43 protein-coding genes and 1 pseudogene (2 of these 44 cut by a window edge) are annotated in these 57,671 nt (G+C 38.3%); 35 read left to right on the top strand and 9 right to left on the bottom strand.

Annotated elements, in window-relative coordinates:
• From ABC255_RS20360 to ABC255_RS20345, 4 genes are all read left to right on the top strand, one after another.
• Positions 1-599 carry the 3' portion of a carbohydrate ABC transporter permease gene (locus ABC255_RS20360; protein WP_412996389.1) on the top strand. Its footprint begins 361 nt before the window's first position, so 599 of the gene's 960 nt are visible here — the last part of the coding sequence; the start codon falls outside the window, past its left edge; its stop codon occupies positions 597-599.
• 45 nt (positions 600-644) lie between these two features.
• On the top strand, positions 645-1,463 hold the full coding sequence (locus ABC255_RS20355; RefSeq protein ID WP_412996387.1) for a carbohydrate ABC transporter permease: 819 nt from the start codon (positions 645-647) through the stop codon (positions 1,461-1,463).
• A gap of 199 nt (positions 1,464-1,662) precedes the next feature.
• Positions 1,663-6,294: an Ig-like domain-containing protein gene (locus ABC255_RS20350; protein WP_412996385.1), complete on the top strand. Its 4,632-nt coding sequence runs from the start codon at positions 1,663-1,665 to the stop codon at positions 6,292-6,294.
• Between the two features lie 93 nt (positions 6,295-6,387).
• Positions 6,388-7,686 carry an ABC transporter substrate-binding protein gene (locus tag ABC255_RS20345; protein WP_412996384.1) on the top strand — a complete coding sequence of 433 codons (1,299 nt, stop codon included), beginning with the start codon at positions 6,388-6,390 and terminating at the stop codon, positions 7,684-7,686.
• A 140-nt stretch (positions 7,687-7,826) separates the two neighbouring features.
• Here ABC255_RS20345 and ABC255_RS20340 read toward each other — a convergent pair whose 3' ends face one another.
• Positions 7,827-9,719 carry a glycoside hydrolase family 127 protein gene (locus ABC255_RS20340; protein WP_412996382.1) on the bottom strand — a complete coding sequence of 631 codons (1,893 nt, stop codon included), beginning with the start codon at positions 9,717-9,719 and terminating at the stop codon, positions 7,827-7,829.
• 492 nt (positions 9,720-10,211) lie between these two features.
• On the opposite strand from ABC255_RS20340, the gene ABC255_RS20335 reads away from it, so the two are divergent.
• From ABC255_RS20335 to ABC255_RS20305, 7 genes are all read left to right on the top strand, one after another.
• Positions 10,212-11,285 (top strand): Wadjet anti-phage system protein JetD domain-containing protein, encoded by a 1,074-nt coding sequence (locus tag ABC255_RS20335; RefSeq protein WP_412996380.1) that lies wholly within the window; start codon positions 10,212-10,214, stop codon positions 11,283-11,285.
• A complete protein-coding gene (locus tag ABC255_RS20330; RefSeq protein ID WP_412996378.1) occupies positions 11,276-12,787 on the top strand; it encodes a hypothetical protein in 1,512 nt (503 codons plus the stop codon). The genes ABC255_RS20335 and ABC255_RS20330 overlap by 10 nt, the downstream gene beginning before the upstream one ends.
• The gene (locus ABC255_RS20325) at positions 12,787-13,533 is read left to right on the top strand and encodes a DUF6063 family protein (RefSeq protein WP_412996376.1); all 747 of its coding nucleotides are present in this window, start codon (positions 12,787-12,789) and stop codon (positions 13,531-13,533) included. Before ABC255_RS20330 ends, ABC255_RS20325 begins: the two co-directional genes overlap by 1 nt.
• On the top strand, positions 13,511-17,980 hold the full coding sequence (locus ABC255_RS20320; RefSeq protein ID WP_412996374.1) for a hypothetical protein: 4,470 nt from the start codon (positions 13,511-13,513) through the stop codon (positions 17,978-17,980). Before ABC255_RS20325 ends, ABC255_RS20320 begins: the two co-directional genes overlap by 23 nt.
• Positions 17,981-18,154: 174 nt before the next feature.
• Positions 18,155-18,646, top strand: coding sequence for a DUF6803 family protein (locus ABC255_RS20315; RefSeq protein WP_412996372.1), 492 nt, complete (start codon positions 18,155-18,157; stop codon positions 18,644-18,646).
• A 127-nt stretch (positions 18,647-18,773) separates the two neighbouring features.
• Positions 18,774-20,135: a cytochrome ubiquinol oxidase subunit I gene (locus ABC255_RS20310; RefSeq protein WP_412996370.1), complete on the top strand. Its 1,362-nt coding sequence runs from the start codon at positions 18,774-18,776 to the stop codon at positions 20,133-20,135.
• A gap of 12 nt (positions 20,136-20,147) precedes the next feature.
• Positions 20,148-21,188: a cytochrome d ubiquinol oxidase subunit II gene (locus ABC255_RS20305; RefSeq protein ID WP_412996369.1), complete on the top strand. Its 1,041-nt coding sequence runs from the start codon at positions 20,148-20,150 to the stop codon at positions 21,186-21,188.
• Between the two features lie 112 nt (positions 21,189-21,300).
• Here ABC255_RS20305 and ABC255_RS20300 read toward each other — a convergent pair whose 3' ends face one another.
• Complete coding sequence (locus ABC255_RS20300; RefSeq protein ID WP_412996367.1) at positions 21,301-21,498, bottom strand: H-type small acid-soluble spore protein; 198 nt, start codon at positions 21,496-21,498, stop codon at positions 21,301-21,303.
• Positions 21,499-21,730: 232 nt separating this feature from the next.
• On the opposite strand from ABC255_RS20300, the gene ABC255_RS20295 reads away from it, so the two are divergent.
• Positions 21,731-23,485, top strand: coding sequence for a sigma-54 interaction domain-containing protein (locus ABC255_RS20295; RefSeq protein WP_412996365.1), 1,755 nt, complete (start codon positions 21,731-21,733; stop codon positions 23,483-23,485).
• A 17-nt stretch (positions 23,486-23,502) separates the two neighbouring features.
• Entirely contained in the window at positions 23,503-25,254 is a 1,752-nt protein-coding gene (locus ABC255_RS20290; RefSeq protein WP_412996363.1) for a sigma-54 interaction domain-containing protein, read from the top strand.
• Between the two features lie 471 nt (positions 25,255-25,725).
• Here ABC255_RS20290 and ABC255_RS20285 read toward each other — a convergent pair.
• Positions 25,726-26,040: pseudogene (locus ABC255_RS20285) on the bottom strand (isochorismatase family protein); the annotation flags it as partial.
• A gap of 150 nt (positions 26,041-26,190) precedes the next feature.
• On the opposite strand from ABC255_RS20285, the gene ABC255_RS20280 reads away from it, so the two are divergent.
• Positions 26,191-27,354, top strand: coding sequence for a low temperature requirement protein A (locus ABC255_RS20280; protein ID WP_412996362.1), 1,164 nt, complete (start codon positions 26,191-26,193; stop codon positions 27,352-27,354).
• 394 nt (positions 27,355-27,748) lie between these two features.
• Here ABC255_RS20280 and ABC255_RS20275 read toward each other — a convergent pair whose 3' ends face one another.
• Positions 27,749-29,098 carry an MFS transporter gene (locus ABC255_RS20275; RefSeq protein WP_412996360.1) on the bottom strand — a complete coding sequence of 450 codons (1,350 nt, stop codon included), beginning with the start codon at positions 29,096-29,098 and terminating at the stop codon, positions 27,749-27,751.
• A gap of 545 nt (positions 29,099-29,643) precedes the next feature.
• On the opposite strand from ABC255_RS20275, the gene ABC255_RS20270 reads away from it, so the two are divergent.
• From ABC255_RS20270 to ABC255_RS20240, 7 genes are all read left to right on the top strand, one after another.
• Positions 29,644-30,774, top strand: a complete 1,131-nt coding sequence (locus ABC255_RS20270) for an FAD-dependent monooxygenase (RefSeq protein ID WP_412996359.1) — start codon at positions 29,644-29,646, stop codon at positions 30,772-30,774.
• Positions 30,775-30,833: 59 nt separating this feature from the next.
• Positions 30,834-31,940 carry an alpha/beta hydrolase family protein gene (locus ABC255_RS20265; RefSeq protein WP_412996357.1) on the top strand — a complete coding sequence of 369 codons (1,107 nt, stop codon included), beginning with the start codon at positions 30,834-30,836 and terminating at the stop codon, positions 31,938-31,940.
• A 34-nt stretch (positions 31,941-31,974) separates the two neighbouring features.
• Complete coding sequence (locus ABC255_RS20260; protein WP_412996355.1) at positions 31,975-32,919, top strand: VOC family protein; 945 nt, start codon at positions 31,975-31,977, stop codon at positions 32,917-32,919.
• A 90-nt stretch (positions 32,920-33,009) separates the two neighbouring features.
• Positions 33,010-33,915, top strand: coding sequence for a fumarylacetoacetate hydrolase family protein (locus ABC255_RS20255; protein ID WP_412996353.1), 906 nt, complete (start codon positions 33,010-33,012; stop codon positions 33,913-33,915).
• Between the two features lie 12 nt (positions 33,916-33,927).
• Complete coding sequence (locus ABC255_RS20250; protein ID WP_412996351.1) at positions 33,928-34,728, top strand: SDR family NAD(P)-dependent oxidoreductase; 801 nt, start codon at positions 33,928-33,930, stop codon at positions 34,726-34,728.
• A 49-nt stretch (positions 34,729-34,777) separates the two neighbouring features.
• Complete coding sequence (locus ABC255_RS20245) at positions 34,778-35,533, top strand: cyclase family protein (RefSeq protein WP_412996349.1); 756 nt, start codon at positions 34,778-34,780, stop codon at positions 35,531-35,533.
• Between the two features lie 206 nt (positions 35,534-35,739).
• Positions 35,740-37,002 carry an MFS transporter gene (locus tag ABC255_RS20240; protein WP_412996347.1) on the top strand — a complete coding sequence of 421 codons (1,263 nt, stop codon included), beginning with the start codon at positions 35,740-35,742 and terminating at the stop codon, positions 37,000-37,002.
• Between the two features lie 85 nt (positions 37,003-37,087).
• Here ABC255_RS20240 and ABC255_RS20235 read toward each other — a convergent pair whose 3' ends face one another.
• Both ABC255_RS20235 and ABC255_RS20230 read right to left on the bottom strand, forming a co-directional pair.
• Positions 37,088-38,023, bottom strand: a complete 936-nt coding sequence (locus tag ABC255_RS20235; protein ID WP_412996345.1) for an amidohydrolase family protein — start codon at positions 38,021-38,023, stop codon at positions 37,088-37,090.
• A 23-nt stretch (positions 38,024-38,046) separates the two neighbouring features.
• The gene (locus tag ABC255_RS20230; RefSeq protein WP_412996343.1) at positions 38,047-38,823 is read right to left on the bottom strand and encodes an IclR family transcriptional regulator; all 777 of its coding nucleotides are present in this window, start codon (positions 38,821-38,823) and stop codon (positions 38,047-38,049) included.
• A 237-nt stretch (positions 38,824-39,060) separates the two neighbouring features.
• On the opposite strand from ABC255_RS20230, the gene ABC255_RS20225 reads away from it, so the two are divergent.
• From ABC255_RS20225 to pobA, 6 genes are all read left to right on the top strand, one after another.
• Positions 39,061-40,524, top strand: coding sequence for an aldehyde dehydrogenase (locus ABC255_RS20225; RefSeq protein ID WP_412996341.1), 1,464 nt, complete (start codon positions 39,061-39,063; stop codon positions 40,522-40,524).
• Between the two features lie 13 nt (positions 40,525-40,537).
• A complete protein-coding gene (locus ABC255_RS20220) occupies positions 40,538-41,317 on the top strand; it encodes a 2-keto-4-pentenoate hydratase (RefSeq protein ID WP_412996339.1) in 780 nt (259 codons plus the stop codon).
• Between the two features lie 18 nt (positions 41,318-41,335).
• The gene (locus ABC255_RS20215; protein WP_412996337.1) at positions 41,336-42,118 is read left to right on the top strand and encodes a 2-keto-4-pentenoate hydratase; all 783 of its coding nucleotides are present in this window, start codon (positions 41,336-41,338) and stop codon (positions 42,116-42,118) included.
• Between the two features lie 25 nt (positions 42,119-42,143).
• A complete protein-coding gene (locus tag ABC255_RS20210) occupies positions 42,144-42,326 on the top strand; it encodes a 4-oxalocrotonate tautomerase (protein ID WP_179599365.1) in 183 nt (60 codons plus the stop codon).
• Positions 42,327-42,781: 455 nt separating this feature from the next.
• Positions 42,782-43,630 (top strand): DODA-type extradiol aromatic ring-opening family dioxygenase, encoded by an 849-nt coding sequence (locus ABC255_RS20205; protein WP_412996335.1) that lies wholly within the window; start codon positions 42,782-42,784, stop codon positions 43,628-43,630.
• Between the two features lie 20 nt (positions 43,631-43,650).
• Positions 43,651-44,856 carry a 4-hydroxybenzoate 3-monooxygenase gene (gene pobA / locus ABC255_RS20200; RefSeq protein WP_412996333.1) on the top strand — a complete coding sequence of 402 codons (1,206 nt, stop codon included), beginning with the start codon at positions 43,651-43,653 and terminating at the stop codon, positions 44,854-44,856.
• Positions 44,857-45,056: 200 nt separating this feature from the next.
• On the opposite strand, the gene ABC255_RS20195 is transcribed toward pobA, so the two are convergent.
• Positions 45,057-45,818 carry an IclR family transcriptional regulator gene (locus tag ABC255_RS20195; RefSeq protein ID WP_412996332.1) on the bottom strand — a complete coding sequence of 254 codons (762 nt, stop codon included), beginning with the start codon at positions 45,816-45,818 and terminating at the stop codon, positions 45,057-45,059.
• Between the two features lie 145 nt (positions 45,819-45,963).
• Here ABC255_RS20195 and ABC255_RS20190 point away from each other — a divergent pair, with 145 nt between their 5' ends.
• The 8 genes from ABC255_RS20190 to ABC255_RS20155 all read left to right on the top strand — a co-directional run bounded on the left by ABC255_RS20190 (position 45,964) and on the right by ABC255_RS20155 (position 56,312).
• Positions 45,964-46,854 carry a dimethylarginine dimethylaminohydrolase family protein gene (locus tag ABC255_RS20190; RefSeq protein WP_412996331.1) on the top strand — a complete coding sequence of 297 codons (891 nt, stop codon included), beginning with the start codon at positions 45,964-45,966 and terminating at the stop codon, positions 46,852-46,854.
• 17 nt (positions 46,855-46,871) lie between these two features.
• Positions 46,872-47,633 (top strand): dimethylarginine dimethylaminohydrolase family protein, encoded by a 762-nt coding sequence (locus ABC255_RS20185; RefSeq protein ID WP_412996329.1) that lies wholly within the window; start codon positions 46,872-46,874, stop codon positions 47,631-47,633.
• A gap of 44 nt (positions 47,634-47,677) precedes the next feature.
• Positions 47,678-49,087, top strand: coding sequence for an amino acid permease (locus ABC255_RS20180; RefSeq protein WP_412996327.1), 1,410 nt, complete (start codon positions 47,678-47,680; stop codon positions 49,085-49,087).
• A 118-nt stretch (positions 49,088-49,205) separates the two neighbouring features.
• On the top strand, positions 49,206-50,831 hold the full coding sequence (locus ABC255_RS20175; protein WP_412996325.1) for a M20/M25/M40 family metallo-hydrolase: 1,626 nt from the start codon (positions 49,206-49,208) through the stop codon (positions 50,829-50,831).
• A 147-nt stretch (positions 50,832-50,978) separates the two neighbouring features.
• Complete coding sequence (locus ABC255_RS20170) at positions 50,979-51,614, top strand: DNA-3-methyladenine glycosylase (protein ID WP_412996323.1); 636 nt, start codon at positions 50,979-50,981, stop codon at positions 51,612-51,614.
• A gap of 135 nt (positions 51,615-51,749) precedes the next feature.
• On the top strand, positions 51,750-53,153 hold the full coding sequence (gene thrC / locus ABC255_RS20165; protein ID WP_412996322.1) for a threonine synthase: 1,404 nt from the start codon (positions 51,750-51,752) through the stop codon (positions 53,151-53,153).
• A gap of 121 nt (positions 53,154-53,274) precedes the next feature.
• Positions 53,275-53,625, top strand: coding sequence for a hypothetical protein (locus ABC255_RS20160; RefSeq protein ID WP_412996320.1), 351 nt, complete (start codon positions 53,275-53,277; stop codon positions 53,623-53,625).
• A gap of 164 nt (positions 53,626-53,789) precedes the next feature.
• Entirely contained in the window at positions 53,790-56,312 is a 2,523-nt protein-coding gene (locus tag ABC255_RS20155) for a GH39 family glycosyl hydrolase (protein WP_412996319.1), read from the top strand.
• Between the two features lie 46 nt (positions 56,313-56,358).
• Here the strand turns inward: ABC255_RS20155 and ABC255_RS20150 are convergent, their stop codons facing one another.
• Both ABC255_RS20150 and ABC255_RS20145 read right to left on the bottom strand, forming a co-directional pair.
• The gene (locus ABC255_RS20150; RefSeq protein WP_412996317.1) at positions 56,359-56,751 is read right to left on the bottom strand and encodes a C-glycoside deglycosidase beta subunit domain-containing protein; all 393 of its coding nucleotides are present in this window, start codon (positions 56,749-56,751) and stop codon (positions 56,359-56,361) included.
• 1 nt (position 56,752) lies between these two features.
• Positions 56,753-57,671, bottom strand: the 3' portion of a protein-coding gene (locus tag ABC255_RS20145; protein WP_412996315.1) for a sugar phosphate isomerase/epimerase family protein. 101 nt of this gene lie beyond the right edge of the window; 919 of the gene's 1,020 nt are visible here — the last part of the coding sequence; the start codon falls outside the window, past its right edge; the stop codon is at positions 56,753-56,755.

Raw genomic sequence — 57,671 nt, 5'->3', positions numbered from 1 at the left:
ACCATGCCTTTAAAGGCAGATCCATTTTCCGTTCCACTATTCTCTTGCCTTGGGCGGTTGCGCCAGTAGTTGCTGCACAAGCATGGAAATTCATGTTTGAAACAGACTATGGAATTATTAATCACATATTGACCTCATTAGGTGTAATTGAACGTAATATTCCTTGGCTAGTGTCATCGGAGTATGCAATGGGCAGTGTTATTTTAACAAATGTTTGGAAAACAACACCATTACTAACTTTAATTATCGTGTCAGGGCTACAGACTATTTCCAAAGATTTATATGAAAGTGCAGATATGGATGGTGCAAGTCCATTTAAAAAATACTTTTATATAACCCTTCCATTAATAAAACCATTTATTCTCATGGGACTAATCTTTACAACCTTGCAGACTATAAATGTAATCGATATTATCTATGTCATGACAGGCGGCGGGCCGGGTGAAGCGACTGAAATCTTCACACTTTACAATTATAAGGTATTCTTCCAATATCTTGACTTTGGTTTAGGCGGAGCAATGGCTGTAATTGGTGTAACGGTAATTGGGATATTAATTTTCATTTATGGCCGGAACATGAATAAACAAATGAACAACTAATTAAATGATAACTTAATCTAGAAGAGAGTGTTGGGAGGAATTTTTATGAAGAAAAGGATGGGATTGCTGTTCTGGGCTGCATTAACCATCATTGTCATAATAAATGTTTTACCATACTTATGGACCATATTAACATCCCTAAAGAAACAGAATGAAATCTATACTGTAAAAATATTACCTGAAGAATTTTATTTGGATAATTACATTCAGGTTATTCTAGAAAGCGGTTTTTTTACCAATATATTAAATAGCTTAATAGTGTCGGGATCAACGGCTTTGATTTGCATTATTATTGGTGTCCCAGCCGCTTACGCATTTGCACGTTTAAAGTTTAAATTTCAAAATTTATTGTTTATGTTAGTTCTTTTTATTACGATTTTTCCGGGAATCTTTATTATCAGTCCTTTATTCAGCTTTTTAAAAGAAATAGGTGCGATTGATACCTATTTTGCTCTGATTTTACCTTATGTAGCTTATTTCACGCCATTAGTTGTTTGGATACTAACTGGATTTTTCAGAACCATCCCACAAGCTATTGAGGAAGTAGCCATAATGGATGGATGTGGGCTTTTTAAACTGATTACTCGTATTATTTTGCCGTTGTCCTTACCAGGTATTTTAACAGTAGGGATTATAGCCTTCACGTTATCGTGGAATGAATTCTTATTTGCCTTGATTTTCACTTCTTCAGATGCTGCTAGAACTGTTCCTGTAGCGATATCACAATTTCAAGGTGTTCACTCTTTAAATTGGGGACAAATGACAGCAGCGGCCATAACAGCAACGATACCAATTGTTTTAATTTCTATTGCCTTACAAAAGTATATCATTAGTGGTTTAACGGCTGGTGCCATCAAAGAATAATGTCATCTTATAAATTACTCCTGAGACCTTCATGAAAATACTTCAATACTTTACGTTATTCCTATCATAGTTCTTAACATAAAAAGTAGTTCCATATTTCTTGCAAAAAATGCACTTTTTAAGGAGGTGGATCAACAAGTTAGAGCACATCTCATATATAAAAGGGGAAATAGGGAGGGTAATGAGTTTGTTCAAATCTATGAAGAAGAAAAATAGGAAGAAAGCTCTATCCATAACAGCCAGTATTTTAGTGTTACTTGGAAGTTCTATTCCTACCACTTTTGCGGCATATGATGCAGTAATACCGGCAGCAGTTGACCCAGGAACTCCAGAATATAGCGGATCGGCAAATCCAGTTCCGACAGAGCCAGTTGCATATGACCCATCTAAAAACATGTTAGCGGAAATTTACAAAGCGGATAAAGCTGCTGGAGGAGATTCGTACTGGATGGATCGGATTCTTGAAAGACCCGGCTCAGAGGGAGGAGTTGATTTATTTACGCGAGGCAGGGCATTGTATATGTTTACCCACCAGCCAAGGGATCTTGGGTTCGGAGGCGGTTATGCCTACAGAGAAATGCCGACAGGAAGTGCTCAAAACCTGTATACCATCACATTATCGGACACCTCTTTATCTGAAGTTGCTGCTGAAAGAAAGCAATATCCAAGTCATTGGTCAAGTGTTCATCAAGCTGCAGGATTAAGCGTCCAACAGAAAAAATTCATTACTTATAATAATGTCGCAGTAACAATCCTGGAAATTAAAAATACGAGTGAAGCGAGTATTACAAAAACTCTTAATGTATCATCTCCGATTGTAAACAAGGCTTCTGAAAATGGGACGGAGTTAACAGGAATTCAAAAAGCCAGATATGATTTAACGACCATGTATCCAAGATTAAGTGGAGAAGGTATGACAGTTGATGGTACAAAACTGACTAAATCCATTACGCTAAGAGCAGGGGAATCAACTACAGTAAAAGTACAAATGGGAGTTACAACAAAAGAAATATCAGAGTCCACCACCGATTATGAGAGATTTGTAGATTATGACGCAGAAACAGCTTACCAAACTCAACTTGATGAGTACAATAAATGGTGGTCAGAGAATGTACCATATATTGATATTCCTGATCAAAATATAAAAAAGATGTCTTATTATCGAACATTCTTAAACAGATTTAACTATATTGACGCCAATATACCAGGAAATGATTTTCAATTCCCGGTTTCCATTGAAGGCGTACTAGGATACAACAATGCGATTCAATTAACTCAGCCAATGCATATGCAGGATTTAAAATATTTCAGAAATCCTATATATTCATACGGCAACTGGGTATCATCTGGTGAAAGTTCGAAATATTCAGCATTTCAAGATAACCCAGGAGATCCAGCTCATTGGAACAATACATATGAGCAATGGATAGCGGATGAAGCGTGGGAGACTTATAAAGTACACGGCGGGGATACAAAGATTCTTAACAATTTGGCACGTTATGCAGAAGGTGATGTTAAGGGTCAATTAGACAAATATGACACAAATAAAAATTATCTTGTTCAATATGACTGGGGTTCTTTAACAGGGAATGATGCAGATGCTGTTGCACTTAACTGGAAAGACCGCGATCAGGACCGGACAGACCAGAGTGCATTTAACTATTCAGGAGCACAAGCTGCAGCTGAGATTTATGCTGCTTTAGGAAATGATGCGAAAGCTCAAGAAATGAAACAGCTTGCTGAAAATATTAAAGAATCAATCTTAACCGTCTTATGGGATGGTTCCGAAGGTGATAATGGCAAGGTATTCAAACAGAAGGACATTGCGTCTGGTGAATTAGTACCTTGGAAAGACCAGCAAAACTTTTCACCATTCACTCATGAAGTTGCACCAAACACCGATGATTATAAACAAGCATTACGATTCTATGCGGATAAGGGACAGTTTCCAATCATGCCGTTCTTTACAGCTAACCAATTTGATAAGAAGTTAGCGATAGAAGCTGGAACTGGCGGAAGTAATAACTTTTCAAACATTAACTCCACACTTCAAGCAAGACTATATGCAACAGCGATTAGGAAGTATCCATCCGAGTATATTACGCCGGAAATGTATAAAAAGCTGATTGAATGGCTTACTTGGACTCAATATGTTGATGGTGACAACAGATTCCCGGATAACAATGAATTCTGGAATAGCTTTGATGATCAAACGAAAAAGCTTAATTATCGATCTTGGATTCATCATAATATCCTTGGTGCTTATAATTTCTCACTGATTGAGGATATCGCTGGAATGCAGCCGCGGGCTGATGAAACATTAGAATTATGGCCGATTGATATGGGGTATGAGTATTTTACGGTTAATAACTTAAGGTACCATGACAGCGATTTAACTATCGTTTGGGATAAGCCGGATGGAACCAAGCATTATGGGGAAACACCTGAAGGATATTCCGTGTACATGGACGGACAACGAGTTCTTACGGTAGATGAACTCGTTCATTTAACATATGACTCTAGAACGGGCACAGTAACAATAGAAGACAAAAATAGTGACGCAGATGTAACGTTTAATCAGGCAAATGGTATCAAGAAAGCTACTGAAGTCACACTCTCAGAGAATGCTAGAGCAGTCGATATGTTCCAAAAATCGGGTGTAGACCTGACAGTTGAAACCGGAGCTGCAGCAAATTTAGCAAAGGGTAAGAAGGTTTCTGCTTCCTATACATCTGTCGGTTCTAGACCTGAAGAGCTTACGAAAGTGGAAAATGCAGTTGATGGATTTACTGTAAGCGGACTTCCTACAACTAGAGGTAACCATTATGCAGCACCAAATCCGATTTGGGGTACAAAAGACTCTCCAAATAAGCAAGATTGGTATGAGGTTGATTTTGGTAAACCAACAGCCTTTGATAATGTAAAGTTATACTTCTACAGCGATAAATCTAGAAATAATTACCGAGAACCACTTCATTTTACGATTCAGTATCAAGATGGTACAGAATGGAAGAGTGTACCTCTTCAGAAGAAGAGCCCGATTCAAGCAAACTTTAATGAAGTAAAGTTTAACACGATTACAGCACAAAAAATGAGAGTCCTAATGACACCTTACCCTGGATTTGATATGGGTCTTAAGGAGGTTCAGGTATTTGAAACGGGAATTAAAGTTCCAGCAGAGCCTAATAAAGCTCCAAAAGTAGAGATTCTTCTAGATGAAACGTTTAACAAACCAATGAAGGAGCAATTGGTAGCATCCGTATCGGATGATAGTCAACCTCTTGATTTCCCTGAATTAACTTGGAGTCAAAAATCTGGCCCTGGAGCGGTTGTTTTCTCAGAACCTGAGTCTGTAAGTACAGTTGCTAGTTTTACAGAAGAAGGGAAGTATGTTTTAACATTAACTGCTAATGATGGTGAACTTTCCACATCTTCTGACATTGAAATAAATATTGAGAAACAGGATGTAAATTTAGCATTGAGTGCAACACCATCGACATCTTATGTATCTTCATGGGAAGATCTTAATGCCATAAAAAATGGTATTGACCCTAGAAATTCACGAGATAAAACAGGCGGCGCATATGGAAACTGGAATAGTCCTTCCAAAACTCAATGGGTTCAGTACACATGGGACGATCCGGTAGTCATCAATCAGTCAGATGTTTATTGGTGGACTGATAATGGTGGTATTCGTATGCCTGAAGCCTATACACTACAGTATTTAGATGCTGATGGTACGACCTGGAAGGATGTAGAGAAAATCTCAGGGCTAGTAGTAGAGCCGGATAAGTATAACACGACTACTTTCAAACCTATTGAAACGACTGCTTTACGTATGACTATTACGAGAGGAACGCAATGGACCGGTATCTTAGAGTGGAAAGTCCTAGAACCGCCAGTTCTAGAAATTAATCCAAGCGATGTGAAGGTACGTGTACTTAAGGGAGAGCGTCCAGAGCTACCGGCAACCGTTCAGAAAGTATTGGATGGCTATACCCAAGAAGTAAATGTTACATGGGATGAAATTACCGATGAACAATTACAACAAAGCGACACAGCCATTACGGTCTGGGGAGCATTAGATTCATCCTATCACATGATTCCGGCAACCGTTTATGTGAGAAGTGAAGCAAATGTAACGATCAATACCATTACCGAGGAAAACGTAACAACGGAGATTGGAAAAGTGCCAGTGCTGCCTTCTGTTGTTGAAGTACAGTACAATGATGGTTCTTGGGATAATATGAACGTTGGGGTAACCTGGGAGACAATAGACGCCAAGCAGTATTCAAAGGCAGGAGAATTTACGGTCTTTGGAACAGTTGAAGGAACAGATAAAAAGGCAGCAGCTATTGTGACGGTTGAGCCGACAATCGAATATCTTGCTAGTTTGAAAGAAAAAGCGAGTGCCATTTCAAATGAGTATCGTATTTACACAGAAGATTCCTTCCGAGCGTTACAAAATGCCCTAAAGGTTGTAGAAGATTTTGGCACCATTGATAATGATGCAGAACTAAATACTGCGGTTGAGGCGCTGCAATCAGCAATTGATGACTTAGTCAGTATCCCTATTTCTCATGACAATCTCGCCTTATTAACGAAAGATTTTATTTCGGAATATGGGGCACCAGGGTCAGATGGTATTACAAATGCTCTCGTGAAAAAGCTAGAAAATAGTAAGAAGGCGAGTGAAGCAGGCAATAATGAGGAAGCGAATGAATTGCTAGATTCATACGTCGATGAAGTTTCCTCACATAGTGGTAAAAAGGTTACAAATGAGCATGCGAAAATTTTAATCTGGTGGGCTAAAAAATTGCTTGCTGAATAATGAAGGAACAACTTCTGAGCGGAGGAAACTCTGCTCGGAAGCCCTTTTAAGTTTTAGGTAACTAGTATAAAAATTAAAGGAGGCTAGTTTAAATTGAACAATACACTAAGGAAACTGTTGGTATTTATCTTGATTTTTGGTGTCATATTTGTAAGTGCATGTAGTGGTGGAGAAAAAACAAGCAGTGATAATGGCAAAGATGATGCCGGAAAATCAGATGCAATCACCATTCGCATGGCTGTTTTTGAAAACGATCCAAATGGGATGATGGAAAAAGCGAGACAGAAGTTTAATGAAGAACATGAAAATATTAATCTTGAATTTACTCAATTGTCCAATGATGCCTCACAAATGCATGACCAGACTGTAACACAGCTTTCTGCAGGGTCAGAAAATTTAGATATTGTAAACATGGACGTTGTATGGACAGCAGAATTTGCTGAATCAGGCTGGTTACTCCCTCTTGATGATAAATTCACTGAAGAACTTCAAGCCAATTATATTGGCCGTCAGGTTGACTCTGTAAAATACAATGAAAAAACTTGGGCAGTTCCTTGGTTTAATGATTTACATCCATTGTGGTATCGTACTGATTTATTAGAAAAATATAATCTGGAAGTGCCAGAAACATATGAAGAAGCAGTAGAAGTAGCTCAAAAGATAACAAAAGAAGAAGGAATCCAAGGGTTTACGATGCACTGGGGACGTTCAGAGCAGTTAATTGTAAGTTTTACAGAGTTCCTTCATGCTAAAGGCGGAGACTTCTTTGATGAAAATGGCAAGGTAATTATCAATAGTCCTGAGGCGGTAGAAGCACTTCAATTTATGGTGGATATGATAGAAAAGTATGAGGTTGTATCACCTTCTGCAATTGGTCATTCAACTCCGGAAGACTCAAGAATTCCATTTACACAAGGCCAGTCACTATTTAACCCTAACTGGGGCTATGTATATTCTATTAACCAAGCAGATGACTCAGCAGTTAAGGATAAGACATGGGTAGCAAGTAACTTCAAGTTCGAAGGCGGGAAGAAAGCGAACTCAGTAGGCGGATGGAACTTTGCGATTTCAAGCAGCTCAAAAAATCCGGATGAAGCATGGGAAGTCATTAAGTGGTTTACTTCAGCTGAAAATCAAAAAGAAATGCTGGTTGGCGGAGGATATGCAGGGACTCAATTATCGCTATATGAGGATGAAGAGGTTATTAAAGCAAATCCATATTTAGAAGAATACACAAAAGCATTTGAAGATGCATCTGTGCGTCCAAGTCATCCACAATACTCCAAAATGTCTGATATTGCTCAATCCTACATTCACCAAGCATTATCTGGAGATTTAAGACCGAAGGAAGCTTTAGATCAACTGGCAAAAGAACTTGAAGACATCGAATAGTTGAAAAGGCGGTTGGGAACTCGGATCCCAACCGTTTCTGTTTGATAATTATTCTATTTTGATTGAAAAATTGAAAAGGGATTCCAACTTAGTAAAAAATGTGGAATCCCTTTTTTATTTTGTTTACATTTAGGTGCTGCTTATCTTTCAGGAATCCATACTTTCATTGGACCCTGTTCACGGTTATCCCAAGCATAATACGGAACAGCAACTAACTCTATAGTTTCATCATCCGGGGGAGACGATCTATATAACGTATCATTCCAGGAGTCGGTGTTTAATAGCTTAGCTTTTCCAGAAATTTTAACAATACCACCTAATAAATATTCATCATATTCAGCACGAAGCTCAGTATTTAAGGGCAAGATAATATCATGGAGATTACGTACATTATCAGTACCTTCAATACAATAAACAATAGGGCCCCGTTGAATGGAAACATGGTTGACATTCTGTCTTACATCAGGATGTGAATACATTCTTTCTATAGGCATTGGTAAAATTAGCGATATCTTGTCATGATTGCTCCATTTACGATCAATCACTACATAGCCTTTTTCGAAATGATTTAGGATATCAAACGAGTCACCATTAACGGTTAATTTTGCGTCTTTACACCAACCAGGAATACGAAGTTTTAACTTGAAGTCTGTTTGCTGATTCAGTTCTACTGTCAGATCAATATTTTCATCCCAAGGATAATTAGATTTCTGATGTAAAATTACTTGTTGATTATGAAGATTGAAAGTTCCACTACCTTCGATATAGAGGTGTACATTAATTGTATTTTGATTTTGTGAGTAGAGGTATTCGCCAAGGGACGAAAGTAATCTTGAAATATTGGGCGGACAACATGACACCCCAAACCACTCTTTACGATGAACATTCCCTAAACTAGCTAAAGGGTTATGATAAAAATACTTTTTACCATCTAAGGATATTCCGCTTAGTACACCATTATAAAGAGCACGTTCCAATAAATCCGCATATCTGCCATTACAATCTAATTGCAGCATTCGGTGATTCCAAAATACTAATCCTATGGCTGCGCACGTTTCAGCGTATGAGGTTTCATTCGGCAGGTCAAAATCAAATGTAAATCCTTCATATTTTTCTTCTGAGCCAATTCCGCCAGTAATATACATATTTCTTCCATTTAAGTTCTGCCATAACTTTTCACAGGCTGTTTTTAATTGAAGATCGTCTAATTCTAAAGCCAAATCTGCCATTGCACAATATAAATACATGGCTCTTACGGAATGGCCAACAACTTTATCTTGTTCTCTAACAGGTCTATGTGATTGGTTATATTCTTTCAAGTTAGGAAATGTTTTAAAAAGATCATCAAAATACCCTTTGATGTGTTTTTGTTCCTCGTCAAAGTAGTGAGGTTCTTTTCCTCTTTCATCAATAAAAAAATGGCTAAGCTTTAAATATTTATCATTGTCAGTAACACGATAAAGCTTGATTAATGCTAATTCAATTTCTTCATGCCCACAATATCCTTTTAATTTACCAGGTTCCGGTCCAAAGACAGTATCAATATAATCGGCGTATTTACAAACGATATCAAGGAGAGATTTTTTCTTAGTTGCGTTGAAGTGTGCGACGCCTGCTTCAATTAAATGGCCAGCACAGTATAATTCGTGGGAATCACGAAGATCCTTCCACCGTCTTTCAGGACATACGAGTGTAATATATGAGTTTAAATAGCCATCTGGCTGCTGGGCATAATCAAGTAACTCAATGACACCATCAATTAATTGATCAAGTGCAGGATCATAGTGTTTAGTCAGACTATAACTTCCGGCTTCAATCCATTTTGCAATGTCTGAGTCCCAAAATGGATGGGGAACAGGTCCGTCTTTTTTCAATTTCAAAGCATTTACTCTTCCTGTATCGAGGCACTGCTTATACTGAAAGGGGATAGTATGTTCACGATTGATGTCGATTTTAGGTTTCCAAAACCGATCGCGAATATCAACATTCTGAAGAGGTAAAGGTCTATATTTTTCTATTCCTTTTACGTGCATATCTTTTTCATCTCCTTTTTTCGGAATCAGGTACAAGATTAATAGATTTTTAAATTTTTAGTGAAAATTAGGAAAGCAGTAATATGGATAAAAGTAGAGAACAAAGAAAATTAAAATTCTATGAGGATGGATGACTTGTGTGTTAAGATTAATCGTTTAATCAAATGATATCATAAATAAATTTGACGGTCAATTCCGAATTATCGAACAAATTGATTCGCTTCCGTATTTTAAGGGGTTTATAGCGGAAAAGAGATTGTTTTCTAGGAAAAATTACTTGATTAAATCCAGTTAATCTTACTAAAGTCACTCTTCTGGTTTTACTGTCCTTAGCGATGCTGATTAAATAGTTTCTAATTTGTTCTATTGCACACAGCAATTGTTTTTAGAAAAAATTCATTTACCCAGACTAACCTAACTAGTTTATAATATATGGATGGCCAAATTGGGTATTTGGAGTCTGTTCCAATGGCTATATGAAGATTTAAGCAGGTGATTACAATCGACATCATTGAAACACGGGTGAGAGGATTTATAGCTGATATTCAACACCCAAAGCAGAAAAAGAAGATTAATATAAACGATTTAGAACTTCAGTTGCGCAAGCTTTTGAATGATTATTTCGAAATGGACGGGTACACATTGTTTTACCATGCCATTGAAACCTTGCAAGCTGAGGGAATACTTATTCCTATACAAAATAATCAATATAATGGCAGAACACCGGCGCTGCTCTTATATTTCTGGGTTAATATAAAAGTTCAAAGTGAAAAATGGGATCGTCTGGCGATGATGAAATTAAGTGATCAGTTTGATTTTTCCTTTTATGAACGCCATCCCGAATGGCAAACAAGAGAGGAATGGGAGCGAATCCACAATTTATATTCTTTTCTCCAATCCAGTCAGGGACGGGAAATAGTGTCAGTTGAAGAAAGAAGTTTGGAGCTCTTTGGTCATGAAAAATTTCTACTCGACGGTGATAGCTTTCCTGAGGGGAAAGGATTTTTAGCTAGAATAGGAGTATCAGAAGAACAGCTCAAAATGGTGCACTATGCGGAACCGTTTGTTTTTTGGATGAAACAAGGGAAAGAAATTAAAGATATTCACAGGGTACTCATTGTTGAGAATTTATCATTCTTTCATACATCCATTACGTTACTAGAAGCCAATAAACTTGATTATGAACCTGAACTGATTATTTATGGCGAAGGTGCAAAGATAGAACGGAGCTTTTCCTTTTTCTTCAGAATGTTTCCAGCCAAAAACTATCTTTTCTATTACGCTGGTGATTTGGATGCCGTGGGATACGGAATCCTCAATCGGCTTATTGAAAAATATTCAGATTGCTGTATTCAGCCGGCCTTAAAAATTTATCGGAAAATGCTTGAATGTATGGAACAAAGAAATAATCAAAAGCAAGGTCAAACACAAAATATCAAATACCGTGACGCCTTTTTTCAATGGTTTACCGAAGAGGAGCAAAATCTACTCATGCAATTATGGCAGGAAAATAAACGAATAGCTCAAGAAGTCTTAACAATTGAAACATGGAGGAGATGGATGTGAACGAATCATGGGAAGGGTTCGGCAAGCGTTTGCAGCGATTAAATCCACTGTTTGAGCTTGGTAGGGGAATGGAAGTAGGAGAACTGAAACCTCATATCCAAAGTATTCTCATGCATGTGCTTCTCACCATCTTTTATCGAGAATTAAATGATGATGATCTCAGACGCAAGTCAGATATCAAGTATATGGTGGAAGATTCTATTAAACAAATGAAGCTTTTAGCAGACGATAAACAAATAGAACGAATTACAAGCGGTCTGTTATATCAGGGAAAAGAAGAGTATAGTAAACCCTTTGAAGCTTTATATTACGATGAAATCAGACAATCCTGGGAGACACAAACATTCCGATATGTGACCATGGATGAATTATATACGAATTTAGAGATGGGCGGATCGATTGTTTATAAACTTACGGATGTAGCTCAGGAAATGATTTTTATGAGCAGGGAAATGGCTGAGGAATTTTCCATCACGATCGAACAACTCTATAGTATGCAGTTGATTAAGAATGGTAATTTTAGAAAAGCTACACGAAACCTCGATCACCTCATTTCACGTGTAAACCGCTTAATGGCAAATGAATTCTCTTTCCAAAAGGAAATGATCAACAATCCCAAAATCTTATTGATCGAAGAAGAATGGCAAAGAGCTGACAATCGAGTTGAAATTGAAAAGCAATTTGAAGAAGAGAAAAATCACTTCCGTACGATTACTAGTATGATAGAAAAGACAAAACGAAGAAATGAAGAAGATGATTATATTCAAAAAGAATTGGTTCTACTTCAAGAAAAAATTGGTCATACAAGGCAATTGCATGATCGGTTTGCTAAGTTAGTCATTCAAAATATTTCCTATGAGATGAAATTAAAAGCGGAAAACCCATCCTTGTTCTGGGAAAACAGCTTGGTTTCATTTCGAGACCATTTTTATGAGAATTGGTTAATAAAGGAAGGGTTTCATAATTTCTCCGTTATAGAAAAAGTGCTTTCTCCTTTATTCTCACCGAAAAATGAATTTATCTTGCCGCTTGATTGGATTTGGGGTGAGCAAGAACTCAATGAAAAACAATTAACCGATACGATCATTGAAGAGGAGTCAGAAGAAGGAATCACTAGACTACGAGTGACCAACTGGGATTCTGTTATCAAGGCATGGAGTTATGTATTTCAGTTTTTACAAACAAACGGTGAATTTTCATTAACGGATTTAAAAGAGCTGCCATTAGAAGTTCAGGATTTATGGTTTGAAGAATCTGAAACGATAGATTTGTGGATGATGTTCGATAAAAAGCCGCTGAAGGTCCAAGTGCTTCACCGGAAGGAAGAAACCCTAAGCGATGAAAGGGAAATTCTTCTTTATAAACTAATGAAGGAATATCCACAATTTGAAATGTTTGAAGGCTTAAAAATCTTTACCATGTTCGATCATCAGGCGGAGCCTTTCCTATGGTATCAAACGAAAATGACCCCTTTTAAAATTTGTGTAGAGGAGAATAAGTGATGAGTGCGGAAACAATCAAAAAAGCATCAGCTGTGTATTTTACTCTATTAAAAGAAAAAGTAATCGACGAAAATAGTGAACACTTCCAAACCTATTTTGATCCGGAAGTAAGACAGACAGTACTTTTATTAGCAGACGAATCCGGTACGTATATCATTGAAGCACCAAAACGTATTCATTTAGTGGTTCAGCCAACTGGTTCGGTATTTGCAACGAATTTTACCCATTTGAAAGATAAGCATAAGCAAGTTGAAACGAAAAAACATTTTCATCTTATTAGCATTGTCATAATGGCTTTTTTGGCAGCCATCGATCGCAACCAGGCTGCTAAAATCCGCACGAAGCGGGAAGGAATTAGCTTCTATGCCCTAGAACGTCAAGTGAATGATCTCATTATGAAATGGGAGAGCATTCTTAAAAATCAGCCGACCTTCGGGGAAGAAGAACGAATTGATATGAAGGAAGTTGTGACCACGTGGAAATACATGGAGGTCGATAGTGACGATTTTGGGCTAAAAAAGGGCAATAGACGAACCAGAATCGGTACAATTGCCAGCGCTATGCGCCTATTAGAAACTGAGGGGCTTATCGTCGTTTTGGATCGGGATGATATTGCGAAGGTTATTCCTAAGAATGAACTTTTTGAGCGGATTGAATACTTGTATCACGATTACGACCGTTATGAACTTTTTAAAAAGTTAATGACAGCTGAGGAGGATGAGCATGCCGAAAATCCATCGAATTAGAATTGTCGGCCTGAAGTATGATGGCATGCAAAAGCAATATAAAGATACCACGTTTAATTTTCATAATGATGAGACATCAACAAATGGCTTGATTGCCATGATGAATGGCGGCGGAAAAGGTGTGTTCCTTCAAACTATTTTTCAGATACTTAAACCGGGAACTTCGTGGGGAAAACAGAACAATCGATTTTATCAGCAGTTCTTTTTTAACAATAAAGAGCAGTTTATCCCTTATACCTTTCATGTTCTCATTCAGTGGGAATTGGACGGTGCTGACCATCGTCATTTGGTAACTGGAGGAATGTTTTCAGCTGAACAGCGGATTTCAATGAGTGAAGAAAGTGGAAATGAAAGCAAAACATTGGAACAGGAAGCTAAGATCCTTCCGAATATTACATTTTATACTAGAGAATTTGAACGGAAGGAAGAAGCCGCGCTTGAGCATATTCCGCTTTATGAAAATGGTGAGGTTGCTGAAACTGAAAGCTTAAAAGACTATTTAAAATGGAATGGATATGACGTTTACCGAGATACGAAGAAGCACTACCGCATCCTTGATACATACGGCATTAACCGTAAAGACTGGGATATTATGAAGGATATTAACAAAGATGAAGGCGGCGTTGGAAAATACTTCGAGGGCGCTGAGGATGACCATTCCCTGTTCCAAAAACGAATCATTCCTACTGTAAGTCAGGTCTTACATCGAACTGAACATCAAAAGAACGATCTGGTGGAAATTTTCAAGAGTCAGGCAAGTATCGCGAAGGACCTGCCTGTTCTTTTAAAAAGAGAGCAAGCTCATAAAGAGTTTTTAGAAGATATTGTTCCATTCGAAGAGCACTTAGCTAAAGGAGTAGAACATAAAGAAATAGTTCATGCAAGTACACAGACAGGAAGACAACTCCTTGGTGCGTTGCAGCATTTAAAGCAATCGGAAGAGGAAAGTTTGCTTAATTTAGCAAAAAATATGGAGAAATTACTCCTAAGACAAGCCGATTTACGATACCAAAAGGATAATTTAGAGTTTGCAAAAGCTCACAGAGAGGTCATGGATTGGGAAAAGAAATTAGTACAAGAAAGGGAAAAACATACTACCTTACAAGGTGTTGTCAAAGAGAAACAAGAACGAAAAGAACAACTTGCCTTTCAAGCCTTATTAAAAGAATGGAATGAAAATGAACAGAGTATTGTTGCGCTTACTCAACAGATTGTGACTTTAGAGCAAAATAGCGGTTTAGAGCAAGTGAATCAAAGAATGAATGAAATTAAACAAGCAGCGAGATCTCAATGGGAGGAATCCTATTTATCCTTACAAGAAGGCATAAAACAGTATCTAGGATATCAAAAGTTCTTAACTAAAAAAGCTAAAGAACTGTCTCAGCAAGATAAACAGAAGACAAAAGACATTGCACAGCTTAGTACTGAAATTGACTTTCTATATACACAGATGCACAACTTTGATTCTAAGGAAGCAGTACTCATTAAAGAATTTGGCGACCGCCTAACTTATGACTTAAAGGGCTTGACACAGAGTTACTTGAAACAGATTGACGAGAAAAACGCAAGATTAGTAGATTTGCAAACAAAAGATAAAGAATCGAGTGAGAAGCAAAATAAGTTAGCCACTTCACACGGTACGCTCCTTCAGTCGATTCAGTTCTCAGAAAAAAAACTTGAGGAATTAAACCTAGCTAATGAAAAGCAAAAAGAGAAAGAAGCAAAGCTATTAGACAAGCTCCTTGGTTTATTAGATGATGTCACAGCACCATTTACTCACTCTCTCTTATCGAAGTATGCAATAAAAATAGAAGAAATACTGAGCAATAACCGTCAACAAGCAGAACAAATGAAAAAAGAACTTTGGGAAACACAACTCGACCATTCCTTAAACGATGAACCCTTCTGGATTGCCAATAAAGATGTGAAGGAATTGAAGGAATGGATTGATGAAAAGACTGGAATTGATGTCTTTTATGGAACGCAATTTCTCCAATCCTTAAGTCCTGAAGAATTAGCGAATACCCTTATTACCTATCCACTCCTTCCATACGGTTTGGTCGTAAGCGGGCCGCAATGGCAAAAAATTAACCAGCAGGTTCTGTCAGGAAGAATGTTTAAAAGTCCTGTTCCGATTTTCTTGCGTGAAGAAATGAACAAGGAACAGCACCAGCCATCCTTTGTGATCATTAACGGAAAAGAGAAAGAGCTTTTAACTGATAAAAATCAGTTTACAAGCTGGAAAATAAAGATTGCGAAACAAATAGATGACAAGAAAGATACACTATCAGAAATTGAAAAAACAGAAACTACCCTGCGTCGTATTTTAAAGGAAATCGATCGTTTTTCATCAAGTGAACTTTCAAGTGATATCGTAAAAGCTATTACGCAAGAACAAAACACGCTTCTTTCTTTGAAAACGAAACTGCAGGAAATCAAGACACAAGAAGAAAAAGAAAAAGAAATACAGCTTGCGTTAAAAGAACAGTTAGAAAAGACAAAAGGCAAGATCGAAAAACTTACGAAAAATGTAAAGACATTAGAGGTTTTTGAACAAGAAAAAACTCTTCATCAAGAAAATAAAAGAGTAAAACTAGAAAAAGAGAAACAGAAGGAAGCCTTAGATTCTCAGCAGCAAGAAATAGGCAAAGAGCACCAGCATACCGTTGACCTGCAAAACCAGTGGAATCAAACATATGTAGAATGGAAACTTACTATAGAACAAAATATTAAGGAGATTGCTTTCTTTATTGAAGAAGCCGTTTTTCCTGCTGAACAAAAAGGTGACCCAAGCGAAGAAGTACCTAAGCTTTCACCACATTTATTACAAGGGATAAATGGAAGTATCACAGAGCTAAAACAGCTGCAAAAATCAAAGGAAGAACAAGCTAGAGAATTGCTGGTTCTTCAAGCAAGGAAAGAAACGGAACAAAAGCAACAGAAGAAATTAGAGAAAAAACTACAAGCGCATGATGAGGATTGGAAAAATGCAGTTGAGCCAGAGGAACCAATCAGTATCTTAGAAAACATGCTGCAAAATGCTCAGAAAGAAGCGAAGGCAGCAGAAAAAGAAGAACGGGAACAAGGAACGGCGGTAACAGTTGCGGAAACATCCTTAAAGCATGCAACCGAACAACGTGACAAACTAGGAAAAAAGATAGAAAAGCATGAAAAACAGCCAGAAGCCTGGGAAGATCTTGACTTAGAAGTAAAAGAGGTAGAAATAAAAGACCAAACGAAAGTAACAAAAGAGGAAGTAAAGAAGGCTGAGAAAATTCAGAAAGCAACAGAAACGAATATTGCGGGTTATGAAGGTGATTTGTTAACACTTTCTGTTATTCTTAAAGAGGAAGCAGCCGTATTTACAAATGATGATGTAGAAAAAATTAAGAGTCAAGGTAAAGCATGTATCTTATCCTGGTGTGAGGAATATCAAGCCATTCAGGAGGAAGGTAAGGAAAAGCATGCGAAAATTGACCAATCATTGCGTAATTTAAAGCTTTCGATTGAAGGAAAAGATTGGGAGATCCGTTTTAAAAATGAAGTATTAACCACACTAGACCATTTGGACACAAGGCATTATACGCATATCCAAAGCATTGTTAAAAATATGAAGCGTTTTTCACAAAGTGGATTGGAGCAATTGGAACGCGATAAGGAAAGAGCCGAAAAGGCGCAAAACTTCTGGGCCAGCCGTGCCAGTATGAAAGTAATGAGCATTTCAGAGGCGATTCGTTCGATGGTTGCAAAAATGAAACTTAAAAATGAACGAGGCTCTTTCCCACTTGTCCAGCTTAAAGAAGACATTTTACCTAAAAAGCCTGAAGATATTGAACCGCTGCTAAAACAGCATTTTGTTTCCGCGATTAACAAAATTACCAAACAATTTGATATGATTGATGATCATAACCGTGCCTTAGACGAAGAAATTAAACAACTAATAAGTGATGAGCAAATATTATTTGTGTCTCTTCGAAATCGATATCCTGAACTGTTCGTCTATAACATGCGAACGGATAATGCCTTTATGTACGGGAAACCGCAAAGAGAGCATTATTCCACCTGGCAGACGATCAATCAAGGTTCGAAGACGAAATCGGATGGCAGTGGCGGACAAAAGTTATCTGCCCGAATGGTGATGATGATGATGTTATTATCCGTTAAAAGTGAAACCGATCAAAGCTGGGTTCCGTTAGTCTGTGATAATCCGTTCGGACAAGCTGCATCTGCACACGTTCTTGACCCAATCTTCGCCGTTGCCGAAAAACTGAAGTTCCAATTCATTGTCGTCACGCCGCCTGAACTGGTGAAAACAGAAATCAGCCAACGATTCGACGCCTATTATAAATTGGACTTCATTCGTGAAAAAGGAAAAGAAATTGTTTCCGACACGATTGTTCCGGCATTTCGGATATACCAGGGAGAGGAAGTTGCACAGGTAAAGTAACATAATGGTAAAACGAAAGAACTACACGAAAAAATCTCACTTTCTGTATGGATGGTGAGATTTTTATATTTGCAGAGTATATGTCATGTTTTTGTCACAGTTTCTTCATCGTATCTTTATATCCTAAACCTACAATCTATCTGTAATTAAACGATTTTAGGAGGATATAACCACATGAACATGACACATTATATGGGTTTACTAGCAGACAATCAACCATGGAATCTGATTATTTTTATGGCAATTCCGGTTATCTGTGCTGAAACCATTGCTGTAACAGAATTAGCCATTTTGTTTACTAGAAATCTAACAGGTAAATTAAGATTGGTTAACAAAATTACATCTATATTTGTTGGTATTTATTTTACTGGTATATTCATTTACTTATTTTTTAATGCAGTTATACCGATCACATCAAAAGGAGAATGGCATGGATGGATTGATGTAGTTGCAGTAGGGTTCTACTTACTTGGAATCATCCCATTACTAGGCATGGCACTTTTGGATTTAAATTTAATTTATAGAAATAAAACACAAGAAGAAAAATTAAAAGTCCACGCGATTTTTGTTGGTATGTTTCTAATCTTTGCACACATAGCAATGATCGCTGGAATGGTTGATCCAACAATCGTTACTGACATGCCAACTATGGGTCATAATATGTAAATATAGATATAATCTCACCTTCTAAATGGAAGTTGAGATTTTTTTATTGAGAGTTCACCGACTCTACATATTAATGGTCTTTTTGGAAATAATTATCAAGACCATGATACGTGAGGGGAGAGTTTTTTTGAGTGACTTATTAATAGCCCGTTCCTTATTTGGAACGACAATGGCTTTTCATATTATTTTTGCCACGATCGGAGTCGGTTTGCCGCTGATGATTTTGGCTGCAGAGCTTCTCTATCAAAAAACAAAAGATCAAGATTATGTAGTAATGGCTAAACGCTGGACAAAGGCCTTTGCAGTTTTACTGGGAGTCGGGATCCCGACTGGCACGATAGCAGGCGTTCAATTATCGTTACTGTGGCCTGGTTTTCTGGAAGTAATTGGTCGTGTAATGCCTCTTCCTTTCCAAATCGAAATCTATGCCTTTTTTATTGAGGCGTTGTTTATGTCCATCTACGTCTATGCAGCGGAAAGAATTGCTCCTTGGATGCGGATTGTCAGCTTAGTGCTGGTCGCAATTGGAGCACTATCCTCTGCCGTCTTAATTACCAATGTCCATGCCTTTCAAGGTACACCGGCTGGTTTCCGTTATGAAGACGGAAAATTCCTAGACATTGACCCTTGGGCTGCTTTTTTTAACCCAAGCTTTTTTGTTACAGCCGGACATGTAGCATTGTCTGCTTATGTAGTTGGAGCTTTTGTTGTTGCATCTGTTGCGTCCTTTAAAATGATGAAAAATAAAATCGGATCAAGAGTATATCTTTTTCACCAAAAAGCACTGGTTCTAAGTCTTGTGGTAGGTGGTATCTTTGCATTTCTAACTGCATTAAATGGCCATGATTCGGCTCAATACTTACATAAATATCAGCCGGAAAAGTTAGCGGCAGCGGAAGGGTTATTTGAAACACAATCCCATGCACCATTAGCGATTGGTGGTTTTACGGACAAGGAAACGAAAGAAATAAAAGGGGCAATCGAGATTCCTTGGGCGTTAAGTTTTCTCGCGGGGAACAGCTTTGATACGGTAGTTGTCGGCTTAAATGATTATCCAGAGGAGCTATGGCCGCCATTATTCATTCATACTCTTTTTAACGGAATGGTGTTCATTGGTTCAGCTCTAATTATGGTTCCTTTACTTGTTTTCGCCTGGAAAAAATTTTTTAAAAAAACACAATATCCAAAACTCATGCTTCGGGGGCTGGTAACGACAGGTCCGCTGGCTGTGATCGCCATTGAATGTGGATGGATTTTTGCATGTTCAGGTCGTCAGCCATGGGTAATCTACCACATCTTATCAACTGCAGAATCTGCTACGACTGCAACCAACTTAGGTGCTCTATTTGTATCGTTTATCATTGTCTACATGATCTTAGGGTTTTCTGTAGTGTTTGTTTTACTCTACTTCTTTAGAAAAAATACAGAATTAGATGATATCGAGCGGGCAGAGAAAAAAGGCACCCCATTATTTAGTTCCAATTCATAGGAGGAGAAACAAATGGCTGATGCTCTTATTGCAATTACCGTGCTGTGGGGGTTCGTGTTTATCTATGCTGTTATGGCCACCATGGATTTTGGAGCAGGCTTCTGGTCAATGATTTACATTAACCGGGAAAAAACGAAAGCAACGAACATTGCCAATCGCTATTTATCACCAACTTGGGAAGTGACAAATACCTTTATTGTTGCGTTGGTCGTTGCTGTTTATAGTCTTTTTCCAAGTGCGGCCAATACTCTAGGAACGATTCTACTCATTCCCGGCAGCTTAATCCTTTTATTACTAGCATTACGAAGCGCCTTTTTAGTTTTTTCAAATATAGCTACGGAATACAAAAAGCCGCTCACTTACATTTCTGGTATTGCAGGTATTATTATTCCTGGCTTGTTAATTAGCGTGTTGCCGATTACGCATGGACACTATGTTGATTTTGCAGATGGTACTGTGAATTTAAACCTTAATAAACTTTTTTCGAGCCCCAATGAATATGCCTTTATTGGGTTTGCTATCACGAGTACACTTTTTCTCTCTTCTTTATTATTAGCGGATTATTCAAAGGCTTCAAATGAAATGGAAGCTTACCGAGTGTACCTTCGGGATGGAAAGATTCTTGGTCCGATTTCATTAATTATGGCATTGCTAATTATGATTACCTTAAAAAATGAAGTCGGTTGGTTGTACAATGAAATGATGGAGGATCTTCCATTACTATTGATCTCGGTCGGCTTCTTTTTAATTATCGGATACGGTTTATATGCGCGAAACCCTTTTCGAAAAGGGGAACGAGGCATGCCGAGACTCGCTGTCATAGCCGTTACCATTCAATATCTGATAGCAAGCTATGTCTATGGAAAGGCCCATTTGCCGTATATCATCTATCCAAATGTTACCATTGAGTCCGCTTTTACAGACCCTAACTCCTTCAGAGCGGTGTTTATCACTTATATCGTCGGATTCGCAATCCTTTTCCCCGGTTTTATTTACTTTTGGAGTTTATTTATGAATGATAAACGTTATTTGAGGCAAAAGGGGAACCAATAGAAACAAAAAATCTCACCTTAACCTTAAGGTGGGATTTTTTTTGGACCAGCTATACCGTTTTAGTAGTTGAAAATGGAGATTTGAACATGTTTTCTATTTTTCTAACTAGTACCTATTCAGTATAATACTCTCCTGTTTCTTTCAAATCATTTATCGGTACGATTTGTCTTTCACTATGAATTCCTCTTTCAGATACAACCGCCTTACTTGATGTATCATCTATGCTTTCAATCCAAACAGGAATTCCATGAAAGTGAACGGCTATTTCTTGATCGGATAAGAGGATTTCTTTGGCACGATCTAGATTCATATGAACACCTCAACATTATCTTTTCCGATAGGGAGAATTATATTCATAAGTTATGTTTTAAGCACTTTGGCAGAGTGACTTTTACGATTTAGCCCGATAACTAAATGATATTTCAAAATAGTCAGATTATATGATATACTTTTCTAGAACATAAGGAATTCTTGTTACAAGAAAGCATTTTCTGTATAGCGTCCTAATTGAAAATACTATTGTAAAAGGCGATGAATAAAGAATGAATACAGTGGACCAGCCTTTAATAGAGTGCTTCCAAAAAGTTTGCAGCTCAATTGGAAGTTTTAAAACAGGAATAACGCAGATTTACCTTCTGGATAATCTTTATATCTACCATTGCCACTACGATATCCAGAAGAAAAAAATCATCGTTGATGAACATCAGCGTAATAGGTTGAATGAAATAAACTTGGATGAATCTACTCATTCAAATGTTCTATTTTACGAGGAATCTCAATCACTATGGATTTATGCCCGTCCGGTTATACAAAATGGTGAGCATAAATATACGTTGGTGACAAAATATCCTGAAAAAAATAATAAGAAAATACTTCAAATCTTAGAGATCCTTGCAAAACAGCTTAGTTATCAGCTGGTTACCCAGCCGAATCTTAAATCTCTATTTCTACATAGTAAATATCAACAGCAAATCACGAACACCATCGAGGAAGGGTACTTGACCGTTGATCAAAACGGAATCATTACCTTCATAAACCAAATGGGGACTAGCATTCTAGGACTTGATGAAAATGAACTAACCGGTAAGCTACTCCTCGGGATTCTGCCAAATTTTAATCCCTCCCCACTAGTAACATTACAAACGAAGGAAAATTGGGTGAACCGGGAAGTTTCTTTTGATTTACCAAAGGGTAAGATTCATCTTATTTTTTCTGTTACTCCTTTATTTGAAAATGGAATTTCAGTTGGGATCGTCATTACCTTTAGAGAAATGAAAATCATTATGAAAAAATTGGAGAGTTTAGTTAATATTAATCCAATATTTCAATTCGAAGATATCATTTACAAAAGCACTTCCATGCAAGAGTTGGTTAAGACAGCAAAGGTCGCAGCAAAAACAGAATCGAATATATTAATAGAAGGTGAGAGCGGAACAGGAAAAGAATTAATCGCCCAAGCCATACATAATCAAAGCCAGCGTAAAGGGAAGCCATTTGTTGTGATCGACTGTTCTTCGATTCCAAGAGATTTAGTGGAAAGTGAGTTGTTCGGCTATGTCGATGGTGCTTTTACTGGTGCCCGAAAAGGCGGCAGGCTGGGGAAATTTGAAGTAGCCAATGGAGGTACGGTGTTTCTCGATGAAATCGGGGAAATGCCTTTAGAAATTCAGGTAAAACTGCTGCGTGTACTTCAAACCCGTACGATTACACGTGTTGGCGGACATGAGCCTACACCTTGTAATGTTAGAATCATTGCAGCAACGAATCGAAATCTTGAGGAAGAAGTGGAATACGAAAATTTTCGATTAGACCTTTATTATCGTTTAAATGTCCTGCAGCTCACTATTCCTCCAATAAGGGAAAGAGTGGGTGACATTCCCTTATTGGCAAAAACCTTAGTTGAGGTAGCAGCAAATCGAACAAATCGTCATTCTCCAATCATCTCTATGGAAACGATGAAAATATTAGAAAGCTATTCATGGCCAGGAAATATAAGAGAATTAGAAAATGTAATAGAAAGAGCCATTCTGATTGCTCATGATGTGATTGAACCTGAACACCTGCCAAATTATTTGTTAAATGCACTTGTTAAAAGTGATAAAAGAAAGCCGGCGCAATCTATCATTCTTAATGATGTGAACTCAATTAATGAGATGGAAAAGGAGTTAATTCGTAACACTCTTGATCATGTTTATTGGAACAAAAGCCTAGCAGCGAGAAAACTGGGAATATCCCGCTCGAACTTATATGAGAAAATAGCAAAATATAATATTGAACAGGTGATAGATAAATATTAAAAGGGATGATATCAATTATGGTTATTCATATCGACCTTGTAGTGGACACAGTTAAAAAGGTGTTTGAAGAATACAAAACCTACAATGAAATAAATTCAGTGATACAAATCATCCACTGCGATCTATCTTACATTTGCCATTATGATCCTCTTTTAGATGAAGTGGTTTTGGATAGTGGCAGGGGAATTGATCTGCCCCGTGATGTAACACTCATGCACAAAACGACATGCTATGATAACACCATGGCTGGATGGGAGAAGGCAGGGGTATCAGAATTCTTATACTCTTCACCCATTATAGTAGAGCAAGAAACGGAATACTATTTGGTGTGTACTTCTGATATTGATCATGACGCACTAACTCTTCTTATAGTAGACCTGTTGTCAACATATATTAGCACACGGCTTGAAACACACATAAAGCTTCAGGAGATTCACTTAAAGAACGATCATATGAAACAAATTACAGAAACAGTAAGTGCAGGTAGTTTATCTGTCGATAAGTTCGGAACCATCATGTTTATCAATGAGGTGGGAGGGGAAATGCTCGGTGTAAGAGCAGAAGAAGTATTAGGAAAGCCCATTTCAGAGGTTTTGGATAATCAGGCATTTTCATTAGACGTCTTGGAAATTGGTATGCCGCTCATCAACAAAGACATAATAATAAAAATTAATAAAGGGCAATATCATTTTAGACTATCTTCCGTTCCCCTCTATGATAATTCGAATGAACCAATTGGTGCTATTTTTCACTTTAAAGATATTAGAAAAGAAGTAGAAATTATAGTAAACACAAAGGGCTTTTTTACCTTTGATGATATTATTTATCAATGTAATGAAATGGAAAGCTTAATCCATTTAGCCAAAAAAGCTGCATTACAGGACTCAAGTATCTTAATTGAGGGTGAAAGCGGTACAGGGAAGGAACTAATTGCCCAATCTATTCATAATTACAGCAGCCGTTCAAACAATCCATTTATTGTCATTGATTGCTCAGCTATACCGCGAAATCTAGTGGAAAGTGAATTATTTGGCTATGAAGCTGGTGCATTTACTGGTTCACACAAAAGCGGCATGATGGGAAAGTTCGAACGCGCCAACGGAGGGACTGTTTTCCTAGATGAGATTGGGGAAATGCCATTAGAGATTCAATCTAAGCTGCTTCGAGTGATACAAAGCAGGTCGATTACGAGAATCGGAGGACATGAACCGATTTCCCTTAACATCAGGATTATTGCTGCTACAAATCGAAATTTGGCGCACGAAGTATCAGAAGGTAACTTTCGAAATGATTTGTACTATCGACTGAATGTAATCAATTTGTTTGTCCCTGCTTTACGTGATCGTAAAGGAGATCTGCCATTACTCGTCTATAAATTGATGGAAAAGACGGCAAAACGTGAAAAAAGGGAAGTTCCCAAGCTTTCGGGACGGGTTATGGAGGTACTAGAAAACTACCCTTGGCCGGGGAATATTAGGGAACTGGAAAATACAATGGAACGTGCTGTCATCCTTGCAAATGGAGAAATTGACTATCAACATTTACCAAAGCGCTTGTTGGAAATACAAAATATAAAGTTGTGTTCCACACCAGTTCAAAGTGAACCTTTTGTTAATCAGACTCCGCAAAAGCCAAAGAGTGTCATGGAACAGCAATTAATTATCAACGCCCTTAAAGAGTCAAAAGGAAACAAAAGTAAAGCAGCAAAAAAGCTCGGCATAGCCAGATCCACCTTGTATGAAAAATTGTATCAGTATCAATTACTTTAGCCGTTCTATTAACATAAAGGAGTCTCCCTTTTACAATAAAGGGTTCCGTTTTCGGGTGCTTTCGTAATAAATGACACAAGATTGACGTATGAATTGCATACGTCTCTTCTTTATTTATCAAGATTTGCTCGGAATTTCTTTAACTTTGACATAACCATTGGCATCATTTTTTTATTGAACAATAAGTATTGTGCAATTTAAAAAAAGTGCAAAAATTACCGTCAATTTTTGAATAGGAAGTTTTTCCTTTCTATATAAAGGGAGGTTAGTTGAACAATTGTCCTTAGCTTTTTTGGGGGTACCACTAGCAAAACGCGGATTTAGAACGTTAAGGAAATTCAAAAAAAAAGCCTAATTTCTCAGGTGTTATAAGTGAGAAATTAGGCTTTAGTTACTTCAGAAAAACGCCTTTTTCTTGAATAAGCCAGAAGCTTTATATTGGAAAAAGTGAGTTATAAACAAGTTGCTATTCTAGTTAGGCTGCTTGCTGAAATCTCTCTGAGCTCCCCTATAGCTTCCAATAAGATTTTGATAACCAGGAAGATGGCTAGAAATTAAAGCGCCAAAACCTTCAACATCATTACGCCAATCACGTTGTAATTCGCACGCTATGCTAAACCAGTTCAGAAGCTGCACCCCACCATGGGCCATACGCGTTAATGCCGCATCCGCTACTTGTTTACTGAATGTTCCAGAAGCATCAGCAGCAACAAATACTTCATAACCAGCGTTCACAGCGGAAAGTGCAGGAAATGCAACACAAACATCTGTTACTACTCCCGCAATGGGCTGTAAGGATTTCTCTTTAGTTTTCTTATTATTCGGCTCGTGTTTTGCAAGCTATGGAAAATGGTCTATGTTAATTTTATTTCACTTTCAATTACCATATACTTCTAGCATACTAGTAACTATAAAAGAATTGGAGGGAGTGCAGAAATGGAAGAAAAGAAAGTTACCTGGTTAGAACTTTTTTATGATTTGTTATTTGTGGCGGCGGTTGCTGCTGCGACTCATGTTTTACTTCATGTTGAAGATGGTCATATCCATGCAGAGTATTTAGTAAAGTTTGTATTAATTTTTATTCCTATCTGGTGGGCTTGGGTAGGGCAAACCATATTTATTAACCGGTTTGGAAAAGATCTATTTCATCAACGTATCTTTTTAATTCTACAAATGTTTTTTGTACTAATTATGACATCAAGTTTATCAGTTGATTTTGATCCTTATTATCTTTCTTTTTTAATTGGTTATATTGGCTTAAGAGCAGTGACTGCTATCCAATATCTTATTGTCCAGCGTATAGAAACGGGAGTTCGAAAACAAGCAGCCCTCTTTTTGGGAAGATATTTTTGGATTGGAATCGTCATTTCATTATTGTCCGTCTTTTTTGATTCCTGGGTTCGATATGCTGTGTTGTATACGGGAATCCTTATTGATATCATTGTTCCGGTGCTTGGACGAAAATGCTTAGAAAAGGTTCCCACAAATACGGCTCATTTATTAGAGCGATTTGGTTTATTTACCATTATTCTCTTTGGGGAAGCTCTTATTAGTACACTTGCGATCATTCAGCCTACACAAGGAAATTGGGATTCAATAGGCTTTGCGATCATTTCATTTATCCTGATTATATCGATGTGGTGGCAATATTTCGATAACATGGAGAAGAAACTCGACAAGTCTTTACAAACATCCGGCCAAATCATTATTTATGGTCATCTGTTTATTTTCATGTCTTTAAGCATGATTGCAGCATCTATCAGACTATTGTTTTTACATGAGGTCCATTACTCATTTATCTTATTTTTTGCTTTTGGATCTGTATTACTCTATTTCCTGTCAACTACCTTTGTTTTCCATCAATATAGACATGTGCACCACCGATTGAAAATTTATCATTTAGGGTTATTTTTAGGAATTTTAACCGTCTTTTTTATTATTAATTTGATTATTGTAGTACCCAATATTTTGATAATAGCTGAATTAACCTTGTTTTTTATTATCTTTACTAAACTAACAATTTCTAATAAAAAGCAACCGTTGAAAAATGAGATTCATCCGAGAATTGGGATTGAGGAAGATAATAAAAACTTTTATTAAGAGAAGATGTCTTGAACTGGTTACTTGAAATGTTATTCAAGATGATTATTTAAAAGTAATGGATGTTATTAATATTTGGTGGGGAAGTAGACAAATGACACATTTGTTGCCTCGATTCTTTTTTGAGCATTTTCAGTCAACGAGTTTTATAGTTGAAGATGTAGGCTCATATGGAACATCTACACTGTGAATTGTTGTTGAAACCAATAGATGAGTTAAGTAAGCGGTAGCTTTAGTTTAGCTATTCCTAATAAAGAAACTCGCCAATTTGGCGAGTTTTGCTTTTTATATACCAATAACGATGTCAAAATGACTAACATTCCGGCACTTATTTTTAGAAATGCAGCTCTAAACGGAACCCTTTACTTTTACGAGGGGAGAATCTTATAATCCATTAACTTACATGAACTTTAATAGTTTCCTCTTTGTTGTCGTTTTCATTTTTATAGGCATTTTTTAAAGGCACCATTGAAAGGGCCACGGCTGCAATCAAGCCAGGGATCGCAAAGGCGATAAAATTTAAGTGAATGGGTAATGAAACGGATAATAGGAACCCTCCTAAAAGGGGTCCGAGCATGCCTCCGGTCCTGCCGACTCCAGAAGCCATCCCTAATGCTGTAGATCTAATTGTTGGCGGATAGTACTGAGAAACATAGGCTTGAACAATATTTTGTGCACCAATGGTTGCAGCTCCGGCAATCGCTACCAATATGTATATTACAAACGTATTTCCTCCAAATCCTAGGAGTGTCAGAGCAACGGCGCCTGAGGCATACATCGGAACAAGCATTTTTTTTGAACCGTATTTATCACAAAGTCGTCCGATTATTAGTGTCCCGATAATGGCTCCGCTTTGGAGGGCAATAAGAAAGCCTAAGCTTGAATTTAATCCATATCCTGCTTCCATCATCAATTTTGGAAGCCAAGTATTCAAACCATAAACCATCAATAAACAACTGAAAAACGCTATCCAGAACATAACCGTACTGAATGCACGGTTTTCCTTAAATAATCCAATCATAGGAACTTTTGATTCTTGTATTTTTATGTCCATAACTTCAACATTCTCACCAAAATACGATTCTGGACTTACTTTAGCAAGGGTTGCAATCAATTTTTCTTTTTTGCCTGTACGGATAAGATAGCTGGCTGTTTCAGGCAACTGTTTATACATAATAGGCAATAATAATAGAGGAAGACCCGCAAACCAGAAGATTGATTCCCATCCGAATGTTGGCATTATGAAGATTCCTATTAAGGGAGCTAGAATTCCCCCAACAGAATATCCACATAATACGATACTTACAATCATACTTCTCATCGTTTTCGGAGCATAATCAGTTAATAGTGCGATAACATTTGGCATGATTCCTCCCAAACCTAAGCCAGCTAAGAAACGAAAGGTTGAGAAAGTTGTAGGGGTTTCGGCAAATCCGCAAAGGAATGTAAATAAACTAAACAATACTAATGTTATTGCAATCACATTCTTTCGGCCAATACGGTCAGCTAAGGTACCGAAAAAGATTGCCCCAAACATCATCCCAAATAACCCATAGGTTCCGATTGCTCCAGCTTCCACCGATGAAAGATTCCATTCCTCTATCAAGCTAGGAACGACCGTTCCATAGACGACCAAATCATAACCATCGAACAAGATGATGATAAAACTCCAAAATAGTAACCCTAAATGAAAGCGGTTAAATTTGCTGTTAGCAATAACCTCTGTAGAATTAATCGTTTTCATATTTTTCCCCCTTATAAAAGTAATTTTAAATGATAACGCTTACGAAAATATAAGAGAATTCATATTTGTTGTGTGTTAACACTAATTGCACTTTACTAATAGTTAATATGGTTCTCTAATTAGAGATTATAAACATTAGGGGTAATTATTTCAATAAAGGATTTATACTTTTCGAAATATTATTATTAAATTGGGTACATAGAACCATTAAATATACAAAAAAGCGGGGACTATACCACAATTTAAGTCTAGGATCCAAAACATTCTTTGGGTCATATTTAAAAACGCTGCTTGCGCTTAGTTTGTTGTACTGAATTCGGACAATTCAAACACATGTGTAGTGTTTTCGAACAAAAAATAACGGAGAATGGACTGTCCATTTTTCGGAATATTGAGAATGACAGCGTTTTCTGCTTTGGCACGCTTCTTGCACGATGTATTGGTATAGGATTCACACACCTTTTTACTATGTACACAGTGTGAAGATTATTTATTGATTGCATTAAGTATTTGAATCCTAAAGCCAAATTAAAGGAGGGGTTTTCTTGTCAAAAGTAAAAAAGGTTCTTATCGTTGGGGGCGGCATTGGCGGGCTGGCAACAGCTATTTCCTTACAAAAAGCCGGAATTCAAACAGAAATCGTTGAAAAACAAAAGGAATGGAATGTTTATGGAGTAGGTATCATTCTTCAATCAAATGCACTAAGGGCGATTGATGCACTTGGTATTACTGAAGAATTCTTAGCAGTGGGAACGACACACTCTGCCTTACATATCCGTGACGCCAAGGGAAATATGATCTTTGATGCACCAATTCATCCATCAGGAAAGTTCAATATGACGGGAGGTATACCACGAAGGGATTTTCACGAAATTTTGCTGCAAGCTGCTATTGAAAATGGAACGAAGATTCGAATGGGTACCACTGTTAAAGTGATTGAAAATGCAGACAAATTTGTCTATACAAAATTTACCGATGGAACCACAGAGACATATGATCTAGTAATTGGAGCTGATGGAGTCAGATCGAAGGTTCGTAACTTAGTGTTTGGCGATATTGAACCAAACTTTGTCGGACAGGCTGTTTGGCGTTATACACTCAAGCGTCCCAAGGACCTCGAGAACATTACGATGTTTTATGGACGAAAAGCCAAAGCTGGGATTGTTCCTATGACCGAGGATAGTTGCTATGTTTTTGTTGTTACGGCAGAACCTGGAAACCCATGGAAGCAAGAAGATCAGCTGCATGTACTTATGCGTGAGGCCTTTCAGGAATTTGGCGGCTTAATTGCAGAATTAAGTGAACAAATTACAGATCCGAAAGAAGTGGTGTATCGTCCGCTCGAAACCCTAATTGTCGAGAAACCTTGGTATCGGGACCGGGTATTATTAATCGGAGATTCAGCACATGCAACCGTTCCTCATTTAGCACAAGGTGCTGCGATGGCGATAGAGGATGCGCTAGTATTAGCGGAATTGCTGCAAAAAGAAGAGCCAGTTTCAGATATTTTAGATGAATTCATGGAAAGACGTTTTGAACGCTGTAAATTTGTTGTTGATAATTCAAACACGCTGGTTAATTGGGAACTCTTGCAATTAGTAGGCAGACTGCCAAAAGAGAACAACCCGAACGCCATTGTGGCACAAAGCCTAATTAGAATGACAGAGGTCATCTAGAAGACTTGAGAACAACTTAAGGACTCAAAAAATTATACAGAGTATGGAGTGTAGTAAATATGTGGCATTATTTTCCTGAACATTATATGTGGTCTTATCAAATTGTAAGGATGTTTAGCCAAGCCCATTTTGGCGGCGGTGAAGTAAATGAAATTCTAGAAGCAGCTGGAAATATCACGCTGGGTGATACGAATAGTTTCCATTATGCATGGATGGGAGCTGGTAATCGCACACTTGCCGTGGCAAATGAAGCCCAGGACAAAGAACAGATTGAAACAGCTCGATCTGCCTATTTGCGGGCGTCCAATTATATTAGAACCGCCGAATTTTTCCTTCAGCCGGATGATCCTAGAAAAATACCAACCTATTTAAAAGGAGTTGAATCCTTTAGAAAAGGTGCGGAAATGTTGGAAAATCCGCCAGTGGCAGTACAAGTTCCCTATGAAAACTCGTTTCTGCCAGGATACTTTTTCGCTGTACCAGGTAAAAAAGAAACCCCATTAGTCATTATGTTTGGCGGTCTTGATTCAACGGCAGAGGAACTTTATTTTGGTCCGGCCCAGCTGTTAAATGAACGGGGAATTGCTCTCCTTGCTATAGATGGTCCAGGTCAAGGCGGAGCATTAAGGCTAAACCATATTTCATCTCGTTACGATTACAATGTCGCGGGTACTGCTGCATATGAATGGGCTGCAGAAAACCTTGATATCGATCCAAATCGAGTTGGAATCATGGCGGTTTCAATGGGCGGATATATGGCGGCAAGATCAGCAGCCTTTGAACCGCGCTTCAAGGCATGTGCCGTTTGGGGTGCTGTTTATGATTATCAATCAGTTTGGGCAAAGCGTCCAGATAACCATCCGTTAGCAAAGATTCTCCAGCATGTTGTTGGTGCAGAATCAATGGAAGAGGCACGGAAAAAGTTGGACCTCTTTAACCTTAAAGGGGTTGCTGAAAAAATCAGTATGCCAACCTACATTATTCATGGTGAAGATGATCGTCAGGTCTCTGTCGAGAATGCTTATAATCTATACAATGATTTAACCTGCCCAAGATGGTTGAAGGTTGTAGCTAAAAGCAATCCGGGTTCCGCTCATTGCCAGGTGGATAACGTTACCGAGACTTACGAGATGTACGATTGGCTCAAGCTTCAGTTGAACGCATAATACACTACTATTCATTTTTAGGAGGAAGAAAATCATGTCAAAAAGAAATCATTTTATCTCACAATTAGCCCACGTGGAACTATTAAGCCCAAAGCTAGAAGAATCCGTAAAATTTTTTAGGGAAGTTTTGGGAATGGAGGAATCCGGAAGAATCGGTCAATCTGTTTACATGCGTGCATGGGGAGAGTTTTTTCACCACAGTTTAAAGATAACTGAAGCAAAAACAAATGGGGTTGGCCATATTAGCTGGCGTGCAGAAAGTGAAGAAGATTTACTGGATGCTGTTCAATACATCGAGAACATGGGCTGCGGTAAAGGCTGGATTGATGGAGACCTCGGACATGGAAGAGCCTATCAATATTACTCTCCTGATGGACATTTAGAAGAGATTTTTTGGGATGTTGAACTTGCCGAAATCCCTGCTCATCTGAAGAGTAAATGGAGATCTCGTCCGCAAAAAAATCCAAGCCGCGGTGCGTCAGTTAGACGATTAGACCATGTGACTCTCTGGACAAGTGACGTAACTCGTCATACAAACTTCTATAAAGAGTTAGGTTTTAAACATAATGAAGGAATTGTCATTCCAAATGGAACAGAGGTTGGTTCCTTACTAGCTGTTTCAAGCTTGTCACATGAAATTGCCTTATTTGCTGATTTTAAAAGGGAGCATGGGCCGCTAAACCATTTATGCTTTGCAGTGGAAAATCGTGACCAAGTGCTTGAGACTGCTGATTATGTGGTTGATAATGGCTACAGATTAGAGATGAAACCATTTAAGCATGCTGTAGGTGAGGCGTTTACGACGTATGCAATTGAACCAGGTGGAAATAGAATTGAAATCTATGGTGGTTCTCCGTTATACTTCGCTCCAGATTACGGTCCTAAGATGTGGAAGGTTGAGGAAAATCCGAACGACGCCTGGGATGAAGTAAATATTTTTGAATCCAAGCAGTTTGATAGTATCAGAGAAAAAGCTTAAATCTATCATTTTTCAGAGGTTCAATGAGCGTAATAAAGGACGTCTAAGTAGATGTCCTTTATTAGTTTTAATAGATTAGGAGATGTGATCATGAAATTTATTACTTTTCGAAATCCAGAAGGTAAACAATGTGCCGGGTGGCTCCACGGCGATGGTGTAGTGGATATGGAACTTGCTGGTCAAGGTGAATTACCAGACAGCATACGCGAATTGTTAGAACATCAAGATACCTATATGCCAGTTATCCAATCAATAGAAAAAGAGGTTCAGCCAACCTATTCAATCGACGAAATTGAACTGCTTGCGCCTCTGCCGAATCCATGTACGTTCCGGGATTTTGTAGCATTTGAAACACATGTAAGAAATGCAGCAGCGACACACGGAAACAGTGTGGCACCAGAATGGTATGCAGTGCCAATCTTTTATTTTTCAAATCCAAATGCCATGAGGGGACCAGGAGAAGAGGTAGCACGTCCTAAAAAGAGTGTGAAATTGGACTATGAATTAGAAATGGCCTGTATTATCGGAAAAGAAGGGAAAAACATTAAAGCAAGTGAAGCAAAAGAGTATATTTTCGGCTATACGATTTTAAGTGATTGGTCGGCACGGGACTTGCAGGCGCAGGAAATGAAGGTATTACTTGGACCAGCAAAGGGAAAAGATTTTGCTACATCCATCGGGCCTTCAATTGTAACAAAAGATGAATTGGATAAATACAAAATCGGTGATGTCTTCGACTTAGAAATGACGGCTAAAGTAAACGGAGAAGTATGGTCCCATGGGAATTTTAAAGACATTTACTACTCATTCGAGCAAATGATCGAGCGTGCCTCGGAGGACGTTACCTTGTACCCTGGTGACATCATCGGCTCTGGAACCGTTGGGTTTGGCTGTGTTTTAGAATTGGGAACTGAAAAGTACCGCTGGCTGGAGCCTGGAGATGAGATAGAGTTGGAGATTACTGGAATCGGAGTGTTAAAAAATAAAATTGTTTAGGAGATTGGGGACTTGGAAACTTCACTACATGTCCGTAGAACCATATCTAATAGATTTACAGGAAAGGTTTGCTTAGTCAGTGGAGCAGGTTCAGGAATTGGGCAGGAAACAGCTATTTCCTTTGCAAGGGAAGGTGCAAAAGTTATCGTAGCTGACATCGATGAAGAAGGTGGCCAGCAAACCTTAACCTCTATTGAAGCAATAGGAGGGGAAGGTGTATTTATTAAAACAGATATTTCAAAAAGTGCTGATGGTGAAGCGATGGTTCAAGCAGCTGTGGAGCATTTTGGACGGCTCGATCATGCGGTCAATTGTGCTGGGATTACGGGAGGTGTGAGTATACCTACACATGAGTATCCAGAGGATCGCTGGCATCAAGTAATAGCTGTTAATCTCACTGGAATGTGGTATTCCGTTAAAGCCCAATTAAATCAAATGCTGAAACAAGGTGGAGGAACAATCGTTAATGTTTCCTCTGCTGCAGGCTTAAAAGGGCATCCCAATAATGTTCCATATTCAGCAACGAAGCATGGCGTAATTGGGTTAACGAAAACAGCGGCCCTTGAATATGCAACCCAACATATTCGCGTGAATGCCGTTTGTCCTACCGCAATTGAGACCCCGATGATCATGGATGGGCGTTTGAATTTAAGAAATAACCAGGAATTACGAGAAAAGTTTACAAATGAGCAGGCAATGAGGAGGATGGGTCAGCCTAAAGAAGTCTCTGATGTTATTTTGTGGTTGAGTTCGGATGAATCATCTTTCATTACCGGGCATGCCATGCCAGTTGATGGCGGGGCATTTGCATAGTAGAACAAAATCTTTATTAATAAATAGCTAACGAAACGGAGGGCAAAGTATGTCTAGAATAATAGATTTAAGTGTTTCAATCGAAGAAGAGTTAAAAGATCCACTTCCATTCTCAATCCGTTATGAAACGCATGAAGAGGGGGCCGAATTTGGTGCGAAGCTGGTTGGTGTCACACCGGATGATTTTCCAGAGAGAAAGGGACTTGCCGGGGAGTTTCTGACTCTGACAAGCCATGCCGGCACTCATGTCGATGCACCTTGGCATTATTGGCCAACAGCAGAAGGGAAACCTTCGAGAACCATTGACGAGCTCCCACTTGAATGGTTTTTCAATGATGGTGTTGTCCTTGACTTTACCGACAAGCCAGCGGGTTATGCAGTAAGCATTTCAGACCTTCAGGAAAAATTACAAAAAATAGAATACCAATTAAAGCCGTTTGATATCGTAATGATTCGCTGTGATGCGGATAAGAAACGATACGAGCCCAATTATAGTGAAATACATGTTGGAGTTTCGGCCGAAGCCACTCTTTGGCTGATTGATCAAGGCATAAAAGTGATGGGGACAGACGGCTGGGGCTGGGATACTCCACTTGCCATTCAAGCAGCGGATTACAAGGAAAATCCACGTCCAGGTGTACTTTGGGCCGCGCATTTTGCTGGTAAAGAAAAAGAATATTGCCAAATCGAAAAACTGGCAAACTTGGATCAATTACCGCCATATGGATTTAAGGTATCTGTTTTTCCAGTGAAAATTAAGGGCGCAAGCGGAGGCTGGACCCGTGCCGTAGCTATATTAGATTAAAGCGACTTTATAAATTAATCTAATATAGTATTTATATCACTGTAAACGAAATTGTATATTTCTCTAATAAATAATACTGCCCTATACTTTTATTAAGTTAAGCGCTTACTTAAAGAGAAGTATGGGGAGGTTTGGGCCTAAGCCCCAAATTAATATGAGGGGGGCTCCCATGTAATGTTTTATTAATTGAATAAAGGGGTGTAGTTGTGAGCAAAAAAAACCAATCATTTTTTAGGTATGAAAATAACCTGCTGATTCTTTTATTTTTCGTCTTTGGTCTCGTTTTTATGGACAGGTTAAGTATTATCTATTTGTTTCCATTTGTAGCTGAGGAGTTAAATTTGAGTAATACTCAAATGGGAATGATTGTTGGGGCTACGAGCATTGCCTGGGGGTTCTCAACCTTACTTTTTGCTAGTGTTTCAGATTTTATTGGCAAAAAGAAACTCACGTTAATCATTTTTATTCTTGGGTTTTCTATCGCCACCTTTACTTCTGGGTTAGTTGCCGGGCTTGGTTCACTTATTCTTGTTCGTTTATTGATGGGAGTTACAGAGGGCCCTGTCATTCCGTTGGTTCAGTCTACCATGATGGCGGAATCAACGCCTAAAAGAAGGGGATCGAATCTGGGATTAATCCAGGGTTCGGGCGCATTATTGGGAAATGCCCTTGCACCTGTAATTGTCGTGGCAATCGCAGCGGCAACGAACTGGCGTTATTCTTTTTTTGCCTTGGCCATTCCAGGGATCATCTTAGCGGTGATACTAATGTTTTATATGAAGGAGCCTAATTTTAATACAGGCTTAGGTAGAAACGATAAAAGAGTAAAACCAACGTTTCAGGATTATAAAAAGGTATTTAAAACACGGAATGTTTGGGTTAGTATGTTGATGTCTATCTTTTACATGATGTATTTATTAGTATTTACAAGTTTCATGCCGCTATTTCTATCTGGTGTTTCGAACTATAGCGAAGCGCAATATGGAGCTATTTTAGGAATCATGGGGATTGGAATGTTCATTTGGCAATTTCTTCTGCCGTTTTTATCTGATAGACTTGGAAGGAAAACGATTATTGTTCCTGCAACATTAATCGCTATAGTGCTTCCGCTTTCGGTGGCAGCTTTCCACACGAACTTTGCACTGCTGGCCATTTCTATCTTTATTCTTACCATCGGGTTTGGGGCACAGCCGCTCTATCTTGCCATCATACCATCAGAGTCGGTTCCTAAGGTTTTTGCTGCAACAGCGATTGCATGTGTTGTTCTTACTGGAGAAATCATTGGCGGAACAGCAGGTCCTGTTATTGCTGGAATCCTTGCTGATAAGTTTAGTCTTTACACACCGTTATGGCTTGCGAGCGGGACGGCAGTTGTGTTCTTCTTGCTATCCTTTTTACTCAAGGAAACTGCACCAGTAAAATTATCTCAAAAAATTTCAGAAGATTCCGCCATTAATACTACTATCTAAACAATAGAAGTTAATATGAAGCGACTTAAAGGCACCAGAATATAACCATTCAAGTGCCTTTAGTCATTACTATTCATTTTTACCTTTATCCTAATATAGAATTTACGCCCTCTTGAAGCTTTCCTTCAGGTGGCCAAACAGAAAGGTCAAAAGGATAATCAGATCCAGGAACAACCCGGTCTACTCCAACTGCTTTAACGAGGAAATCCATACTTTCTTTATTCCACAAGACGGAGTCATACCAAAAGCGTTTTAAGTATTCAGATGGTGGTGCCATAAGGTTGGAAGATACAAGTTTCCACTGCTCATAGCCTTTGTCCAGTCGGCCGATTTGATAAGGAAGAAAACCGCCGCCATGGGCAAATAGAATTTTTACATGTGGAAACCGGTCAATCAAGCCGCTTAATAAAAGATCCGTCGCACAAACCGTTGTTTCCCAAGGCACCCCTATTAAATTGGGCATCATTCTTCTGTTTAATCGAGGGTCTTCGCACAACAATGGATGGATAAAGACGATGGCCTTTTGGCGATTGGCCTCTTCAAAAAATGGTGTGAAACATTCATCCGATAACATTTTTCCAGGAAGGCCAGGACCAATGATGACGCCTTTAAGTCCAAGATTCATGGCGTTTTGTAAGACTTGGGCTGCTTTGTCTGGGTTGGTAAGGGGTACGGTGCCTAATGCTGAGATTTTCTGAGGTGCTGATTTAGACCACTCAGCCAATGAGTGATTATAAACGATAGAGATATCCGTTGTGATTTCATCAGGAAAATCGTAAAGAAAAAGCTGCGGGATTGGCGAAACAACAGAATGAGTTACACCCGCGCTTTCCTGTTGCGTTAAGTAGAGTTCGCTGTCAATAAAGGCTTTTTTTAGTTCAAAGCCCCATTTTTCATTAATAAATAAGAAATCATCTTTGTTTTTTTCTTTTCGAATCCATTTGGCATTCACCTGTTCCTTGTTATCCTTTAGCCAGGTTATAACATCAGACGGGATAAAATGAGTATGAAAGTCATGCATATGATAAGCTCCTTTTCATAAAATTAGCCTCTGTATCCCATTCGTTCTGAGACTTCCTTGGCAGCGGCTATTATTTTCTTGGCAAAACCTTGAATCTTATTAGGCTGAATTCTTTGTTTCGGTCCGACAACTGACAAGGCTGCAATCACTTTACCTCTATAATCGTAAACGGGTGCAGCAATGGAATTTACTCCTTCATTTAGCTCTTCAAAACTAGTAGAATATCCATTTTTCTTAATTTCTTTTAAATTAGCAAGGAGTTTATCGGGGTCCGTAATCGTATTTTTTGTGTATTTTTCTAAGCCTTTTTCGAGGACTGAATTAACCAGTTCCTCATCCGCATAAGCAAGCAGCACTTTACCAGAGCTCGTACAGTGTGGAGGATTTCGTCTGCCAACATGTGTTAAGAATCTTACGGGATGATTACACTCTACTTTTTGCAAATAAATAACATCTAATTTATCTATTACAGAAATGTGAGCGGTTTCACCGAGGTTTTCAACAAGCCGGCCTAAGACAGGGTAAGATTCATGGTAAACATCTGTGTTGCTATTAATGATACTGCTTAACGAAAGAAGTGAGAGACCAAGACGATATTTTTTCGTTTCAGGGTCTTTCTGAACAAAGCCTTCACTTGCCAGCGTGGCCATGGTACGGCTTACCGTGCTCTTGTTAAGTCCGAGCGATGATGAAATATCACTTACCTTTTTTTCAGGCTCATCGATTGAAAAGCTTTTTAAAATTCTAAGCGCATTCTTAACTGAGGAAAGATATTGATCCTCTTGATTTTTAACTTCCAAATGATTCACCCCTTGTTTCAAAATAGAAAACAATGTTGTTCTATAGTACGCAATATAGCAGAAAGTTTTTTAAAAGAAAAGGAAAAATTAAAATAATTTAGAGTATTAAAATTTATTTTAGAAATCATTCTAGTTGTTGCGTATAGAGCAACATGAGCGTTGTATGTGAAACTCGAAAGCGTTACCATCAACTTATGTAAATAAATTAAATTTTTTCCAATTAGGAGGAATTCGGATATGCAAGTAGAAACAAGAGTAAAAGCAATTAATTGCTTACACTTCATTAATGGGAAGTTCGTTGAGTCCCAAAACCAAAAAACATTTGAAAATATTAATCCAGCCACAGAAGAAGTGTTAGGAACTGTTGCAGAAGGTGGAAAAGAAGAAGTAGATTATGCCGTAGCAGCTGCTCGCAGAGCATTAAACGGAAAGTGGAAAAATACCACAGTTTCTGAACGTTCTAAAATTCTTCGTCGAATTGGTGATTTAATCCTTGAAAGACAAGAGGAATTAGCCCGCTTAGAATCATTGGATACTGGTAAACCATTTTGGCTGGCAAATAGCATCGATATACCGCGTGCAGCGTACAATTTTCACTTTTTTGCCGATTATATGATTTCTGTTAACACGGACGCCAATCAGCAGGATGACCAAGCCATTCATTATTCGTACCGCCGTCCTGTTGGGGTTGTTGGCATTATTAAACCTTGGAACCTACCATTACTTTTACTTACTTGGAAATTAGCACCTTGTCTTGCGATGGGGAACACAGCTGTAATTAAACCAGCTGAGTGGACACCTATGACAGCAACAGTATTAATGGAGATTTGTAAGGAAGCGGGAGTACCAGACGGTGTGGTCAATCTCGTACATGGTTTCGGTCCGAATTCTGCAGGCGGAGCCATCTCAGAACATCCGGATATTGATGCGATTTCCTTTATTGGTGAACCAGGAACAGGTTCTGCGATTATGAAAGCAGCATCCACTTCATTGAAAAAACTATCATTTGAATTAGGTGGTAAAAATCCAAATATTATTTTTGCCGACTCAGATCTTGATGAAGTCGTTGAAACGACGATTAAATCTAGTTTTATTAACCAAGGTGAGGTTTGCTTATGTGGTTCACGTATTTATGTAGAACGCCCAGCCTATGAAGAATTCTTAAAGAAATTTGTTGAAAAAGTAAAAACACTAAAAGTTGGTAAGCCGGAAAATGAAGATACAAAGGTTGGCGCATTAATCAGTAAGGAACATTATGATCGTGTGAATAGCTATATTGAAATCGCACGTAATGATGGCGCGAATATTCTTACAGGCGGTAAACGTCCAGAAGGATTTGAAAAAGGTTATTATTTAGAGCCAACGATTATTACTGGTTTGGACCGCAATTCCCGCTGCGTTCGTGAAGAAATATTTGGACCTGTCGTGACGGTAATGCCATTTGATATGGAAGAAGAAGTGATTGTGCAAGCAAACGATAGCCATTATGGATTAAGTGCAACCATCTGGACCAATGATTTAAGACGTGCTCACCGTGTTGCTCATCAAATTGAAGCGGGAATTATTTGGGTTAATACCTGGTTCTTACGCGATCTTCGTACCCCATTTGGCGGAATGAAAAACAGCGGCATCGGTAGAACCGGAGGCATGCACAGCATTGATTTCTACTCTGAATTATCCAATATAACCATTAAACTGTAGAAAGGGTGTAAGAATGTTGACGAGTAAAATAGAAGAGTTTGCAAGAAACTTGGCAGAAGCAGAGTCCACTCGAGTCGGAATTGTACCGCTTACTTCAATCGATTCAGAGTTAACAGTAAAGGAAGCCTATTACGTTCAGCTTGAAAATATAAAGAAAAAGGTAGAGCAGGGGCAGAAAATAGTTGGGAAAAAAATTGGTTTAACATCCCTGGCCATGCAAAATCTTTTAGGAGTTGATGAGCCGGATTATGGTCACCTGCTAGACAGTATGGTAGTTGAAAACGGAGGCTCTATTGATATTGAACGAGTTCTACAGCCAAAGGTAGAGGCGGAGATTGCCTTTATTTTAAAAAAGGAATTACGTGGACCGAATCTTACTGCACTTGATGTCCTTCAGGCCACAGAATATTTGGTTCCTGCGCTTGAAATCGTTGATAGCAGAGTAAAAGATTGGAAGATTAAGCTTGCCGATACAGTTGCAGATAATGCTTCATCAGGGTTTTATGTACTTGGCGGCAAACCAGTTAAGGTTGAGGATATTGATCTTGAGTTACTCGGAATGGCTTTTTATAAAAATGGCGAGCTAGTTAATACAGGGGTTGGAGCAGCGGCATTAGGTAATCCAGCCAATTGTGTTGCTTGGCTGGCGAATAAATTGTCTGAATTTGATATCCCATTGCGCGCAGGTGAAGTGATTCTCTCAGGAGCCTTATCGGCAGCGGTAGAAGCGCGTGCCGGAGATACATTTACGGCAAGATTCGCACATATTGGGCAGGTAAGCATCCACTTTTAGAACGGAGGAGAAATTTTAATGAGTCAATATAAGGAAATTGCCAATTACCTCGTTTCAGCGGAGGAAGAAAGGCGTGAAGTTCCGAAGGTAACTGTAAGCCTGAAACCGGATTTATCGGTGGAGGAAGCGTATCTTGTTCAACAAGAAATCGTAAATCGCAAATTAAGTGAAGGTAGAAGAATCGTTGGTCCTAAGATGGGTTTAACCAGCTTTGCCAAGATGAAGCAAATGGGCATTGAAGAGCCTATTTATGGTTATGTATTCGATTATATGTTGATTGAAAATGGCGGCAAAGTCCGATTAAGTGATGTAATTCACCCGAAAGTAGAGGCTGAGGTTGCTTTTGTGATGGGAGAGGATCTTGAGGGTCCGGGAATAACAGGTGCGCAGGTTCTCGCGAAAACGGAGTACGTTCTTCCAGCATTAGAAATCATCGACAGCCGTTATGAGAACTTCCAGTTTACGTTGCCGGATGTTATTGCTGACAATGCCTCTACTGCACGGGTTGTGTTTGGAACATCATTGAAAAAACCGGAACAATTTGAATTGGACCTTGTCGGGGCAACGCTATCAATTAATGGTGAAATCAAGGAATTGGGTGCAGGAGCCGCTGTCCTAGGACACCCCGCCCATTCTGTTGCGATGCTGGCAAATATGCTGGCAAGGAAGGGTGAAAAGGTTCGCAAGGGTGACGTGATCCTAACTGGCGGCATTACAGCTGCCGTTAAGTTGAACTTTGGCGATATCGTAACCGGAAAATTTGATGGATTTGGCGAAGTATCATTTACCGTAACCGATTAGAAATTTGTAAATAGAGGGGATTTTCATGCCTATTATTCAAGTGCAAATGATGGAAGGAAGACCAAAAGAAAAAGTAGCAGAATTAATCCGTAATGTAACGAATACAGTTTCTGAAACTTTGGATGCTCCGAAAGAGAATATAAGAGTAATCGTAACAGAGATCCCTAAGACACATTGGGGAAAAGCTGGGGAGCCTGTAGAAAAATAAACTAATGACCTTAGCATGGTGGTTAATACCTCCATGCTAAGAGTGATTCTTTATAGAAAAGGTAACTTAGATCTTTTTTAGTGCCCTAAGGAAAGCTTGAAAAAGAATTAGGGTCACTATAGAAATCCTATAGTGACCAAAGAGAAGCTTGAAAAAGGATTTGGGTAACTATAAATCTCTTATAGTGACCGAAGCAAAGCTGAAAATAGAATTTGGGTAACTATAAATCTCTTATAGTGACCGAGGCGAAGCTTGAAAAAGATTTTGGGTCACTATAAAGCTCTTATAGTGACCGAAGCAAAGTTAAAAATAGAATTTGGGTAACTATAAAGCTCTTATAGTGACCGAAGCGAAGCTAAAAATAGAATTTGGGTAACTATTGGACGTTGAGTATCGACCGAAGCGAAGCTATAAAAAGGTTTCTAGCAGTGGAAATTTATTAAGGGGGTTTTGTTATGACGATTGAATTTAGTATGTTGGCTCCTCACGTTCCGAGTATGTGTCATGAGGATCTCGTACCTGAATTCCAAAAGGATATGGCTGCTTCAATGAAGGAAATTGGGAGACAGCTGAAGGAAATAAATCCAGATGTAATTGTATTAGTTTCATGTCATTGGCCGTCTACCTTCTTCCATTATGTAGATTGCACGCCTATTCATAAAGGAATCCTTACTGCATTTGAAGCACCGGATTTAATAAAGGATGTGGCGTATCATTACCCAGGTGATGAAGACTTGGCTAATCAATTAGTAGAAGCTGGAGTAGAAGCAGGTCTCCAGGTTCAAGGAGTAAATGATCCTTATTATCTTTGGGATTATGGCAGTGTAGTTCCTTTACGATACTTGGTGCCGAATGAAGATATTCCTGTAATTAATTTATCTGTCACCTTGGCTGCCAATTTAGAAGAAACATATAAATGGGGGCAAACAATTGCCAAAGTTTTACGAGAGACTGATAAGAAGGTAGTGTTTGTTTCCAGCGGTGCATTGTCTCATAACCTAGTCCGCGGCAGACATAATACGCCGACTGTTACGGAACATGCGATGGATAAACAGTTTATTGAATTTATGATGAATAAGAATTATCGAGCAGCTTATGAAATGCTGCCTGAATATGCGAGGCATGCAAGGGTAGAGTCAGGAGGACGTCACCTTGCCATGTTGTTCAGTATGATAGAGGAGGGCTGGGAGCCTGCCTATCTTGCCGATGGTCAATCATCCGGCAGCTGGAATGCAGTAGTTACATTTGGAAAAAAGGTAGCAACAATCACTGAAACGACGGAAGAAAACGAATTTGCTAAATAAAATTAGATAGGAGGGAAAATATGCGTACGCAAGTAGGAATAATCGGAGCAGGTCCTGCAGGACTTTTGTTGTCACATTTATTGCATCTGCAAGGGATTGATTCTATCATTCTAGAATCCCGCTCGCGTGAAGAAATAGAAGGCACAATCCGCGCAGGCGTCCTAGAACAGGGAACCGTGGATTTATTGAATGCAACAGGTGTCGGTGCCCGCATGATGAAGGAAGGGCATATCCACCATGGAATTGAATTGCAATTTAATGGGAGAAGACATCGAATCGATATGCATGAACTGACTAGAGGAAAAAAGATTACTGTATATGCTCAACATGAGGTGATTAAAGATTTAGTCGCGGCACGTCTTGAAGAAGGCGCAAAAATATACTTTAATGTCAAGAATGTCAGCCTTCATCAAATCGAAACATCAACTCCTATAATCCGGTTTATGCCAGAAAATGCAACAGATTTTGAAGAATTAAACTGTGATTTTATTGCAGGCTGTGATGGATTTCACGGACCGAGCCGTCAGGCAATCCCAGCAAATATCCGGGTTGAAAAACAAAAAATATATCCCTTTGGCTGGTTAGGAATTCTTGCAAAAACAGCCCCTGTCAATCCAGAATTAATTTATTCCAATCATGAAAGAGGTTTCGCGTTAATAAGTACAAGGTCGCCTGAAATTCAACGGCACTATATCCAAGTAGATCCAAAGGATGATATTGCGAATTGGTCAGATGACCGTATTTGGTCAGAACTACATGCAAGGGTTGATATGGATGGCTGGAGCATCCTGGATGGACCGATTATACAAAAGAATATTGTTTCCATGCGCAGCTTTGTATGTGAGACGATGCGTTATGGAAACCTATTCCTCGCGGGAGATGCAGCTCATATTGTTCCTCCAACCGGTGCGAAAGGGTTAAATTTAGCAGCAGCAGACGTTCAAGTATTAGCAAAGGGCTTGAGTGAATATTACCATTCTGGTGAGGAAGACTTGCTTAATCGTTATTCAGAAATTTGCATCCGCCGTATTTGGAAAGCCCAAAGATTCTCTTATTGGATGACTACCATGCTGCATCGTAACTTTGAACATAGCTCGTTTGAATATAACATTCAGTTGGCTGAGTTAGATTATGTGACTTCCTCACATGCCGCTGCAACCAGTCTTGCAGAAAATTATGTCGGGTTACCAATGGAAATACAGACTAATTATTCAATAAAGATTTGAGGTTATTAGTTCTATTTTGAAAGCGAATACAACCATAACTAAAATGAAATGCCAATCTGTTCATTGATGAAAAACTCGCACCTTCCGCGTAGGAAGGTGCCTTTTAACATGTTCATTGCACAATGTCCTTTAATTTTGCCAGCAATCTCGCCTTAATAAAATCGCAGCTGATTAATACAAAGATAAATATTTATGTTTCCTTAATGGTTTTTTTTCGTATGGATATAAAGTTTATTGCCTAGTTTTGCTGATATGCGCAAGCCGTATTGGATAACCTTTTCAATTAATAATTGTATTTTTTCATCTGTTTGGTTGATGTCAACGTAACCAATACTTAATGCTCCTATTAATTCGTTGGAGTGATTGAATATGGGAGCCGCTACAGAGGAAGTGCCTTTGGTTTTTTCTCCGTGGCTTTCCCCAAAACCTCTTTGCTGAATGGTATTTAGCTGTTGTAAAAACGAATCGGTTTCTTCGTTCGGGACTAACTCACTTATGACTTTTAAAGCCTCGTCACTATTCATATGGGCCAACATCACTTTATTCGCAGCTCCGATATTCATTGGGATTCTGATTCCCAACTGGTCATAAATCCGGATCGGATTATGCGGGCAATCGATTCTTTCGATCACTAAAGCTTCTAAGCCAATAGGTTTACTGAAATAAACACTTTCCTCCACCTCATGCATTAATGACTCCATTTCAGGGCGGATCATCCCGACAAAATCAAAGGTGTCATACATTTGTAACCCATATTCCAGCCAGGAATACCCCATGGAATAGAGTTTTAGATTCGGATCCTGCTGAATTAATCCATGTTTAATCATGGATTGTAGAAGACGATGCATGGTGCTTACAGGCAAGTCACACTCCTTTGATAAATCTGTAATCGAGAACCATTTTTTAGTATCGCTTTGCGCTAGAACTTTAATTACTCGCATAGCTCGATCAATTGTCTGCAATTTATTCAACCCCAATCATTATGTTTATCAAATACGAATAGAAAGGAAAAAATATTTTTCAGTAAATTCAAAATTCATTGACAAGTATTTCTAATTTTAATAATATCATATTATAAGTTTCCATTAAAAGAAAAAGTTTTCCACTATGCGGAAAAAGGAGGTTGAAAACTTGTTATCATCCATGCATAAAAATCTTAACAAGGTAATTTTAAAACATCCAAAGGACGCTTTTATCAGTCAAGAGCATTTAAGAAATGAATGGAAAAAGTTTAATTACATCAATGAACCGGACTACATAAAAGCAGACAATGAATTTGAACAGTTTCATGCGATTATTAGAGAACATGTGGCTGAAATTGTATTTTTACCTGCTTCAGGGACAGTAGGATTAGACTCGCTTTACACCCACGACCCTGTGAAATTCACGAAAAATGGGGCCATTATTTTAAAGTCAGGAAAAAAATTACGTCAACCAGAGGCAGAGGCTTATAAACAATTTTTACTAGAACAGAAGATTCCTATAGTTGGTGAACTAACAGGGGAGGCGGTGGCTGATGGTGGAGACCTCGTCTGGCTCGATGATCAGACTTTATTGATTGGACGTGGTTATCGTACAAATGATGAAGCCATCCGACAAATTAAGGAAATGACAAAGGATATGGTTGAAGAGTGTATTGTTGTTCAATTACCGCATGACCAGGGAGAAGAAGAATGTCTTCATCTTATGTCATTCATTAGTATCGTAGATGAGAATCTGGCAGTGGTTTATTCAAGGCTCATGCCAGTATTCCTTCGGCAGCTGCTAATCAAGCGAGGTTTTCAATTAATAGAGGTATCGGATGAAGAGTATCACCGCCTGGGCTGTAATGTTCTTGCGCTCGCACCAAGAGTCTGCGTGATGGTTTCAGGGAATCCGTCAACAAAGGAACAATTACTTGCAGCAGGCGCAACTGTTTATGAATATGAAGGAAATGAAATATCTTATTTAGGAACGGGGGGACCTACATGTCTAACATGTCCAGTAGCAAGAGGTTAAAAAAGGAGGCTAGTATCATGTTTAAAAATACGATTGTTAAAATACCCAGCGAAAGCTATGTCAATGGGTTAACTACTTCTGATTTAGGAAGACCTAATTTCGAGATTGCATTAGAACAGCATCAGGCCTATTTAGACGCGTTGAAAAAATGCGGTACAACCGTAACAGTCCTACCTAGTAATATTGAATTTCCTGACTCAACTTTTGTAGAGGATACAGCGGTATTGACACCTAATTTCGCTGTCATTTCGAATCCAGGGGCACTTTCCCGGAATGGTGAAATCCATGAAATGGAACCTGTACTTAAATCATTCTATGAATCTATTTATTCTATTAAGGCTCCGGGAACACTTGATGGGGGTGATATCCTTCAGATTGAAGATCATTTTTATATAGGAATTTCTGCTAGAACTAACCATGACGGCGCTAAGCAATTAAAAACAATTCTAGAATTAGAAGGGTACAAAGGTACGATTGTTGAGCTGGAGAAGTTCTTTCATTTAAAAACAGGCATTGCTTATTTAGGAAATCAAACGATTGTGGTCGCAGGGGAATTTATTGATCATCCCGAGTTTAACCAATATCAAAAAATAGTTGTTCCACCTGAAGAGGAATACGCAGCAAACTGTATCCGTGTGAATGATAATGTCATCATCCCTGCAGGCTATCCTATAACAAAACAAAAAATTAATACTGCCGGATTCCAGACAATCGAACTCGAAATGTCTGAATTCCGTAAGCAGGATGGAGGATTAAGCTGTTTGTCACTGCGATTTTAATTAGATAAAGGGGTATAGCTATTTTAAGAGGGGTGGGAGAGGCAATGGAAACAGTTAATCAGGGAAGTCAGGAAAATCAATTAAATCGTTCCATGAAGCGCAGACATTTATTTATGCTTTCATTAGGGGGAGTTATTGGAACGGGATTGTTTTTAAATGCTGGTTATACCATTAATCAATCGGGGGCAGGCGGTGCACTAGTCGGGTATTTGTTTGGCGGGATCATTTTGTATCTGGTCATGGTCTGCTTAGGTGAGCTCGCTGTCTATATGCCTGTAACAGGTTCTTTTCAAACATATGCCAGTAAATTCATTAGTCCTTCTGCCGGGTTCTCTTTAGGATGGATGTATTTTATTGGGTCGGCTACGACGGCTGGAGTTGAATTCACCGCCGCGGGGATCCTCATGCAGAGGTGGTTCCCAGATGTATCCGTCTGGATATGGTGTGCGTTGTTTATATTGTTGTTATTCGGACTTAATGCTTTAACAACAAGAGGTTTCGCCGAGGCAGAATACTGGTTTGCCGGTATTAAGGTAATTGCTGTTATTTTCTTTATCATTATAGGTGCCGGAGCCATATTTGGAATTATTCCTCTCGAAGACAGACCTGCTCCATTATTAGACAATCTAGCTCCATCTGGATTATTTCCAGCAGGAATCGCCATTCTTTTTGTGACGATGATGAATGTTATTTTTTCTTACCAAGGATCTGAATTAATCGGAATTGCTGCCGGAGAGAGCGAGGAACCTTCTAAGAATATCCCCCGTGCCATTCGCAACGTGTTATTTAGGATCATTGTCTTTTATTTGGCTTCTATTATTATTTTATCTGCGATTTTTCCAACAGAAGAACTCGGTTTACTAGAAAGTCCTTTCGTAACTTTAATGGATCTTGCTGGAATCCCATTTGCACCAGATATTATGAACTTTGTTATCCTGACAGCGATATTATCAGTAGGAAACTCTTGTATCTATGCTTCAACACGTCTTTTGTGGGCCATGGCTCATGAGGGAATGGCACCAAAACGGTTTGGGAAACTTTCAAAACGGAAGGTTCCATTTAAAGCTCTAGTTTTTACGATGATATTTTCACTATTATCACTTTCGACTAGTGTTATTGCTGCAGATACAGTTTTCGTTCTATTAATGTCTGTTGCCGGAATATCCGTGACCATCTCCTGGATCGGAATTGCGCTATCTCAGTTAATGTTCCGGCGCAAATATTTACAGGGCGGTGAAAAATTAGAGGAACTGCAATACAAAGTACCATTTTATCCTCTAATTCCAATCGTATGTATCGTATTTTGCGTATCTATCCTTATATTCCTGGCATTTGATCCAACACAACTAATAGGACTCCTCATCGGACTAGGATTCTTAGCAATATGCTATATATTCTATTTCATCAAAAACAAACAAACCAAAGCAAACTCAGAAACGAATATCAAAGGATAACATGGGTGACAAACATGGGTGACAGGCACCGCTCGTGGACAGTGTCCACCTGAGGTGGACACTTCCTCCCCTCTGATGGGCACTCAGTTGTGGAATATTGGTAAAGGGGAATAAAATTATGGAACAACTTAGGTGGGGAACACCGGATAGGCTGCGGAGTTTGTTGTGTGAACTAGTGAGCTGGAAGAGTATGACGTTAACCGAGGGGGAGCGGGAGTTTCCAAGTAAGGTTCAGGCAAAATTACAGGATTTGCGGTATTTTAAGGAGAATCCCGGTCATTTAGGTCTTCATGATGCTGATTTGGACCGGCGATTCTTAACGGGGTTATATAAGCATGCTTCTTCAAAGGAAACCATTGTATTACTGAGTCATTTTGATACGGTAAACACTGAGGAGTATGGGGACCTGGAGGAGTATGCCTATCAGCCGGAAGAATTGACGAAATTACTAATAAATAGAATTGATGAACTGCATGGAGATGCACATAGAGACCTCTTATCTGGTGAATATTTATTTGGCCGGGGCACCATGGATATGAAGATGGGACTGGCAATGCATATGGGGTTACTGGAAAAAGCAACGGTCGAGAAATGGCCGATAAATCTCCTGCTGCTCACAGTCCCTGATGAAGAGGTAAATTCATCCGGTATGCGTGCAGCGGTAACTAAACTGCTTGAATTAAAAGATCAACATAATCTGAGTTATAAACTTTTCCTGAACGGAGAGCCGGTATTTACCCAAGAACCGGGTGACAGAAGTTTTTATGTTTATTCTGGATCCATTGGTAAAATTATGCCATCTGCCCTCTTTTATGGAAAAGAAACACATGTTGGTGAACCACTCAGCGGCATTACAGCGCCATTTATTGCCTCATTTTTGACTCAGAGAATGGAGTGGAATTTGTCTCTGCAAGAAAAAGTAAATGGCGAAACTACGCCGCTACCTGTTACCCTTCAGCAGAAAGATTTAAGATTGGAATACTCTGCTCAAACGCCTTTTCGTTCTGCAGCATTATATAATGTGTTTCTAATGAAGAGGACTGCAGACGAAATCATGGAGATTTTTGAAAAAGTTGCCATCGATGCTGCAGAAGCTTGCAATCAGGCATATAAAGAGGTTTGTTTGAAGCACTCTGTGCAGCCGGTTGGCAAAGTCCGTGTTTTGCGTTACGAGGATTTACAAACACATGCGATTCGTAAATTCGGTGTGGATTTTGTGGAGGAAATAAAGGCCCAAGTAGAGGAAATTCAAAACTGGGATGACCGTGAAAAATCAATACGAATAGCAGACAGTCTGATGATTGAATGTCAGGAGCTTGCTCCTGCAATCGTCTTACTCTATGCACCTCCTTATTATCCGGCTGTTAATTCATCTGATGATGACCTCGTCAAGAGCTGTTTCCAGTTTGTTAGGGACATAGGTCAGAGAAGATTTAAATTACCTGTAAAACAAGTGCATTATTTTAATGGAATCAGTGACTTAAGCTATGTGAACTATCATGATGAAGGGGAAGGGTGGACTGCATTTAAAGCAAATACGCCCGTATGGGGAAGCAGTTACTGTATACCTTTTGATGACATGACCCAGCTTCGTGCACCTGTCCTAAATGTCGGCCCTTTCGGAAAAGATGCACACAAACGAACAGAAAGACTGCACATAAAAAACTCTTTCGAAGAGGTTCCATATTTAGTTGAGGAAATGATAAAAATGATTATTAAAAGCATGTGTCAATCTGTCCATTGATTTAAAGCAAATGGCACCTTCCGCACAAGAGGGTGCCATTTAACATTTTCCCTTAAAATAAATCCTTTCTATATATACTTATTTTTAAATACTCCGCCTTATAATGGGGAAAACAATAAGAAAATAATCTTTATGGAGGCCACTGTCATGGGAGAATTCCCAAAAGAAATCGTTCCACTACCTCAGGAATTTTATGAACAATCTACCCTGGAACTAGCAAAGGCATTGCTCGGGTGCCTCCTGGTAAAAGAAACAGATTTGGGAACAGCTGCAGGATATATTGTAGAAACAGAGGCATATATCGGTCCAAGTGACAGGGCTGCGCATAGTTACAATAACAGGCGGAGTGCAAGAACGGAGGTCATGTTCCATCGTTCAGGGCTTGCCTATACCTATCTCATGCATACCCATTGTCTTTTCAATGTGGTTAGCGGGGGTGAAGAAAAACCTGAAGCCATATTGGTCCGTGCTATAGAACCAAGTGATGGTATCGAGCTGATGAAAACCAGGAGAGAAATTCAAGACCTGGATAAATTAACAAATGGTCCTGGAAAACTGACAAAATCATTAGGCGTCACAATGGCTGATTATGGCAGCTCACTTACAAGTCCACCTTTATATATAGCTAAAGGTTACTTTCCGGAAAGCATTTCAATCGGGAAAAGGATTGGAATCGACAACGCTGGAGAAGCCAAGGATTATCTATGGCGTTTCTGGATTACCAATAATAAATTTGTCTCAAGACATCAAAAATCTGAATATGTCATTAATAGAAATGATTAATGAAAATTCTAATAATAATTCATAGACTATTCATTCAATTATGTTAAAATGGAATTTATATTTTACTACTTTAAATTAAAGCAATCTCTCACTTAAAACTGAGACAATAAAACTTTTAATATACTGGAGGCAGCTATGAACTTTGTTAGTACACGCGGCAATGTAAGTAAAATTGGTTTTATCGACACAGTCCTAATGGGACTGGCAAATGATGGAGGACTATTAGTCCCGGAGAAAATCCCGCAGATTCCTGTAGAAAAGTTAGAGGCAATGTCTAAGTTAACGTATCAGGAATTAGCATACGAAATCTTTTCCTATTATGTAGATGGTGAAATTCCAGACAATGACTTGAAAGAACTAATCGAGAAAAGTTACGCAACCTTCCGTCACCCAGAGGTTACACCTGTTCAAAAGCTGACGGATAACATGTATGTTCTAGAACTATTCCACGGCCCAACCTTTGCTTTTAAGGATATTGCGCTGCAATTCTTAGGAAATTTATATTCCTATGTATCCAAAAAGACAGGGGAGTCGATTCATATTCTCGGTGCCACTTCAGGGGATACCGGCGCCTCTGCGATTGAGGGTGTCAGAGGGAAGGAAGGAATCCGTATTTGTATTTTGCATCCACATGGCAAAGTAAGTAAGGTTCAAGAATTACAAATGACGACAGTTGATGACAAAAGTGTGTTGAATTTAGCTATTAAAGGAACATTTGATGATGGTCAAAGAATCATTAAAGAATTGTTTGCAGATGTTGATTTTAAAAACAAATATCATATGCGTGCGATCAATTCAATTAACTTTGTTCGGATCATGGCGCAAACGGTTTATTATTTCTATGCGTATTTCCAAGTAAAAAAAGAGAGTGATTTAGAGTCTATTAACTTTAGTGTCCCAACAGGGAACTTTGGAGATATCTTCGCTGGATATCTTGCAAAGAAAATGGGTCTGCCGATTGGTAATCTCATCGTTGCTACCAATGAGAATAATATACTAGAAGGGTTTATCCATGATGGAGTGTACGAGCCTGGTGAATTCCGCAGCACATTCAGCCCTTCAATGGATATCCAAGTAGCTAGCAATTTTGAGCGCTATCTATATTACTTGCTTGGAGAAGATCCAAAGGCCGTGTCGGACTTAATGGAGAAATTCAAGTCAGAAGGAAAAATTGTTGTAAGCGATGAGCTGCTCCATAAAGTGCAACAGGATTTTGCGGCACACGGAGTTAAAGGGGAAGAATGCTTGCAAACGATTAGTAAGTACAATACAGAAACCAGTTATTTACTAGATCCCCATACTGCTTGTGGGGTAGCTGCATACGAAAGCTGTAATAATCCTGGTGAGGTTTGTGTCACATTATCAACTGCTCATCCCGCAAAATTTAATGAATCCATTGAGCGTTGCGATATTCAGCAGACATTCCCTGAACAAATCAGTCAATTGTTTAATAAACCGCAGCATGTAAAAGTGGTTGAAGCTGATAAAGGTGAAATAGTTCATCATTTAGAAAAGCTTTTTAGTTTTACGACAAAATAAATCCAAAAATTGCGCACTTTCCACATTGGAAGGTGCCTTTTTACATATTAAAAGCAGACGACATAAAAATAGAATAGGCTTGCCTGCTTTGGATAAAGTAACACTAAAAGAGTAAAAGTAGGTGTTTTTTCTGAAATTTCTTGTACTTGGTGCAATTATTTTTGGTGCTATTGTTTTTTCATTATTACCAATTTTATCTGCACATTTTTTCCAACCAACTTTAAAAGACAGCATTAGATTTAATGTATATTTTCTTCCTCTTTCTTTTATAGGAAACATTGTCCTATCTTGGGGCTTCATTCAGGGCAGCAGAGTATTTGGAAATACGGTAATGCTGGGTGGACTTCAAACTGGGGTATATGCAGTTGTTGTTACCTTACTATCAATTTTGTTTTTACAGCAGAAGATATCAATTTATTCCATTGTGGGTCTTGTTCTAATTGCAATTGGGACAATTTTTTTAAATAAGTAACGTCACATTTAAAAGCTTAGTTCATACAGAACTAGGCTATTTTATTTTTTTAATCATGATATTTAAATGAAAATTAAAATATTTTGTCGAATTTTAAAATGTTAATATGTTATATTAAGAAATAGTAGTTTTTAAAAGTACAGCTTGTTATGGAGGGGATGGAATTGGTTGGTTCGCATACTTTCCAATCTTCAATAGATTCGAAGTTAGTAACGATTTCAGTGATGAACAACAAGAGTAACCTGGAACATGCCCATAGAGAAATAGAATTGATTTATATGATTAAGGGTAATTTACAGGTCAAAGTAAACAATAAAATCTTTCAAATGAATAGTTCTGATTTTGTATTGGTCAATTCTAATGAATTTCATTCTTTCCAGTCTGATAAAGATAATTTATTTATTGTTTTCCAGTTCAATTACTTCGAGTTAAGTTCACTTCTAGCACAAAAAAATCTAGTATTCACTTGTAATTCAGTCGAACACGATCACTCTGCCAATCCCAAATTAAGAAAAGTGATTGAAGACTTGTTAACGGTTTATATGAAAGTAAACCATTTTTCGCAGGTTGAATACTTAGAAAAAACCTATAAGTTCATTTCATTGCTTAGAATGAATTTTTTACAGAATCAAGGTCAAATGCTGCTTACTACCTCAATTAAAGGTCAAAATGATCGATTAACAGAAATTATAGATTATATTCAAAGTAATTATCGAGAGCCTTTATCGTTAGAGGAAGTGGCGAGTATCCATTATCTCTCGATTCCATACTTATCAAAATATTTCAAAAAACAGACAGGAAAAACTTTCTCTCAATACTTAAATGAAATTCGTTTGGCCCATGCTGTTAACGAATTAGTTAACTCTGACAAACCAATAACAAGAATAGCATTAGATAATGGATTTCCCAATTTAGCTTCATTTAATAGAGTTTTTAATGAAAACTACCAGTTAAAACCAGTTGAATACAGAAAACAAATGTCAGGTAAAACAGAGAAAAAAGACTCTACTAATGATACTAGCAATCTAGAAACAAATGAAGCCCTTACTGAGTTACGCGATTATCTTAAGAGTACCGAGGAAAAAAGTGCTCAATCCATTCCTGAATCCAGAAGTAATGGTGATACAGAAATCGTTAAAATTGGTAAAACAGATGCTTATATAAAGTATTGGAATCGATTACTTAATATTGGATATGCAAAAGATTTATTGAATTCGGATATGCAAGAGCAAATCACTCTCTTACAATCGGAAATTGGGTTTACCTACGCGAGATTTTGGGGATTGTTTGGTGATGATATGCTTTTAGAAGATCGCTCTGGAGGAACCGTCACTTACAATTTTTCAAATGCAAATAAATTATTGGATTTTCTAATTAAAAATAAATTAAAACCCTTTATTGAATTGGGTCCAAAACCAAAAATTATTCAAAAAGCCATTGGTGAGACCCTTGTCGTCCAAACGATAAGTGAAAGGACACTGTCTGAATGGCACAATCTCGTGATGGCATTTTTGTTACAATGTATCGAGCGTTATAGTATCGAAGAAGTCGAGACTTGGTACTTTGAAATGTGGCGTCCAATGGATGAATTTAACAGTGAAACACAGGAAGAAAAAGAATTTTTAGAAAAAATTAAGAATAATCAAATTCAAGAGCCTAAATATAGTGAGTTCTTTAAAATATTTAGTGAATTTAAAAAGACTGCGAAAGAACTGGTTCCTGGTGCAAAGATTGGCGGATGTGGTTTAAGCATGGATTTAGAAGGAGACAAACTGGATTTGTTACTGGAACAATGGAAACAGGAAGAAATTCAGCCTGACTTTCTCTCCATTTATCTTTATCCAATTGAAATAGATCGTGATAAATATCGGGTTCCGATTAAAAATTTACATTCTACTAATCCTCACTATGTTTTAAATAAGTTGAATGATGTAAGAAAATCATTGAAAAAAGCTGGGTTTGAAAATTTAGAACTTAACGTTACGGAATGGAATATTAGCATATCTAATCGTAACTATCTTAATGATAGCAGCTTTAAAGCAGCTTACATGGCAAAGAATATTGTTGAAAACTTGAATCAAAATCAAGTGAAAATGATGGGATACTGGTTATGCTCTGATATTTTTAGTGATTTTCGAGATTCGAAAAACATTCTTCATGGTGGTGCGGGACTGCTAACGAAAAATGGCATCAAAAAACCGAGTTATCATGCATTTGTACTGTTAAAACAATTGGGTGAGATTTTAGTAGCAAAAGGTGAAAATTATATTGTTACCAAAAAATCCGGCAATCGCTATCAAGTATTATGTTTTAACTATAAACATTTTAATTATTCTTATTACCTGCATCCTGAGGGCAGTACAGGTCTCCACGAGCAATATGAAATTTTTGAAAATAATGAGACTATGAACCTTTCATTGGAATTACAAGGTATTGCGAATGGGAAATATCGTGTGAAAGAACTAAAACTGAATCGTGATCATGGTAGTATACTAGATGAATGGTTGAGATTTGGTGTGGTGGATGACATAAAAGCGGATGAAGTGGATTATTTTAAGCAGATCTGTGTTCCTTATATGAAGGTTGAGCATTCCCTTGTGGAGGATCATTCGATTGTTTTGAAAGGCGAACTTCAACCCCATGAAGTGCGGTTGTTTGAACTTAATTTGCTATTTGGAGAACGTTAAAAAGAGGGTAAAAATCGTTAATCGATTTTTACCCTCTATCATTTTATTAAGCTATCTCAACTGTCCTTACTTTACGTCCTGCTAAAGGAACCGGAATATATGCCGTACGGACAACTACATCTAAAGCAATCTCATAACTTCCCGCAGATAACCCGCCGTCTTTGAGTACTCTTACGATTAATGGTTCTCCATATTCCCATTTATAGGAAGTGACAGTTTCCATTTCATCTAACGTAAACCAATCTTCTGCATCAACAGAGCATCTAATATCCTCACGTACAACCTTTACACCATCTACCTCAACCCCAATATCATTTACCATGGATAGTGGAATACCCCGATAATAGGTAATATTGGTCTTCAATTCAAACCCTGTCACATGATCAGCTTCTACTATATTTTTACAAGTGTTTTCAAGGAAAACATTATTATCAAACATATTAATATACCTCCTGACCTTCTAATTCTTTAATTACGCTTCGAATAAGCTTCTGATGTGCTAAAACCTGCTCTTTTTCCTTCATTGGGTGTCCAGGAAGCACCCAACGGTTTCCTTCATATTCGGTAGATACATAACCATCGTAGCCTTTATCATGCAAATATTGCAGAATGCCTTTATAATCAATGGAAAATTCTTCTCCTGTTTCCGTCATTTCAAATAACTTAAAGTGGAAATGTTTGATGTAAGGCATATATTCATCTAAAACACTGAAGGGTTCATTTTCATATCCATCTGCCATATGGGCAAAGAAGTAATCAGCATCGGACTTCATTAATTGCTTCAATTCAGCAGGAAATCCGCCATTTACAAGATAAACTTTTCTTGGATCTTTTCCTTCGTCGAAAATATTATTGATATAATCAATTACTTCCTGGCGTGTTCCTAAATGCTTACAATATTCAGCCATTACTCTAGGCAGTCTGGTGCAGAAAATCCCTGTATCAATCACAAGTCCTACATAAGGAGAATTTAATCTCTTCATTTCTTTAATAAAATCTTGTGTTTTCTTAACATCGAAACTCAAACCAGCATGGATTTCAAGTGCCAAAGTGACTTTATATTTTTCAGCATATGGCAATAATGGTTCGATTACAAAAGCGGGTACCATGGACACCAAACGAATCAGCTTAATCCCTAATCGACTTGCAAGTTTAATTTCTTCAATTAGTAAATCAACACACTCTTTTTTCGTTAATTCCCGATTTTTGTATAAGTTTGTATTTAAGAAGACGTCAGCAATAACTGGCTTCATTTTATAGGTAGATACTAATCGATCCCATTCTGCTAAAGTTTGTTCCGAAGGATGTGGTGCGTTATGCATCATCTGATCGGGAATGATTTCAATTCCTTCAACGGAA

The organism is Neobacillus canaveralius (assembly GCF_047237705.1).
Lineage (GTDB): Bacteria > Bacillota > Bacilli > Bacillales > Cytobacillaceae > Neobacillus > Neobacillus niacini_K.
Note: the sequence above shows the minus strand (reverse complement) of the source record. Positions and strands in the feature narration are given on the sequence as shown.

Bases quoted from the DNA above. Each gene is read 5' to 3' on its own strand.
- ABC255_RS20355 (WP_412996387.1), top strand. From the start codon at position 645: ATGAAGAAAAGGATGGGATTGCTGTTCTGGGCTGCATTAACCATCATT.
- ABC255_RS20350 (WP_412996385.1), top strand. From the start codon at position 1,663: ATGAAGAAGAAAAATAGGAAGAAAGCTCTATCCATAACAGCCAGTATT.
- ABC255_RS20340 (WP_412996382.1), bottom strand. From the start codon at position 9,719: ATGCACGTAAAAGGAATAGAAAAATATAGACCTTTACCTCTTCAGAAT.
- ABC255_RS20330 (WP_412996378.1), top strand. From the start codon at position 11,276: ATGGATGTGAACGAATCATGGGAAGGGTTCGGCAAGCGTTTGCAGCGA.
- ABC255_RS20325 (WP_412996376.1), top strand. From the start codon at position 12,787: ATGAGTGCGGAAACAATCAAAAAAGCATCAGCTGTGTATTTTACTCTA.
- ABC255_RS20320 (WP_412996374.1), top strand. From the start codon at position 13,511: ATGCCGAAAATCCATCGAATTAGAATTGTCGGCCTGAAGTATGATGGC.
- ABC255_RS20315 (WP_412996372.1), top strand. From the start codon at position 18,155: ATGAACATGACACATTATATGGGTTTACTAGCAGACAATCAACCATGG.
- ABC255_RS20305 (WP_412996369.1), top strand. From the start codon at position 20,148: ATGGCTGATGCTCTTATTGCAATTACCGTGCTGTGGGGGTTCGTGTTT.
- ABC255_RS20300 (WP_412996367.1), bottom strand. From the start codon at position 21,498: ATGAATCTAGATCGTGCCAAAGAAATCCTCTTATCCGATCAAGAAATA.
- ABC255_RS20295 (WP_412996365.1), top strand. From the start codon at position 21,731: ATGAATACAGTGGACCAGCCTTTAATAGAGTGCTTCCAAAAAGTTTGC.
- ABC255_RS20290 (WP_412996363.1), top strand. From the start codon at position 23,503: ATGGTTATTCATATCGACCTTGTAGTGGACACAGTTAAAAAGGTGTTT.
- ABC255_RS20280 (WP_412996362.1), top strand. From the start codon at position 26,191: ATGGAAGAAAAGAAAGTTACCTGGTTAGAACTTTTTTATGATTTGTTA.
- ABC255_RS20275 (WP_412996360.1), bottom strand. From the start codon at position 29,098: ATGAAAACGATTAATTCTACAGAGGTTATTGCTAACAGCAAATTTAAC.
- ABC255_RS20265 (WP_412996357.1), top strand. From the start codon at position 30,834: ATGTGGCATTATTTTCCTGAACATTATATGTGGTCTTATCAAATTGTA.
- ABC255_RS20260 (WP_412996355.1), top strand. From the start codon at position 31,975: ATGTCAAAAAGAAATCATTTTATCTCACAATTAGCCCACGTGGAACTA.
- ABC255_RS20255 (WP_412996353.1), top strand. From the start codon at position 33,010: ATGAAATTTATTACTTTTCGAAATCCAGAAGGTAAACAATGTGCCGGG.
- ABC255_RS20245 (WP_412996349.1), top strand. From the start codon at position 34,778: ATGTCTAGAATAATAGATTTAAGTGTTTCAATCGAAGAAGAGTTAAAA.
- ABC255_RS20235 (WP_412996345.1), bottom strand. From the start codon at position 38,023: ATGCATGACTTTCATACTCATTTTATCCCGTCTGATGTTATAACCTGG.
- ABC255_RS20225 (WP_412996341.1), top strand. From the start codon at position 39,061: ATGCAAGTAGAAACAAGAGTAAAAGCAATTAATTGCTTACACTTCATT.
- ABC255_RS20220 (WP_412996339.1), top strand. From the start codon at position 40,538: ATGTTGACGAGTAAAATAGAAGAGTTTGCAAGAAACTTGGCAGAAGCA.
- ABC255_RS20215 (WP_412996337.1), top strand. From the start codon at position 41,336: ATGAGTCAATATAAGGAAATTGCCAATTACCTCGTTTCAGCGGAGGAA.
- ABC255_RS20210 (WP_179599365.1), top strand. From the start codon at position 42,144: ATGCCTATTATTCAAGTGCAAATGATGGAAGGAAGACCAAAAGAAAAA.
- ABC255_RS20205 (WP_412996335.1), top strand. From the start codon at position 42,782: ATGACGATTGAATTTAGTATGTTGGCTCCTCACGTTCCGAGTATGTGT.
- pobA (WP_412996333.1), top strand. From the start codon at position 43,651: ATGCGTACGCAAGTAGGAATAATCGGAGCAGGTCCTGCAGGACTTTTG.
- ABC255_RS20190 (WP_412996331.1), top strand. From the start codon at position 45,964: ATGCGGAAAAAGGAGGTTGAAAACTTGTTATCATCCATGCATAAAAAT.
- ABC255_RS20185 (WP_412996329.1), top strand. From the start codon at position 46,872: ATGTTTAAAAATACGATTGTTAAAATACCCAGCGAAAGCTATGTCAAT.
- ABC255_RS20180 (WP_412996327.1), top strand. From the start codon at position 47,678: ATGGAAACAGTTAATCAGGGAAGTCAGGAAAATCAATTAAATCGTTCC.
- ABC255_RS20175 (WP_412996325.1), top strand. From the start codon at position 49,206: ATGGAACAACTTAGGTGGGGAACACCGGATAGGCTGCGGAGTTTGTTG.
- ABC255_RS20170 (WP_412996323.1), top strand. From the start codon at position 50,979: ATGGGAGAATTCCCAAAAGAAATCGTTCCACTACCTCAGGAATTTTAT.
- thrC (WP_412996322.1), top strand. From the start codon at position 51,750: ATGAACTTTGTTAGTACACGCGGCAATGTAAGTAAAATTGGTTTTATC.
- ABC255_RS20150 (WP_412996317.1), bottom strand. From the start codon at position 56,751: ATGTTTGATAATAATGTTTTCCTTGAAAACACTTGTAAAAATATAGTA.